Source organism: Sphingobacterium sp. UBA5639 (assembly GCF_002421245.1).
Taxonomy (GTDB): domain Bacteria; phylum Bacteroidota; class Bacteroidia; order Sphingobacteriales; family Sphingobacteriaceae; genus Sphingobacterium; species Sphingobacterium multivorum.
The window spans coordinates 173,014-230,684 of sequence record NZ_DIJR01000005.1; the positions used below are offsets into that span (position 1 = coordinate 173,014).

A 57,671-nucleotide genomic window follows, 5' to 3' on the forward strand; every position below is an offset into this window, starting at 1 on the left:
AACATTTTATCCCAGTTTTTACCGGTAACAAAGAAGGTGTTTGATCTTTTATTGTAAGCGATACCATTTAATACATCTAAATCCACATGCTGTGTTACATGCTCACGTAATTTGGATAGATCGACTAAAGCCTCCACTGTACCTGTTTTAGGGTCTATTCGTCCAATGACATCCTCCATAAAGAAATTTGCATAGATTTTCCCTTTTACCCATTCCATTTCATTGATTTGATCCACGATGGCCGTGTTCGTTGCTGCACGGATATAATCCACTTTTGAGAAATCATTTGGATTAAGTGTATAGATATAATCAGAACCATTCGACATGAATAAGTTTTTACCGTCAGAAGTTAAGCCCCAACCTTCCATTGGCTGAAAGTAAGGAAGTGTCTTAATAACAGAAAGACTGTTTATATCGTAGAGGTAGGCTAGATTGTTTTTATAGGTTAATTGATATAATTTTCCATTTAGGACGGTAGCACCTTCGCCAAAAATTGAATCATCCAATTCATTTTTTTTGATGGGCTGACCCGTTTTAGGATTAACAATACGGATACTCGATTTCCCCTTATTTCCACTTGGACCAACCCCATTCCCAGTACTTTCGATCAAATTATCACCGTAAAACTCCAGTCCTTGTGTGAAAGCTTTGGCATCATGTGGATAAATATTCACAATGCTATAACTTAGCAAAAGCGGAGGGTTAGAGGCGAATAGATCGATGTTGACCGAATTTTCTTCTCGCTTTCCATTACTAAATACGACAGCTTTAATAATTTGCTTACCAAATTTCTCCTGTTTTAATGAATAATTGAAGGGCTCATTTCCGACGACCTGGCCAATCTTTTTATCGTTTATAGCGTAAATAACAGAGTCTATTTTGGATGTGTTTTTGCTATACATCTTTAATATCAGATCCTCACCCCGCGTATAGTGCTGTTTAATATTGTCAAAGGTAAATGTCGGATTTTCATCAGCATGTTCGGACTGGGAACTTAAAGTTGTATTGGTATTGTTGCTTTTATTTCCGGTACAACTGCCCAAAATGGCGCCAATAATGAAACAAATGAGGTACGATTTTTTTTGCATTGATATAGTGTGCTTGATTAATTATCCACTAATAAACTAGAAAACAAGTTGCTTAAAAATAGCTGTTGCTGTACTACTTGTTTCTCAAACTTAGATAAATTGTTTTTTATATGCAATTCAATTGCAGACCAATACAAAGGATAATTCGTCTATGAAAGAAAAAATGAACCATTGCATGCTGCTCGATTGTTATAAGGGTATGGAAAAATCATATTTTACTGGAACGAGCGGTATCCTTTTACCTTACAAGAATAAAAGTTATTATCCTGAGGAGTTACAGGATAAAAGTCGATTGGCTGTATACAGTTTACTATTTAACTCATTGGAAGTAAACAGTTCTTTTTATAAAATTCCCAGAGAAGAAACAGTCAGAAGATGGTCCGAAGAGACGACCGATGATTTTCGTTTCACCTTTAAACTATGGAAGGGAATTACGCATCAAAAAGAACTTAAGTTTGATCCACAGGATGTCGCTAGATTTCTATCTGTTATTGACGCTATCGGCCAAAAGAAAGGGTGCTTGCTCATACAATTACCACCATCTTTTAAATTTGCTTCTATTGGAATGCTTGTTGAACTGCTGGATTGTATTGCCCAGGATAAGAGAAGTGAAAAATGGCAGGTATGTGTAGAATTTAGGGACCTTTCCTGGTATAGAGAAGAAACTTTCGAACTTTTAAAATCCTATGAAATGCATCTGGTTATTCATGATAAGGATATGCAAGGTATGCGTCTTCAATATGCGGATGCAAAGATAATCTATATGCGCTTTCATGGCCCAAATGGTGACTATAAGGGAAGCTATTCGGACAGCCTATTGTTGGAATACAGTACCTATATTAACGAATGGATTGCAGCGGGAAAAGAAGTCTATACTTATTTTAATAATACAATAGGAGCGGCACTTCCTAATCTAAAGACATTAGCCTCGTATATCACTGCGAACAAAATATTTCCTGCTTAAAAGGTGTCTTTTTTTAAAGTACACTGCCACGGATATATTCATTTCCCATATAGCCGTCCCAGCCTTCATGTTCACGCATAATCCGCTGATAAGCAGTGGTCAATGCTTGAGTTTTCGTAAATAAGGGAATACCTCTCCGGATGCAGTCGTGATCAGCGTAAGTCCCAGCATTATCGTGCCATTGTAGCCAAGCAAGTAATTCTTGTCTTTTCATCAGCATTAATCTATCGAATAGTGTCTTATCTTTTAAGTTCATGAGCTGATAACGCCAATCTGTGCGATGCGATTCCATAGCTAGAATTTTTGGAAGCTGATGCGCTATGATCTGTTTAATAAAAGACTCCATAATCTGAAATTTTAGTTGTTAAAGATGAGTTGTGCGTGTGTATTCGAAAAGGCATTGTATCTTCTTTTCATGTGGATGCGCAGGATTTCTTTATGGATATACGCGACAGCCTTTAATTTGGAAAGCTGCTGCACGCCATTTTCAATACATTTACGATCGGTATAGTTTCCTTTTGGATCATGCCATTGTAGCCAATCAAGGAGTATTTCTCTTTCTAGATTCTCGAGTCTCTGATGTAAGCCGATTAATTCACTTTCCCGGAGTTGTTCTCGCCAGTCAGACCAGATCGGACCTGACACCATCCCTCGCTTCTCTTTGAATTTATTTTCCATATTTTACGTCGAATTTGAAGATCTAAAATTTGTTAGATGACTAGCTTACTGATAATAGCATTGCCAAGTTTACTTTTCATAAATAACTCAATTTGTTTCAGCAATTCTGGACTTACTTCGGGGACTCTTTCTAAATCTCGTATAAACCACTTCTGAATGACAGGTGTTTGTTTGGAACGTTGGTCAAATTTAACCACTTCAGCCCGTGATGATTTTCCAGCCGGATCGTAGTATGACCATAGTACAATGAAAATCGTATTTGGATCCTCATCGGGATGGGGGGTATGAAAGCGAACGATGTCACCTACGTGTAAATCCTTATTGTCATATGCTGCGCTGTGTTCCATAAAAGCATTGTCTAAAACTGATATTCAAATATACTAAAAATATTAGTATAAAAAAGTTTTTGCTAAAAATTTTATACTTCATCTAACAGGCTGTTGTTTTTTTATAGTTGGAGGCATGTCTTAGTGATTTGTGCTTTTACTTCGATTTTATTGTTTTTATGAATCTGAATTTCAGTTCCTTTTCTTGTGGGTAGAAAAGATGGACAAATATAAAGGGGAACTATTCGAAGGGAATTTTGTGAAGGCTGCGCATAGAATAATAGCTAGGTGAAAAGTAGATGTGTCAGCGCGAGTTTTATGCTTAAGAATTTCACTTGTTGTAACATTTTTTTCAAAATTTCGGTAATTTGACCTTAAAGACATAAAATGGCAACTCTACCTTGTCAGCTCCCTTATTCCATTGCGGGTCTTTAAAGAGCTGTGCACAAGAGAAATAGAGGTGTCCATCTCCGCTGATACCCATAGAATCGGGCCATAGTATTCGGGAGTCCCTTACCAGGGTATTCACATTTCCCTCAGGATTTAAATATTTAATACTATAATCTATTGACGATGTGAGATAAATATTTCCATCAATGTCTGCTAGTAAGCCATGCGTGATTCCGACTTCTCCTTTGTCTTCCACTTTTGCCTCCAATTCTTGATCCGTCAGCCCTGCGTCGGCTAAAAATTCTGTTGCAATACAGTACAAATGGGTCTGATTGATGGCTTTGAAATATAAATATTTAAAGTCGTGACTCAATGCTATGCCATTCACGTTGGAAGAAAAAGGCTTTCCATTTTCACTACGCATTTCAATACCATTATAGCTTAATAATACATCAGGATCAGCCAGCGTAAAACGGCTTCCAGTTAAAGCCTTTCTAGTCAGTCCAGTTTTAAGGTCTAAAATAATGATGGCCGCTTGGCCGGGATCGGAGAGATAGGCTAAATTTCGCTTGTGATCAATACGCATATCATTTAGACCTGATTTGGTTTTATCAAGGTCGTCGAAACGATAAATATGTTCAATTTGATTTGTATTTGTATTGATTTTTAATAATTTAAACTGGCCTTGATTTGATTTTTCATCTTTGCCAAAAATTGATCCAGCAGCAGATGGTTTAGAATCCAATACCCAGAGATTGTCCTCGGTATCGACAAATATATCCTGAACATTTACAAAGTGGGAATTCTCTTTTCCTTCTAAATTCCATTCTTCATTTGGATAAGGAACAGGTTTTCCATTGATGATTTCAGTAAGTGCATACTGATAATTTTTAGCTTGTTTTGGGAAGGAAACAAATAATCGATTGTTGGAGCTAGCGCTCACACCGATCGGACGGTACGGGCCTAAAGCTGCTGCGACCTCCAATTTCGGGGCTGTAGTATCATTAACTTGTGCCAGCATAGTGAGAAAAAAGATGTGACAGAATAAAAAACTTAATATGAGCCGTGTTCGCATATTCTTGTTATAATTTAACCTTACTATATTACTTTGGACTGGTCCCATTAAGCAATAAACAGCGATTTTTTAGTTACGTAAAGAGACCGCGCTCTCATAGAAGAACCTTCTATTCTCAATTATTGTTTGTCCTTTTCTTCAAATAATACTTTTTTACACTGCTCAGCATATCGTGTGTTTCATGTCGATACGAATCCGCTTGGATTTAATTTTCTGAGCGACTAGAAAAGTTGGGATTGGTCTCGGTGATTAAAAGGAGGTGATTTACAAGCAGATTTCTTGCAAGAGCTTTTCAACCTTCTGGGCATGGGTGACTGTCATAAAATGTCCCGCACCCCTAATGATAAAGTTGGGCTTTACATTTTTGATGGGGATAATATGATCTCTACTACCATGTATATGAATTAAATTGTCCGGAACCGAATTGTTTTTCCATTGCAGAATTTGATGTATTGCCCAGTTCATAAAGATGGGGTCTGTATCGTATAAAATCTGTTTTAGCAAGCGGGAATCTTCTTTGTTACGTATGCCAAAAAAGTAATCTGATAGAAAACAATGGAACTTTAGTAACGGACTAGGAACCAGTTTGTTGATTTTGAGTCTGCCTGCTAAGCGATACAGTTTGGGTAATTCATGCCGTCCTTTGGCTGAAGCAAGCAGGATAATTTGTTTTGTTTCGATAATCTTGGCAATTTCTATTGCAAGCATTCCTCCAAAGGAAAGCCCAACGAGGATGGGGTTCTTTGCAGTAATTTTAGTCGATATTCTTTTTGCATAAATAGACAGTGGTTCATTGGGGCTTGGTGTAATCCAATCTAGATAGGTTAGATCAAGCGAGCCAAAGTCTATTTTGCTGAATACACGTTGATCTACACCCAATCCGCTGATGACATATATTTTGGTTGCGGTGATTTTCATTTAATCAAGTGTCTGTATCCATTTGCGGAGACAAGGTACTGAATTATCGTTACAAAACAGGGCAAAAATTGCTTCGAAAGTGAATTTTTGCCCCTGTTTATACTATTGAATAACGTAAATATTAAATAACGTAATTTTAATCCACCTAATCGCTCGAGCTTACTAAGATAAGCTCGCCAAACTCTTCGCTTCAAAAGTCGATAATTCGTTGTATTTTTCGGCTTGCACTTTTTTCACCCAATTCGGATCTTGCAAGATCGCCCTGCCTACAGCTACAAGGTCAAAATCGCCACGTTCGTAACGACGAACCAGTTCATCCAGTGAAGCGGGAGAGGACTTGAACTCCGAATTTGTAAATACATCGCCAAAATCTTTGTCAAGACCTACGGATCCAACCGTGATTGTGGGTTGTCCTGAAATTTTTTTGAGCCATCCAGCGAAATTTAAGTCGCTACCTTCAAATTCCGGCTCCCAATAACGACGTTGGCTTCCATGAAAAATGTCGACACCGGCATCTGTCAATGGTAGGATCCAGTCTTCCATCGCTGCGGGGGTGGGAGCAAGCTTGGCTGTGTAGTCTTGCTGCTTCCATTGTGATAGACGTAGAATGATTACAAAATCAGGTCCAACCGCTTTTCGCATTGCTTTGACGACCTCAACCGCAAATTTAGAGCGCTCCTTAATTGTTTTTCCACCAAATTCGTCTGTTCTGTGGTTCATTCCTTCCCAGAAAAATTGGTCGATCAGATAGCCATGGGCGCCATGGATTTCAAAAGCATCAAAACCGAGGTCTTTTGCAGATTTAGCAGCGTCAGCGTAAGCTTGTATCGTGGCCTCTATATCCGCTAATGTCATTGTATCTGGGCTTTCAAACGCAGCGGGCGGAGTCCATTGCATAGGAGTATAACCAACATGCCATAGTTGAGGGGCTATTTTTCCGCCTTTTTCGTGCACTGCATCCACGATATTTTTCCAGCCGGCCAGTGCTTGGTCACCGTAAAAGTTTGGGATATCCTTTAAATTCTTTGATGAAGGTCGTTCGATAACGGTACCTTCCGTCAAAATTAAACCGACATCTCCCGCGGCACGACGCTCGTAATATCCCGCTACAGCGCTGTCGGGAATTCCATCCGTCGAAAATGCTCTCGTCATTGGCGCCATTACAAAGCGGTTTTTGAGTGTTAGATTTTTGTACTCAAATGGATTAAAAAGTGTTTGTATGCTCATTTTTCTCGTTTTAAATCGTGAATCTTCACAAATATATTTTAAATAGTATATATTTGTAACTATTATTAGTATAAACTAGTTACCTTCGCGTAACTATTTTGAATATATTCAAATGAAAAGGACTGAATTTAAAAGTTGTTCCTGTGCCATGCAGCGTTCCATGGCAATTTTAGGTACCCGGTGGAAGCCTGTGATTATCTATACTTTGCGCGATCGAAAAGCCCGATTTGGTCAATTGGATGCGCTCATCGAACATATTTCTCGAAAGGTTTTGACCAGTTCATTAAAAGAATTGGAAGAGGATGGCGTTATTTTGAGAGAAGAGTACAAGGAGCTCCCACCACGCGTAGAGTACTCTTTGACAGAAAAGGGCAAGGCTTTAATACCTATTATGTGCCAATTGGCAAAATGGAATGAAGCCTACTATGAAGAGTCTGTATCACCAGAATTGATCGCGTAGAAATTATAATCTAAATACATCGATCTTGCTTCGCTTTTACGCTATCGCTGCCGAATGGAATAGTATTGTGTCAACCGGTTTGGCCTGTCCGTTTTCTATTGCTTGCCAGCGCGGGACTGTTGATCACAATAAATGAAATTTTCATATTTATTTAAAATTTAAGTAATATTGAATTGTGAAAAACAAGGTAAACCAAGAATTTAGCAAGCAAGATTTTTTAAAATCTTTTCGGGAGGGCAGAAGGGATGGTTTACAGTTTCTGTACAAAACTTTCTATAGTCCAATGTGCTATTTTTTAGAAAAGATGAATCTTGATAAAGGTACCATCGAAGAAATCGTGCAGGATGTATTCTTAAAGCTTTGGGAGCGCCGGATAGATTTTGATCATGTTGAATCAATCCGAGGTTTTCTCTACACAAGTTGTAGAAACGCCGCTTTAAACAGGATCCAACAAGAAAATAGAATTCAACAAAAAACCAATTTTTATACGTCACAGGTCGATCTGGTCGATTTACCGATCAGCCATCAAATGATCTATTTGGAGACGCTTCGAACGATCCATGATGCCATTGATACCCTGCCTGAGCAATGTAAGCAAGTGATGCGTAAGTTGATTGTTGAAGATTTAAGCCCACAGGAAGCAGCGATCTCCTTAGGACTAACCACTAGTACGATTTACAATCAAAAGAAAAGGGGAATTGAACTTTTGAGATTAAGACTCAAGCCTGACCAGTTTTTTTGCCTACTTTTGCTTTTACTCTATTATTAGAAAATTTATACTTCTGATACATAGGTTTTTGTGAAAATATCTACCACCTCTTTAGAGAAACGAAATCAAAATATTGTTTTAAGTATATAGAGCAATATGGAGCAAATACCCCAACATATCATTTATTTACTGAGCAAATCCAAGCTGGAAGGATTGCGCGATGACGAAAAATTACAGTTGGACTTATGGCGGTCCGAAACTGATGCAAATAAGGGGCTATGTGATCTGATTGACAACAAAGATCAAATGCAAGCGGATTTAGACGGGATAGCCCGTTATGATTGGGAGGAATCATTTGCCCTCTTTGAACAAGATTACCTCAATACCTCATACACTAAACCTTTTTATAAACGTATGTTGTCCTATGGTATCGCCGCGGCGTTGATTGGATTACTCGTGTTGTTTTTTATACATAATCTTTCGGATACGGTCTATCAGGAGACTCCGGATAAAGATATTCAACCCGCTCAAATGACAGGGGTAGTACGTCTAGGAAATGGAAATTCAATTTCGATGGCTCCAGCAGATACTTTATTATCGTTTGTATCACCCGTTAAAAATAAAGCGGCACGAGTGAATAATTTATTCGCTGCGACACCCAAGGGTGGGAAAATGACCATGCTATTACCTGATGGAACCAAAGTATGGATGAATGCCAAAACGCAGTTGGATTATTATGAAGTAGATAGTATGCGGGAGGTTCGTTTGGTGGGGGAGGCTTATTTTGAAGTTGCCAAAAAATATTTACCATGGGAAGGTGAGGTTCCAAAACTGAAACCTTTCGTGGTACAAGCAGGGAAGATCAATATCTCCGTATTGGGGACACATTTTTATGTGAAATCAACCAAGAATATAGAAGACTTTAAAACGACATTATACGAAGGTAAAGTTAGGGTTCGACAGGGCGACAGGCAGATTATACTGTTGCCAGGGGAAGAATCGTATATCAAACTCGGTCAAATTGAACGACGAATAATTGATCTTGACGCGCGCAATGCATTGAAAGACGGATATTTCGTGTTCAATTCGGAGACTTTAGGGGGTATTATGGATGAGTTAGCGTCTTGGTATAATGTAGATGTCGTCTATCTCGATAACCAAATAAAATCGGAAAAATTTGAAGCGATGTTGTCTCGTAACAGCAGTCTGAAAGATATCATCAACGTACTGGAGAGTACCGGGAAAATTAAGTTTAAATTTAAAGGAAAGACCATTTATGTAGACAAAACAACCTAAATGAAAAGACGAAACCCTAAACGCTTGCAACATTTAGGGCTTCAGATCAAGTAATTCTAACTGTAACAGAATTTTAATTCTTAACCTAAAACAAATGTATAAAAATTATGCACAACTTGGTCGTGCCCTATACGATCAAACGCAACAAATGAAAAACAGCGATCGCCCAGATATTTGGGGTAGGCCGCAATGGAGGGGAAACATTATGCGCATATCGCTTACAACCATACTAATGTCTTGTTGTCTGCTTCATGTTGGAGCTAAAACGTATGGACAGGACGTATCGATACAGGAGAAATCAGTGTCGTTGAGAAAGGTTTTTTCAGAGATCAATAAGCAGACTGGCTATTCTTATGTATGGGCGGCCACAACTATTGATCCAGATACAAAGGTTAACTTAACCGTTAAAAAAGAATCGTTGGGAAATGCTCTTGGGAAGTTATTGGACGATTTGGATCTCGATTTTGAGATCAAGGGGAAGATTATTGTCGTACACGAAAAATCTCAACAGACTCAACGATCGATCACTAATCAGTTAATGACGGTAAAAGGTTTTATTGTCGATTATAACAACAGACCACTTCAAGGTGCAACGATTCGTGTAAAAGGTGTTCCAAAAGGAACCGTTACAGATCAGCATGGTCATTTTGAAATTAATGGCGTTAGTTTAAATAGCTTTTTGGACATTACCATGGTCGGATTTGCTCCACTTACGATTGCAGCTAAGTCCGATTTGGGTACGATTACCTTAAGAGCCTTGGATGAGCAATTGCAGGAAGTGAACATTACGGTCAATACAGGATACCAAAAAATAAGCAAAGAAAGAGCAGCAGGCTCAATTGCTCAGGTGACAGCCAAAGACATGGAAGGACGGCTTCAACCTAATTTATTGGACCGGATCGATGGATTGTTGCCCGGGCTAAATTTGGTGCGAAATACTTCAAGTCCACAGAATTCGAAAAATAACCTGGGTATCGAGGTTCGTGGACGCTCCACCATCAACGCACAGGCTGCTCCGCTAATCGTTGTTGACGGTATGCCTTTTGAAGGTGACTTAACAGCTATTAATCCCAATGATATTGCTTCCATAACCGTTTTGAAAGATGCTTCGGCAGCCTCCATTTATGGCGTTCGTTCCTCTAACGGTGTTATTGTTATTGCGACAAAAATAGGCTCCGCAGGCAAAACAAAGATTGATTATAGCAATACGCTTTCTTTTAGAGGACTTCCAAGCCGTAGCTACCTCAATCAGATGAGTAGCGCTGAACTGGTCAACTTTCAAAAGGAAATGTTTAATTACCGTTCGGGAGATTATGCAGTTATTGACCCGAGAAAAGCGATGAACGACGTTTATCGAATTTTGTACGATCGCAAAGGTGGAGTAATTTCGGAAGAAGAGATGGAAAAGCGGCTGGATGTATATCGAAATCGTGATCGCTTTAGTCAAATGGATAAATTTCTGAATACGACCCGATTCGATCAGCAGCATAATCTCGCTATTTCGGGCGGATCCGATCGTTATACATACCATTATTCCCTCAATTATACGCAGCCGGGAGATTACAATAAGGGACGGGCGACAAACAAGGAGCTGGGATTTAGTCTGAAAAATAATTTTAAGTTTACCGACTGGTTTAGTTTACGCGCAAATGTATTGGGGAAAAACCAAAATAGAGAGGGTGATATTGGCTTCAATTTCTACGATAACTATATGGGAGGCAAAGCATCCTATTATCTGCTTGAAAATGAGGATTTTTCTCCAGCGCAATGGTATAGTTCAAAATCTCAGTTTGAGATTGATCGCTTGAATGCGCTGGGACTGGAAGATGAGACCTACATTCCTTTAAAGCATGTAGCAGCGATCCACGAAAAGTTCTATAATAAATACCTTAACTTAAATTTTGCTGCAAATTTTAAGATTATCAAAGGACTGGACTTCGATCTGTCCTATCAAAGTGAACGGACCGAAGGGTATAATGGCACATTGAATAGGAAAAATGCCCAATCGGTTGTAGGTATGGTGAATGACGCTACCCAAATCGGAAAGGACGGGGCAATCAAGCGCAATATTCCGCAAGGGGGACAATTTGCTGAACAACGTAATGATGTCAATAGCTATACCTTACGTGGCCAATTTAATTATCAAAATAATATTCAGGGAAAACATGAAATTGTCGCAATCGCCGGTGCTGAACGTAGACAGATCAATAACCGATATACGAATATTTACAAGTATGGTTACGATGAAAATAGCCTAGTCTACAAAGGAATTAATGAAGAGCTTTTTGGTATTCAGATCCAAAACACACAGGCGCTTTTTAATAGCTATACTATTTCGAAAAAAGAGACTGGATTTAAGGATCTAGTCGATAGATTTGTTTCCTTCTATGCCAATGGATCTTATACCTATGATCGTAAGTTGACTTTGAGTGGAAGCATCCGGATGGATCAATCTAATTTGTTTGGAACAAATATCAAAAATCAATACAAACCTCTTTGGTCCATAGGCGCTTTATATCATCTGCCAAGAATTGATTGGGAACCATTAGATCGTTGGTCGGTACGTGCGACTTATGGTGTAAATGGAAATGTCCCAAAGGATAATGGACCATATTTGATTTCGAGGGTGAATAACAATCTGAACTACTTTAACGGTGAAATGCAAGCCTATATTGATTCTCCGCCTAATCCATTGTTGCGATGGGAGCGAACAAAAGTATTCAATGTTGGTTTTGATTTCTCACTATTTAAAGATAGACTTACAGCTACTCTTGATATCTACAATAAGAAAACTTCTGATTTATTGGGGAATACGCCGTTGGATCCAACTTTGGGATGGGATATGGTGTTGCTTAATTATGCTGATATGCAGAATAGCGGGATCGAGTTGGGGCTGAATGGTAAGGTGATTCAACGTGAAAACTTCAGCTGGAACAGCACAGTGAATTTTAGTTACAACAAAAATAAGATTACCAATCTATATGTTGAACAGAATACCCCATACTATTACTATTATGCTCCCCAAAATCGGGTTGGAATCCCAATGGGTAGTTTATATAGCATAGATTATGCGGGATTAAATGATAAGGGACGACCTTTGGCACGAAAGGCTGATGGTAGTCTGGTCGAGACCACGCAAAAATTGACTGTCGATGATTTAATCTATGAAGGTACGACAGTACCTCCCTACACTGTTTCTTTCAGAAATGGATTTAAGTATAAAGATTTGACGCTTTCCTTTATGTTTATTTTCAATGGTGGCCATGTGATGCGGGGAGTTCATCCAGAGTTCTTGAGTAAATACGCGGAGCTTAACTACAATAATAACTTCGACAAATTATGGTTGAACTATTGGAAGAACCCAGGTGATGAAAGTAACCCTGATATTGCTCCCGCATTTGTTTCTGCTGCTTCAGGCAATATTTCCGATATTTTCAATGCTGCACATAAATTTGTTCAGAAGGCTGACTATATTAAATTGCGCGATATTTCATTATCCTACAACCTTCCTGCACAATGGATTGCACCGACAAATCTTTCTTATGTGCGTCTAACAGGACAGGTATTGAATTCATGGCGTTGGGTCGCTAACAAGGATAATCTTGATCCCGAGGTTTGGGCTGGGTATAGTACGGTAACGAGTCCAAGTAGAGGGATACAAGCACCAATAATTTACAATTTAGGTGTATCTGTAGGATTTTAATAAGAAAATATCATGAGAAAAATATATATAGGATTGCTATTCGGTTTATTGACATTGAATAGCTGTAACAAATACTTGGATATTAAACCAAAAGGTTTTACAATTCCAGAGAATCTGAATGATTACAAATTGCTTCTAAACGATCAATCTTTAGTAAGGGCTTCCGCTGTTTATCCGAACTATTTAGTAGATAATTTACAGTCCGGAGATCCTCAGGATGTACAATCGGCAGCAAGCTATGACTATTATGACTATGTAAAAAAACAACTCTATAGCTTTGCTCACGGTGCGATATTTGAAGATGGCCAGTATGATCCATACTGGGAATCGGCTTATAGCCACATATTCACTTACAATGTTGTTATTAACAATGTATTGGCAGCAACAGAGGGATCGGAAGCCGAAAAGAAAAGGGTTTGGGCTGAGGCTAAGGTCGGTCGTGCATTTGAATACCTTAGTCTAGTGAATATCTATGCCGCTCATTATAATCCTGCAAGTGCAACAAAAGATCTAGGGGTACCTTTGGTGCTGAAAGAGGATATCAATCAAAAATACGAACGTGTATCTGTTCAGGCGATCTATGATCAGGTAGTTAGCGATCTTAATGACGCGTTGCCAAATTTGAGTACAGTGCAGTCAAATAGATTTCAAGCAGTACGTTCCGTCGGTTTCTCTTTTCTAAGTCGGGTTTATCTCTATCAGGGAAAATACAAAGAGGCCCTTGAGAATGCAAAACAAGCACTTGCTGTGAATAAAACGCTCATTGATTATAGTTTATATACCAATAAAGACAAGACGACTTGGGGACGAGTTTGTCTTAAAACAGATAATTCGGTTCAATTTCCCGATTCCAGAACGAATATGGAGGCTGTATGGTCTCGATTGGGAACAAGTTCCCTAGTTAGCCCCAATGCCGAATTTTATGCCTCTAAAGAGCTGATAGAAACTTACGCCAAAGATTTGCCAGCAGGTGCAACCGACAAACGTTATGAATTATTTTTCTGTCGCGATCAGGCTTCTTTAGGTGCTACTATTGTAAAATTTCCAGGACGGGTTCTTTTTGCTCCCTACGTCGAATTTAGCACAGGATTTAATACGCCTGAATTGTTTTTGATTGCTGCGGAAGCAGCTGTTCGGACGGGTAATACGGCGGAGGCACTAAGCTTCTTGAATACATTAAGAAATAGCCGAATAGAGAATAATAAAGCGTTAACCTCAACGGATCCAAAAATTGTTTTACAGACGGTACTTGACGAAAGACGTCGTGAAATGCCCTTTATGGCATCCGATAGGCTGATTGATTTGAAACGACTCGCTATAGCAGACAATTTTAAGAAGTCAATCCAACATCCATTGGCAGGGAAAGTTTTCGAAATGGAATCCACGGATGCCCGGATGATACTTCCGGTTCCCCCAAAGGTACTTTCGTTGAATCCGGGAATTCCCCAATACGAACGCTAAAAAATTAGATGTAGACCACTCATTCCTAATCAATTTCTATCAACATGGAAATTGATTAGGTTCTTAATAAAAAAATATGAAAAAGATACTATTGACAGCACTGGCTTTTACACAGTCGATGCTATTGCTCGCACAAGAACATATACAGTTTCAGAAGATCACTTTTGGCCAGGCAAAGGAATTGGCCAAGCAAGAAAATAAACTGATTTTCCTGGATGGATTTACCTCCTGGTGCGCTCCCTGTAAATGGATGGAAGGAAATGTGTTTTCACAACCTGAAGTCGCTCGTTATTTTAATAGCAGGTTTATCAATACTAAATTTGACTGCGAGATAGGAGAGGGCGTAGATATTGCTAAATTATACCAAATCAGAAGTTTTCCCACGTATTTATTTTTAGATGGGCAGGGGACATTGATCTATAGAACCCAGTCTCGCATGGAAGCCGATCTTTTCCTGAAGCAGGCAGAGCAAGCTAATGATCCCAATTTTCAGATCCCCAATTTGCGTAAATCGTATGATTTGGGTATGCGGGAGTCGAATTTCCTGATCCGCTATATTAAAGTGATGGAACAAACCGATAGTCAAGCAGCAAATGCAGCGAAAAAAGCATTGGACAGCGTGGCTACCGATGAATTTTTGAAGAGCCCAAATGGATGGGAGACCATAAAAATGATGGCACAAAGCCTAGATGATCGCTACGGAAAATTTTTTGAGTCGAACAAATCTTATTTTAAAAACATAGCGGTGCCGGCAGATTTTGCGAAAAAAGAGGTACAGTTGCTACGTTATGCTATGTATGGCTATATTAGAGATCATAAAGTAGATGAATTTAATGCTGGCCTAGCCTATTTTGAAGGCCTAAAAGATCCAGAACAAAAAATAGAAGCCGCACTGTATAAAGTAGAATGGACTGCTGCACATGGTACCGATAAGGAGTTTGTTACCCTCACGAATGTATTGAGGAAAGGCCTGCTCAAAAATGAAGACGAGAGATTGAGTTTTATAGCCCGCCGCAATGCCAATGCAAAAGGAAATGTTGCGAATCCAATCGTACTAAAACAATGCTATGTGCTGGCCAAACAGGCCGTCGAATTGAATCCCTCAAGTTATTCCAATCAAGGTACATTGGCCGATATTTGTATCGCATTGAAAAAAAAGAAGGAAGCTGTTCAAGCTGCGGAAGCTGCGCGTGGCTTGGCTGAACTGGAAACTTCAAAAATTATTAAACTGGCCGATGCTCTTGTGGCACGTGCTAAAGCACTGTAATAATCAACATGAAAAAAATAGCTATATCAATATTTTTGGTTTTAAGTTGTCTTGGGACAGTATTGGCTCAAGGACAGCGTTTTCAATTAACAATAAAGGGAAAACAATTTCCCGCAAAATCTAAAGCATTTGTTCGCTACATCGTGGACAGAAAACTGACAATTGACTCTATTAATTTTGGACCCAATGATGTGATCTATAAAGGGGAAATCATGGAACCAACGCAAGTCATGTTATTTTATTCCAAAGATGGAGCTTCCTTCTTTAACCGCAAAGGTGGTCCGATGGAGCGTCTTACATTTTATGTAGATCCTGTGGAACCCAATACGCAAATCACTGTTCAACGTCCTTTCGAGTCTTCCTTGGTGAAAGGCGGTAAACTGCAGGTAGCCTATAAGCAGTATCAAGATTATTTAAACTCCTATGAGAAAAAGCTTATGGTTCAGCAGTCTAAAAGAGCTGATTTGTATCAGGAAAAAAATCGTGACGAGAATGCGCTCAACCAAATTGCGCAAGAAATAGACAAGATCGAAACAGAACGTAAGAAGGCGCAGCGAAATTTTATCGTCAATAATCCAGACAATTACTTCAGTTTGTTGGCCTTGCAGGAAGTTGCCAGCTACGATGATAATGTAGTTACCACCGAACTTTTGTTTTTCAATTTGTCATCGAGATTAAGGCAAACAGCTATCGGAAAAAAATTGAATGCAGATATTCAACTCGCAAAAAAACTAGGAATTGGACAGCCGGCTTTAGATTTTGAACAGGAAACTCCTGAAGGTAAAGCGTTAAAACTTTCGGATTTTAAAGGTAAATACGTGCTTTTGGATTTTTGGGCCTCATGGTGCGGTCCTTGTCGTGCAGAGAACCCTAATCTGGTGAAAGCCTATCAAAAATTTAAAGGATCAAAATTTGAGATACTGGGTGTTTCACTCGATAAACCTGGTAAAAAAGATAACTGGATAAAGGCAATTGAACAAGATGGGTTAACCTGGCCTCAGGTGTCTGATCTGAATGGTTGGCAAAATCAAGCGGCTCAATTGTACGGTATTCAGGCTATTCCGCAAAATTACCTCATCTCTCCCGAAGGTAAGATTGTTGGAATCAACTTAAAAGGAGTAAAGTTGATAGAGAAACTCGAAGAGCTCCTTAAATAAATTTTAAGGAGGGGTAAATCACCCCTCCTTAATTATGAACCTTTAACAGTTGCTATCGTTAGGGGTCTGTTTTCTATTATAGCACCGCTCTTTGGGGCGCTAAGGTAAGGGCTTGCAGCTTATTCGCTATTTCTCTGCTATTCCGTTGCTATTTCTTTGGGACACCTAGGGGATTGACTCGCTTCTTCTTTGGTATTCCTTTGCTGTTTCTTTGGTAAAGAAGTAACAAAATACTAGAGAAACAGTAAGCAAAAGGGTAAGAATAAGCAAAGAAAAGCCAAGCCAGTATGTAGCTTGGCCTTGCAAAATAACCTTAAAAAGCTTTTCCAGCAGGTTCACTGCATCGAAGTAATCCATACAAAGCCCAGAAAAATGACACTGGATTTTGACGTTAGGAAGAAATCTGTTCCTTAAAGCCCGCTATTTTTTCCCTCAGACTATTGAGGTGTTCTGGATTGATTACGCCATTATCCTGATCAAAATTTTCGTAAAATTTGGGAAGCGAGAATGTTTCTTTAATGATAGCGCCAAACTGCGGAAAGAATTTCTGCGCTTCGGCCATTACATTTCCACCACCGTAACCTCCCGGTGAAGTTGTCATAAGCAACATGGGTTTATCTTGGAAAACTTTAACATTAATTCTAGATGCCCAGTCGAATACATTTTTAAATGCTACGCTATAGGAACGATTATTCTCCGCCAGGGAGCAAATGATAACGTCACTGGAGGCAATATGATCTAGAAAAAGCTGCGCTTCCTGTGGGAAGCCATTCTTTTCTAGGTCAACAGAAAAGACAGGCATGTTATAGTCATTCAGGTCGATCAAATTAATCTCGTGCCCCTCGAAGCTTTTAAGTACAAATTTGACCAATTGTTTGTTAATTGATGTGGAAGAATTACTCCCAGCGAATGCAAATATTTTCATGTTTTATCCTTTATGATTATCGGTTGCTTAAATTTAGTCAATTTCACGAAACAATTGGAGATTTATACTTGACTTGTCGTTTCTGATAAGTTTTGATGATATGGTATAATTTTTTGAAATCCTCGCTCTGCATATTTCGTTCATTTATTATCATGGTTAAATTATCTGTTGCCTGAAGTTTTATGGTTCTGAATTTAAAATATTTTTCCTCCTTACTGAATAACTTTATGATATTAACCGGATTCCGAAAGTGATTCATATCAATCACTTTTTTTGTATATCTGGTTATATGACACATATTTAAATCCTTTCGATATAATCCAGCTAAGTTTACTTTGGTAAGTGTATCTCCAGATATTTCGAAGTGCTCAAATCTCCAAAGGCCTGTAAGTATGATGAGTCCGCAGCAAGTCTCCCCTATTATCCTTAACAGAGACAGGGAATACTTTGAAATTATTATTGGGGATATAGCAATACAACCAAAGAGAAGAATAAGTGTAGGAAATGTATGATCACAGTGCAACCTGATATTCTTTTTATCCATGAGAAATTGCTGTTTTATTTTTCCGTTCTAAAAATGGAATATAATGGAATATCGTAATACCGGCCATCTTTCTTTAAATGTTGTTTTAGCAGGGCTTCTTTTTTCATGCCTATTTTTTCCATGACTTTTCCAGAGGCTGGATTATGTGGGAAGTAGGTCGCAAAAATTTTATTGAAGTTTAGTTCTTTAAAACCAAACTCAATGATTGCTTTTGCAGCTTCAGTGACATAACCATTATTCCAGTAAGGAATAGCGATCCAGTATCCCAACTCGGCCTTATCCGAGCCTTCATCGTGCAGACCAATAGCTCCGATCAGCTTTTTATCTTTATTTCGAATAGCAAAAGTGAATCCTTTACGATTGGCAAACGCTTCTTCGGCTAATTTAAGCCAATATTCAGCATCTTCTTTTCGGTATGGGTAGGGAATATTTGAGGTAAAGTCCGAATAAACCTTGTCTTGCAGATAGTCTACAATCTGTGGAATATCGGTCGTGTCAATGGCGTTGAGAATAAGTCGTTCTGTGACTAATTGTGGGAAATCTTTCATTTGATTAAGTCTTCAATATGGCTAAAATGAAATTATGGGTTACTTAGTTTTATAAATGTAGGGAAGTTTTATGGGATTCTTTTCTTTATATTTTTTCGGGTGTAATAGGTATAAATTCCGGTAACAGTGATTAAGATCAATGTTATCAATAAGGCTATATATAGATTGAAGAATTTATGGACCAGTGTAAAGCCGATAAGTCCAATCAGGATTTCTAAAAAAGCTTCCCTTATGCGAGATGGAGGATTTAAATCTTCAAGGTATCTGGTATACTCTTCTACAATTGGTCGATCGGTATCTGTCCAGTCAAAATGCAATAGTTCTGCGGGGGAAACCCATAATGCTTGAACATATTTTTGAAAGGCAACTTCGCCAGAACAAAAGGTGCAGAGAACAGGATAGAGACAAGGTGCTGGACTTGTATAGTCTTGTTGCGTCATCTTTAACGGCCTTCCGACAAGAATATCTATATTAAGCTCTTCCCTGATTTTGAGCGACAAATTTGCTTTCATTGGTTTGTGGGACTCGGTAATGCGACCAGGAAATTCCCACTTTAAGGCATGCGTCACCGATGCTGCACGCTGACAGATGAGTACCTTATCGTCCTCCCTTATAATCGCACAAGTCAAATAATGCATAACGGTTTAAAGAATAGATATTAAGAGCTAGATTCTTTGCTTTCAATTTGATGACTTTCTAACAGCTCGATACGACCTTCGATAATCAGCAAATAAAAGTTTTCAAAGCAATCCTGATAGATTTTTTGCTCCAATGATTTTATTTCCTCAAAGAGACGTTCTTTCGCGACCGCAGGGTAACAAAGCTCATTTTTTGATGATACTCTCGTTTCTTGGCAAGGCGTATCGTGAAGCTGTTTGTACAGGTCGCCTAAATCTGAAATGTCTTCACTGCGGTGGTAGAAGGGGTGAAACCATACCCAAAAGTCTTCTTGATTTTTATAGGGATGAGGTAATAATTGAACCGACGTATTTCTAAATAGATCTCCCGGATGCTTCTTATAACGGAAATGAGTGGCTGTGGTCTTTAAACTATTCATAAAGCTAATTTGTCTGTAGGTTTACAAAAAACAATTCAAGAATAAAGATATCATCTTAAATATCGGTATTTTTTTTTAGTATTAAAAATTTACTACTGTTAACGCTAATTGGGTCGTGATAGGATACAGAATGACCACAATGACGAAGCTCCACCGATCTATTCTGCTAAAAGAATAAATGGATTCAATATTATACTATCAGCCCCAGAGAATTTTGATGAGAACGGATATTGTGAATACAAATAATCCGATATAGAATATGTTTATCCCATGTTTTCTGTCATGATCAGAATAAGAAAATATCCGTTCGCCATTCGGTAGGCTCTTTTTAGAACTAAACAACATATACCCGATTACAATTCCTAAAAGACCACCTAGAAGGGCTGAAATATAGCCAAAAATAATCCAATACTTCTGTTGTGGTTCAGGTTCCCGTAATTTCATGAGCCGCTCCTTCTTCAAAAGATCAAGCTTTTCCTGATCAATATCTTTCCCTCTTTTTAATAAAATTTCTCTGGCAAGCGCATAGTCCAATTTGTTCCATTCATCGGGTTTTTGCAGGATTTCGAAGAGCTCTTCGTCGGAAAATTGGTACAGGTAGTGGTCATCTCCAACCAGTGGGAGAGACTGCATTTCCTGCTCTTCTAAAGTAGATTCTGCATTTGCGAAATCGGCGGGGTCTATTTGAATCTCATATTGGTGTCCTACCGTATTTCCAGAAAATGTAATATCCACAGGGGGTAGATTATCAGCCAACCGCGTTTTTACACCTCTATCCGAAAGTAGCTGATGACATTCCTGAGCTTCTTCTAAACTAGTAAACCTTTTTAATACGATATAGTTATCCATATGATCAATTATTTTTTAAAACCTGTATTTATGACCATTCGACAGCCCAATGCCTTTGTGCAATCTTCGCTATTTGCCGTAACAGTTGCCGCAAAAATCGGAAGTGAATGTGTGAAACAGTGGATTAATTATGTAGTGTTTTTTTGAATAAAGTTAATAAAGCTGGTTTGATACTTTTCAGCTTAAAGATAGTAAAATCAAATGCTATTTTATAAGAACAACAATAGAATCCCAGCTATAAGATGAAGAAAATTTGATTCATCACATTTTTGGTGGTATTCGTCACATTTTTCTGTGTTATGTTTTCATTTCAGTTAATATTGTCTTATCAAAACCAATAACATGAAATTGAAAGACGTAAGAAAAATGGAATTTTGGATGGCAACTGTCGTATTTGTCGCTGTTCTTTATGCTTTGCTTGTTGATACAAACAATCGGGATGATAGTGGTATGCATAACTATTTCATTGGTCAGAAAATAAACTACTCTTATTTTTTTAATTTTTTTGTACCCAAGTTTAGCTATTATCTGCTTCTATATTTGATGTTTCTCGCATTAAATTTTGTTCTTATTCCTGCGCTCATCAATAGAAAACGGGAGCTGTTGAATTATTCATTACTAGCTGCTCTGATCTTGATATCCGGACTGATTTTAGGTGTATGCCGGACCTATAGCCATACCTATGAGCTTATGGATTTTGATAGTATTCAAAGAGGCTACAATAGCATGTTTTTTAAGTCCTTAACACAAGCAGTTCTATGGACAATCGTAATTTCTCTATACACCTGCATGCAATTTTTGATCAGCTATCTGCTTAAAAACAGGGTTGAAAACCCGGCTATACAAAAGCAGCTAAAAATGGATTTGGCCTTTGGAATTGGCTTTTGGTTTATCGGATTGTTTTTTTTGATCATATCTCACTCGCATTACCAACTTTCGGTGTTATGGACTTTGGTCGTGTTGTCTGCGGTTGGTATCGTAATCTATTCCTTATACTATTTGTTGCCAAAATTACATGAAAAACAAAAGAAATTCCGCGACTTCTTTTGGATTATCGCTGCGGTGAGTTTGGTTTTAATTATACCATTAAGCATATTGGCCCTATTCTTCTTTAACCGGACCAGTGAAGTGATCTTTATTGTTGCGATGTTTCATTTACCCACGCAATTATTGGTTAGCGTTCCGCTTTCCTGGTTTCTCTTTAAAAAACGTCTAATGCGTAACAACGAAATTGCCTCCTTACGTACGGAGCTCGGTCAGTCGGACGCTAATCTGACTTTTCTGAAATCCCAAATAAACCCACACTTTTTATTTAATGCCTTAAACACATTGTATGGCACGGCATTACAGGAAAAAGCCGAACGGACAGGGGAGGGAATTCAGCGATTGGGCGATATGATGCGGTTTATGCTCCATGAAAATACGCAAGATAAAATCTCGTTGACGCGTGAAATAGAATACCTGAATAATTACATCGCTTTACAGACCCTGCGGACTTCGATGTCAGAAAAAATTACCATTATAACGGAAATAGAGGAGCAGTTTGAAAATTATCAAATTACCCCTATGTTGCTGATCCCTTTCGTCGAGAACGCATTTAAGCATGGTATAAGCCTTCAGAAATCCTCTTATATTAAAATATCTTTGCAAGTGCGAGACCAGGTTTTGTTTTTCGATGTGAGTAATAGCATTAATCCGAAAAGTGATCGTGATCCCGAAAAACTAAAAAGTGGTGTCGGTTTGGAGAATGTACGCCAACGTCTTTCATTGCTATATCGAGATCGACATGAACTGATGATACGTGAAAATGCCAATGAATTTTTTATCCATTTAACTTTACATATTTAAAGATGGCTAGTGTTATTTAAATCTAACTAGTTCCATTATCTTTTAATCAATTATTCACCTGATTTATTGGTTCCTTAATTAACAGCAATGAAAAAAATACTTGTTTTTTTGCTTATGACCGTGTATTGTCTAAGCAGTCATGCTCAATTTAAATTGAGCGGTAAGATTTGGAATTATGATCCAAACAAGGCCTTGGAAATTAATATTCCTCTTGTTTTTGGTTTTTATAAAGAAAATTCGCAACAGATAACCGTTGCCAGCGATGGCACATTTGAGGTCGCACTGCCAATAACAGCTCGAAAATCCGCGACTCTAAATTACAGCAGTGTATTTCAAACCTTGTTATTAAGCCCCGGTAAAGATCTTATCCTGAATTTAACCGACACTACGATCGTATTTACAGACGGTAGTGCTTTGACAGAAAACAAAATTATACAGCAAATAAAACACGATGAAGTGCCTTTTTTTATGAAGGCCCCGAACGTAAATAATCTTGCTCAATGCTCTTTGGCTCAGTTGAGACAGCAAGTTTTAATTCCCTGTTTAGCGGATTGCAATCAAATCAATAAAGTGATCCAAACTAGTCCATTGTCTTCCTCACTAAAAAACTATATACGTACTGAGTTTTACGCGCAACGGATGAACCATCTGAACGATTTTGCCCGTATCGCTGAATTGCCAAAGTCTACCGCAGATAGTTTGGTTCTAGAGCTGTTTGGAAAAGCACTTATTAATTTACAGGACGACTTTGGAGGCCCTTCTCTTTATTCTTTCCTTGACAATTACCTGCGTTATCTGGAAACGAAGGCATTTGTTAAGATTCGGGCCGAGAAAATTGCGTCTAGTGAACCAATCCCTTATTTCGGGATAAGCTTAGACAGTGCAAATAGATTAATGAACATCTATAGTAAAGATTATTGGCGGTTTATCGGTGCTTTAAATAATTTCTCCAAGCCTATCGTAGAAAAATACAATTTTCAACAATTGGTCAATCTATATCATGACAAGGACTTAACGCATTTAAAAGCATTGGCAGGAGCACATTGGAATATATTTCCAAAAGATAAGCATACGCCGCTTGTTGAAAGCTATATTGCCGATCTTGACGCTCTTTTGGTGGCGAATAAACACAACAAACAGATTCGGTTGATTGAAGATGATCAACCTATCTCATCGATCGACGACCTGATTGCTGAATTGAAAGGAAAAGTGGTCTATTTGGATGTTTGGGGAACCTGGTGTGGTCCCTGCAAGTTTGAATTGAAGTATACACCTGAACTGAAGAAAAGATACATGGATAAAGATATTGCCTTCGTTTATTTGGATATGGATGAAGACCATCGCGATCAGGACTGGAAAGACTTTATACGCGTCAACAATTTAACCGGAATCCATTTACGTAAAAATAGGAAACAGATTGAGCCCTTTTGGAAGGAATTACTGCTAAATGCAAAAGACAAAGCCGAATATTATCCGCAATATTTTATATTTGATAAAACAGGAAAATTAGTTGTGGAAAAGGCTCTTCGACCAAGTAATGGAAAACAACTGTATGACCAAATAGATCAGATTTTAAATCAATAATTGTTATGATAGCCATCGCGATAGATGATGAACCTGTGGCACTGCAGGTTATTGAACACCATATAGCTAAAGTCCCTTTTATTGAATTAAAAAGTACATTTACGGATGCGTTTATGGCGATTGATTATCTCCAGAAGGAGCAGGTGGACCTTATCTTTTTAGATATAAAAATGCCAGATATTTCAGGAATAGAATTTCTGCGCAGTTTGAATACTTCGCCAATGGTGATTTTTACGACGGCTTATTCCGAGCATGCGCTATTGAGTTTCGAGCTCGACGCCATCGATTACTTGCTTAAACCATTTTCTATGAGCAGGTTTTTGAAAGCCTGCAACAAGGCGAGCGAATTGTATAGCCTTCGGGCAAAAAAGCTACAGCATAACAAAGACTATCTGTTCGTCAAAGATGGTTATGAACATGTTAAAGTTGAATTCGACCGTATCCTGTATATTGAAGCATCAGGCAATTACACCCAAATACATTTGAACGATAATAAATGCGTTAGTTCTAGAATTACCATTAGCGAGCTGCTGGAACTGCTCCCGAAGGGCGAATTTGTTCGTTGTCACAGAGCATTTATCGTCGCACGAAGTAAAATGATGAAGTTCGACAAAACCCAAATTTGGGTAGCAGACAGGGTTATTCCCATTGGAACGACATACACTGAATTGAAATTATATTAATTGACGCGTTTTTTGACTAATCAAGGCTGATTAGAAAGTAGGGAAGGCGGTGTGTTGTCCAAAAATCAAAGGGAGCGTATTTATGTTTTTAAAATAAATTGTATACTTTTGTAGCAACAGATCATTTGTGTTGTCAATTTTTAAAATTTAAAGTCATGTAATGCATTGTCGATATTTAGGAAGAAAGTAAACAACGGGATTTACCCGATTTGTTTACCCAATGCCTATGTCTTCAATTTTTTAGTATGGATTTAAATTTTAAAAATGGAATCAACAAAATATGGTCGTACCTATCATTTCCCATTTTCGCCAGGGACAAGCAGCGACGATCGTTTTAATCAATATTATTGGAAGGATATGCAATCTTTCCATCAACTGTTATTTACAGAAAAATTAGATGGCGAGAATAATTGCCTTTCACGGCGTGGAGTATTTGCACGATCTCATGCAGCTCCAACCACGTCGCCATGGACGGCCCAGCTTCGGGAGCATTGGTCCAGATTAAAAAACGATCTGGGTGATTTGGAGTTTTTTGGTGAAAATCTTTATGCTGTGCATTCGATCGAGTATATGCAACTTGAGCACTATTATTATGTTTTTGCTGCTCGAATTAAAGATCAGTGGCTTTCATGGGAAGAAGTTACTTTTTATGCCAGTTTATTTGATTTGCCTACTGTGCCTGTTTTAAAACTCGACATGGTAAAGGATTTGACTGAGTTAGAACTTCGGCGTTCAGTCGAAAATTTGGCCATGCAGTCTTCTATATTTGGATCGGTTGATCCTAAAACTGAAGAAGCATGTACGATGGAGGGGTTAGTCTGCAGGAATGCTGATGCATATGCCGTCAGCGAATTTCAGCACAATGTTTTTAAATATGTTAGAAAAGGACATGTGCAGACCGACGAACATTGGACAAAATCATGGCGAAGAGCAAAAATGATTTGGGAAAGGAGGGATTATTCATGGAATGGACAATAGCAATAAATAAGGATTGGTCGGCTTTAGCGAAACAATTTTCTTGGGTCAGGGATATGGAACAGGTACAACAGGATCCTTTACATCATGCCGAAGGGAATGTCGCGATTCATACCCAAATGGTATTACAGCAGCTGGAAGCATTGCCTGAATATCGGAATCTGGATGAACAAAAGCAGGAGCTCCTCTGGGCTTCCGCTTTATTGCATGATGTCGAGAAGAGATCGACGACAGTTGTCGCTGCCGATGGTCGTATCAGTTCACCAAATCATGCCAAAAAAGGAGCACAGACCACACGGGAGATTTTATTTCGTGATGTGGAGACCCCTTTTGCATTACGGGAGGAAATTGTCGCATTGGTACGCTATCATGGGTTGCCATTATGGTTGATGGAAAAAGCCGATCCGATGAAGAGCGCCTTGGAAGCGTCACTATGTGTCAAAATGAGTCAACTTAAGTTGTTGGCCGAAGCTGATACTAAAGGAAGGTATTGTGGCGATTTGGATAATTTGCTCTATGCATTGGATATGTTCGAACTGTATAGTAAAGAGATTGGCTGCTGGGATGCCACGCGTTCTTTTTTGTCTGAAAATGCACGATTTACATATTTTAACGGAAACGATAGTTATGTTGGTTATGTGCCTTTTGATATATTCAAATCCACGGTGACTGTACTTTCAGGTTTGCCGGGAATGGGCAAAGATTATCAGATTTTAGCAATGAATACCGACCTCCCCGTTATTAGTCTGGACGACATCAGACGCAAGTATCGCATTGATCCGACCGATAAAAAGAGAAACGGATGGGTTGTACAGGAAGCAAAAGAGCAGGCAAAAAAATACTTACGCTGCGGACAGGATTTTATCTGGAATGCCACTAATATAACTTCCCAGATGCGAAAACAATTGATCGATCTTTTTGTCAGCTATCAAGCCTACGTGAAATTGTTGTACGTTGAAAAACCCTACAAGATTTGGCGCACGCAGAATAACGATCGGGAATATCCACTGCCAGATGTTGTATTGGATAAAATGCTTCATAATTTGGAAGTTCCGCAGTTGACAGAGGCGCATGAGGTTCACTACATTACGGAATAGATGGCGCTTTTTAGCAGGAGATTGCGGCTTTGTAGATTGGTTTTACGGATTAAGTAAATAAAGTACGAAAAGTTCGAATTTTACGTTAGTATAGTAAGGTTGTTTTCTGATAAACCGTATTGGATACCATAAATGCGAATCAGCCCGCCTATTTTAATGGCGGGCTGATTTTCTGTTAGAATCCTTTTTAGGAACACTAGTCACAATGTGCTGTCATTCCTTCAATTTTGGTGTTAACATGGACATGAGGTCCTTTTCTTTGATATCGATGACATCCATTACTTGATTTTATTTTCCCAGCCTTGCTCTTCGAGCTTATTTGAAATGGTGCCGCATGTATTTTTTATGATAAAATGAATGAGTAGCTTTGTCTGTACAAAAAATTGACAGACTGTTGGAAAAACTGAAAGAACATATAAAGAAATTTGTCGCTATCGATCCGGTCGAATTAGAAGAAATATTGTATTACTTTAAGACCAAAACGGTCGCGAAAAAAGAAAATATACTGGAGGAGGGCCAAGTGTGTAGATACCATTTTTTTGTATTGGAAGGTATTCTCCGTAAATTCTTTGTTAATGAAAAGGGAGTCGAACAAACGACTGAATTTGCCATAGAAAATTGGTGGATTACGGACAATATGGCTTTCGAACATAAGCTTGTTACGTCATTTTACATTCAGGCCGTAGAGACCTCAGATTTAGTTTATATCAGTCAAGAAAATCAAGAAAAATTGGTAGCTGCATTTCCGATCATGGAGCGTTATTTTCGATTTGTCTACCAAAGGGCTTATGCTGCTGCGCAAATGCGGGTTAAATATCTATTCTCTAAATCTAAAGAAGAATTCTACCATGATATGCTCCGTAAATATCCGCAGTTTGTACAACGTGTTCCGCAATACCTGATTGCTTCGTATCTGGGATTTACGCCAGAATATTTAAGTGAAATCCGTAAAAAAATACTTCCCTGAATCTCTTGCTATAATTTCATTGCAATTGAAGGCTAATAGCATTGGTCCGAATCTGCAATGCGAAAAGGGCTAATTTGAAATTGAAGCTTGTGTTCTTTTGCATAGTCTTGTGCTAATTTTTCGAATTTTTCCATTGCCTTTTCCTCAGAAGCAGCAAAACAGTGCAGGTTTAATTCCAAGGGTTTCTCTGAGGTGGCCGGATCGATACGCAATTGTTCAACTTCGGAGAGGACAACAGCAAAAGAAGTTTTACAGATCTCAACTTCTAAATGCGGCCCTATTAATTGAGATGATATGCTATAATAAGAATCATTATTTTGGATTTCTTCCTGAAAGGGGTCTAAATAGGTCGTAACAATAGATCGATAACCATATTTAGCATTACCAAAGAAGTGATCAATATATTCCTGTGCTTTTTCATATGTTGAGAAGACACCTTCCAGATTGGTGAATAAATCTGGATCTTCTTTTACTTCTTTTGAAACTACTGTATATACCTTAATGGGGTTGGTTGTCATATTTTGTATGCTACTGTTTGTACATTAAGTAAAAGTAAGTTTTTCTGCAAAAAAACTAATTTAGACTTTTATCTATGAGCGATTCTAAGATAAAATCCTCGTTTTAAAATAAAAAATTTCCTTTGTTAACTTGTAGCCTGTTTAGAGCAGGTGTTTGTGCTTTAAAGTTGTATATAATTTTCGTATTCTCCAAATTTTTTACTGATTGTTTTTATTTACTTTTCTAAAATAATACGAATTGCGTACACGACCCTGTCGTTGAGCCCTTTTTATGACCATCGTATCATCAAGTTCCTCCTGCAAATAACGTGAGCCTATGTTGAGGCTAACTTTTTTAGTTGTTTTCACTGTGAAGTTACCTAGATTATACGGCCTAGGTGGGGCAATGTTAAAAGTAAGCTAATGAGAAGGGCGGGCATGTAGAATTGGAGATTAATCTAATTACTTCTAATGCCCAATGATGGAGACCTGTTTTGGCTAACTCATCAACGATATGGTTTTGTCCCAAACTTCGATCCTTTCATTTGACCTGACGTAAATAATGTATGTGACTTTTGTTTCCCTGACCATAAAAAAAATTCTAGGTCATGTCGGTTTTGTATTTAGTAAAGTTTGTATTATTTATTTCGTTAAATTTAATTTATTTTAAATTTGTTTTAATTTAAAATATAGTGAAATTATAGTTTAAAAAGATGTCATTTTTTATCAAAACTATGCTCTTTTGTCTCAATTTATTTTTAAATTTTATTTGTTTTAAAGCCTATGAAGGGCTTTTTGTTTGCTATATATTATTTTTTAGCCTGAGGTTTGATCTATCCTCTTTATTTTGTTGGGATGCCGTGATTTGTTTTTTATAGGCATTCAAACGTTTTCGTAAATAAATGAATTAAAAAGGTTTGATTGTATTTTCTTAATTAATACTATTGTTTTGTGTTGATTAAATAATAACCAATTGATATGAACGACTAAAAGGTCTTGTTGTTAGTCTTTTTATAGTTTTATTTATTAATAACCAATAAATCTTGATCTATGAGAAAATTTAATCATTTAATTTTCGTTAGTTTTTCTTTTTTGTGTATGCTATTGCTATCGACAGGAACCGTTCATTCACAAGGAACTGGAAGAGAATTAACGGGCGTCGTCAAAACTAATGATGGACGTTTTTTGGAAAAAGTCACCGTTTTGGTGAAGGGAACTTCAACGGGTACTGTAACAGATAGCTACGGTCGCTTTAGTTTAAAATTACAGCATAATTCTGCTAAGGTTGTTTTAAGTTTTACCCATACGGGATACTCGTCTAAACAACTTGAAGTAGAAGTGGGTAAGGAAATAGAGATTACTCTTTCTGAATCTACAGAGAATCTAGATGAAGTTGTCGTTATTGGCTACGGAACCGCCAAGCGGAAAGATGTGACCGGCGCAATCGTTTCTGTTCAGACCGAAAAGCTTGAGAAGGAGGCGCCCAGGTCAGTTCAGGATCTCCTGCGGGGAAATGCAGCTGGATTGGTGATTGGACAGGGAAATTCGGCAAAGGGGGATGCAAGCTTACAGGTAAGGGGAAAGGGAACATTGAAAGCTGGTAGTAGCCCCTTAAATGTTGTGGATGGTGTTATTTTTGACGGAACATTTGCTGATATTAATCCCAATGATATTCAGTCAATAGATATTTTAAAAGATGCCAGTGCAACTGCTGTATACGGTGCAAAAGCTGCCAACGGCGTTATCTTAATTACGACAAAAAGAGGTAAAAAAGGAAAACCGTCCATTACTTTCAATGGAAATTTTGGTATGGTGGAAAGTGCAGGTATACCTGCAGTGATGAATGCTGGTGAGTTTTTGAAATATCGCTATGACTTTGAAGTAGGTCGTCGGACAGACGACTATCTTAAAGCTCACCCCGAAATGTTCGTGGACCCAAGATTGCTCAATGGAACCAATCAATTGGACTGGTATAATTACGATCAAAAGACCCCCGTTACAAATGTAACAGAGGATCAGTTGATCAGGTCTTGGCTTTCTCGATTAGAGCTTAAGACGCCGGAGATTGAAAATTACATGAACAATAAGATTACGGATTGGCAGGATTTGATTTTTCAAAAGGGGATCCAGCAGGATTATGCTGTTGCTGTATCGAATAGTAATGAGAACACTAACTACTATTTTTCCTTAAACCATGTTGATCGGGAGGGAGTAGTGGTTGGAAGTCGGTTTAAAAATTTCAGAACACGACTAAATCTCGAAACTAGAATTACATCCTATCTAAAAGTCGGGGCGAATACAAATTTCGCCGTTCGAAATGAGGGCTTTCTAAAATCCGATTGGAAACAATCAGCAGTGATTTCTCCCTTCGGATCTAATAATCTTGATGATCCTTCTAGTATTTATCAAAGACTGCCGACAGGCGATGTCACTCCCGTAAACCCATTCTTTGACAATCAATTTAGAGATCGAAAAAATAATTATAATACATTGAATTCCAGTTTGTACGGTGTGATTACTTTGCCATTTGGGATAGAATTGCAATCCAATTTTACCCCTTCATTTATCTGGCACGAGTATTATAACCACGATTCTTCAAAAAATCCCGAGTGGAAGGCAAAAGGTGGAAGTAGCGAACGCTCATTTGAAAAAACATACAATTGGCAGTTAGATAATGTATTGCGTTGGAAGCGGCGTTTTGATGTACATAATTTTGAAGTGACATTGCTTCAAAATGCAGAGAAAGGGCAGTTTTGGCGAACCAAGGCCACAGCTTCTCAGTTTGTACCTTCTGATATTCTGGGCTGGCATCGATTACAGGCCGGTACAATTCCATTGAACGAAAGCGAAGACAAATATCAAACCGGAGATGCCTTAATGGCTCGCTTGTTTTATTCGTTTAAAGATCGCTATATGCTGACTGCTTCTGTACGACGCGACGGATATTCAGCCTTTGGCGCTCAAAATCCAAGGGCAACCTTTCCAGCCCTGGCTTTTGCCTGGGATTTTACAGCGGAAGGTTTTATGAAAAATACCAAATCTTGGTTGGATTATGGTAAGCTGCGACTTTCTTGGGGAAGAAATGGTAATCGTGATATTGAGCTTTACGAAGCGCTTTCCGACATGACCTCTGGGTTACATCCCTATATTGATGCGAGTGGAAACCTCTATCTTTCGTCTCAGTTATACGTAAATAGAATGGCCAATTTGGGCTTGAAATGGGAGAGTAAAAGTTCGTATAATGCCGATTTGGACTTTTCAGTCTTCCATGGCCGTCTCAGTGGTGCACTGGATTTTTATACGGCAACAACCCAGGATTTATTGGTAGATCGCGCATTGCCAGAAATTATCGGATTTAGCAGTGTTGCTGCCAATCTTGGTGAGCTCTCCAATAAAGGTTTTGATATTACCTTAAATAGTAACATCATGAATAGGGGCGATTTTAGTTGGAATGCGATGGCGATCTTTATGTTGAACCGGAGAAAAATTGTGAAGTTGTATGGCGATATGGTGGATGTAAAAGATAGTGAAGGAAATGTCGTCGGCCAAAAGGAAGCGGACGATGTTAAAAATAGATGGTTTATTGGACAGGATCCCGACCGGATATGGGCCTACCAACGAAATGGAATCTGGCAACTAGGGGAAGAGGAAATGGCTGCAAAATATGGTAACCAACCTGGCGATTTTAAATATGTAGATCAAAATGGAGATGGGGTCTTAACGGATGCCGACCGTGTATTTCAGGGGTATACAACACCGCGTTTTAGGTGGTCGTTTCGAAATGAATTGCGTTATAAAGAGCTGAGTTTTTCATTTTTAATTTATTCCAATTGGGGGCATTATGGAGACTTTAATCAGGCTGCAAACAACAGTAATTTTGCAGATCGGAGTACCGACTATGCACTACAGCGTTGGACGCCAGAAAATCCGATCAACGATTACGCGCGTATAGGATCAAAAAATAATGGTACAAACTACGTCAACATGTCCTTTATGCGTTTGGACAACATGGTGCTTTCTTACAGTCTGCCAAAATTTATCTTGCAATCGTTAAGAATTCAGCAGCTTCGTATTTCAGCTTCGATTAGAAATGTAGCATACTTGACAAAAGATTTTAAATTTGGAGACCCCGAAAGAAGCTGGAAAAGCGATGCATTGGCAGATGTTGGCGACCCAGCCCCCCGCACATATAATTTAAGTTTAAACTTTACCCTTTAATCACTAGATCATGAAGTTGAAAAAAAATATATTATATAGTTTATGTATTGGTTCAATGGCTGTTTTTACATTTTCGTGCAGTAAGGATTGGCTTAAACCGAAACCCCTGTCTTTCTATGAGCCCGATGTTGCGCTAGCCGATGCGCAAGGGATGTACTCCGCTTTAACGGCCTGTGAAAGAAATATGCGGCATGAGTTTTTTGGCGATGCTGCGCCCATTTTGACCGAGATTATCCAATCTGAAGTAGCCGTTGAGGGGACAACAGATAAAGCTGGTCCACAAATGGATATGGATATTGCACTGCTCCCTGATGCAGATCTCAATCACAACGATAGAACTAAAGTGGGATGGTATTGGTACGAAGGATTTAAGGGAATAAAATATGCTAATCTTATTATTTCAAGAATAGATGCCGGAACTTTTAAAGACGAAAATGAAAAAAACGCGATTTTAGGAGCAGCTTATTTTCAACGTGCCTACCGTTATTTCAAATTAGTGCATCAGTTTGGTGATGTGCCCTTCATTGATAAAGAAATAAATGAACCGAAATATGATTTCTATAGCTACGATCGTTGGAGTATTCTCGGGAAATTACGAAAAGACCTGGAATTTGCCTATCAATGGGTGCCCGAAAGAGTAGACCGTGGACGTACCTCCAAATCTGCCTGCGGTGTATTGTTGATGAAGGTCTGTATGGCTTTGGCAGATTTTGATCGGGCAATCGCCATCGGCAAAGAAATTGTTGCTATTCATCCACTTATGAAAAGTAGATTTACGGTGAATAAAAGTAGACCAAATACCAATCTGATGTTTGACCTTCATAGTGTTGAAGCAAAATTAGATGGTGCCAATACCGAAGGTTTAATGTATGTGGTTTCTTATCCAGGGGTTGATGGCTCTGATCGTATCAGAACAATGCGTAATGGTGTTCCTTTCTGGAATAACGGCGGTATAAAAACACCAGACGGAAAAACGGGGGCCGGATTATCATTGGCAGCAGATGAAACTGATCTTTCATTGGATTTAAATAAGAACTATGGTCGTGGTATAGGGCGATTGCGTCCAACCTGGTATTTTACAAATCAGATTTGGAGGCCTGGCAAAGAAGATAATGATTTGCGGGGGATCTTTAACCGGGATAGTTGGCGAAAGATGGAAGATTTGAAATACAATGAGCCCAACTTAAAAAAGACGGGCAATCCCTGGTATGGAAAAAATCTGGTTAAACCGGTGGGAATGAGTGTGGAGGATTCCATTCGGCTATGGTTCTCTTGGCCGCATTACAAATTATTTGTGCCGGATCCATTGCAGACACAATGGGAAGGCGGGGAGACCCCGTGGTATATTTACCGTTCTGCAGAAGTCTATTTATTGTTGGCCGAAAGTTGCTATTGGAAAAATGATCTTGGTCAGGCTGCTATGGCTATTAACGAAGTCCGTCAACGCGCCGGTGCATCGCAGCTAACAGCAGATGAAATCAATATCGGTGAGCTATTAGATGAGCGTGCACGTGAGTTGTATTACGAAGAAAACAGACATATTGAGCTCGTAAGGATTGCCTATACCTATGCAAAGACCCGAAAACCATGCGAAATTTTTGGTGGTCGTGTCTATGATTTAAAACAGATTAGCGGCCCAGGCGGAACGAATGCGAACATTAAACAAACTGGAGTTAATTTCTGGTACGATAGAGTGGTTGCTAAAAGTAATTTCTATAATAAAGGGGTAAAACATAAGTGGGCCGAATATAAAATTAGTGTGCACCATATCTTATGGCCTGTGCCCGCTAATGCGATTAATACCAATATTAAAGGTGTTATCAATCAAAATATAGGTTACCCAGGTGCGGAGAAAAATAAAACGCCATTACTTGTTGAAGATAAGTAATAGGTATTTTCAAACGTTTTCGTAAATAAATCAGATCATTTGATTCATTTCGCTTATATTAATTGATATATTGTTCTACTAAGTCAATTGAATCAATAACCGATAAGTAAATATGGGCCTGTCTGGTTAGAAAGTTACATGTAGCGTTGGCTCCAGGCTTTCGATGGGATGGTCCCGATCTTGTTATGATTGACGAACCAATGATGAATAATTGAACCGGGTCGATAGACTCAAGATTAAATTTTACAATGAAAAGAAATACACTATTTAAATCTGTTTTAATGGCAGCGATGGTTGGCAATGCTGTTATGTCGTATGCCCAGACAGATAAGAGTAATGAGAAAGGTTGGACGAACCTTTTTGATGGAAAAACGCTAAATGGCTGGAAATCTGTCGGCGGAAAAGCACCTTATTCTATTGAGGGCGATGCTATCGTAGGTCGAATGACAAAAGGTACACCCAATTCTTTTTTGATCACTGAAAAAGAATATGGTGATTTCATATTGGAGCTGGATGTTAAACTTGAAGGTAATGAAACAAACTCAGGTATTCAGACACGGAGCCATCTTGATCCAAAGGCTAATGATGGACGCGGACGTGTATATGGAAGGCAAGTAGAAATAGACCCCTCTGCCCGTGCTTGGACAGGTGGAATCTATGATGAGGCGCGTCGTGGATGGATTTATCCACTCGATTTAAATGAAAATGCTAAAAAAGCCTATAAAGTAGAGGAATTCAATCATATTCGAATTGAAGCCATTGGTGATGAGCTGCGCACTTGGATCAATGATATTCCTGTTGCTTATGTCGTTGATACGATCGATAGATCTGGCTTTATCGGGTTGCAGGTGCATGGTATTCCACCTAAATTGGATGGAAAGAAAGTGTACTTTAAGAATATTAAAATAAAAACAACCGACCTTAAATCAAAAGGTTTTCCAAAAGATCTTTATATCGTGAACTTGAAGCCAAACGACTTGGCTGACGCCGAAAAGAAGAAGGGTGTTAAGCTTTTGTTTGACGGTAAAACCAATAAGGGCTGGCGGAGTATACATGGCGATAAATTTCCGGAACGCGGTTGGGAAGTTAAGGATGGCCAAATGACTGTGCTAAAATCTGACGGGGGTGAATCGACCAATGGTGGCGATATCGTCACAAAAGATAAATACGCGGTGTTTGATCTTTCATTTGAATTTAAGCTTAGTCCGGGAGCCAATAGTGGTGTTAAGTATTTTGTGACTTTAAAAGAAAAATCAAAAGGATCGGCTATTGGTTTGGAATATCAAGTGCTGGATGATGCTTTACACCCTGACGCGAAGTTGGGACGTGACGGAAATCGTACCTTGGCATCGCTTTACGATCTCATTACATCCAATCGTGATGATCGCGCGCGCAGACCGATCGGCGAGTGGAATAGAGGTCGAGTTGTTGTTACAGCTGATAACAAGGTCGAACATTATTTAAATGGCATTAAGATGTTGTCTTATGAGCGGGGATCCAAAGCGTTTAAAGATTTAGTTCAGATCAGCAAATACAAAGATTGGGAAAACTTTGGCGAAGCGAAGGAAGGTTTTATTCTTCTCCAGGACCATGGTGATCGTGTTTCATTTCGCAGCATAAAAATTAATACACCGAATTAAGCCTATCTCTTATGAATCATTATTTATCGCGCAGAAGCTTTGTTAAACAGTCCGTCATCGCTGCAGGAGCGGTTATGCTGTCCAATAGTGTATTGGGGAATGTTAACTTGGCCAAACCAAATGAACGTGTCAACTTAGCCTGTGTAGGCTTGGGAAACAGGGCTGCCGACATCATTAAAGAACTCTATAAAACCGGACTCTGTAATATTGTTGCGCTGTGTGATGTCGATCTTGGTGCGAAACATACGCAGGAAATTTTGGGTTTGTTTCCCGATGCACCGAAGTTTAAGGATTTTAGGATAATGTTTGACAAAATGGGAAATCAGATTGATGCTGTAAGTATCGGAACTCCTGATTTTTCGCATTTTGCCATAACGATGCTTGCACTGGATTTAGGTAAACATGTCTACGTGGAAAAACCAATGGCAAGAACATTCCTTGAAGTCGAACTAATGGCAAATAAAGCTCGGAAAAACCCTAAGCTTGCTACCCAAATGGGAAATCAGGGGCACTCCGAAGCAAATTACTTTCAGTTTAAAGCCTGGAAGGATGCCGGCATTATTAAGGATGTGACACGCATCGATGCGCACATGAATATGCCGCGTAGATGGCATGGCTGGGATGTAAATATAAAGGGTTTTCCTGCCGCAGAAATGATCCCCGAAACATTAGATTGGGATCTTTGGCAAATGCAGACTATTGGCCATAATTATAATAAGGATTTTGTGAATGGTCAATGGCGCTGTTGGTATGATTTTGGAATGGGGGCTCTAGGCGATTGGGGGGCACATATATTGGATACAGCACATGAATTTTTAGATTTGGGGCTGCCTACAGAAGTGTCTGCTGTGAAGCTTGATGGGCATAATTCCTATTTTTTCCCCATGTCTTCAACCTTGAAATTTCATTTCCCAAAAAGGAAAAAGATGCCAGCAGTCGATATCAATTGGTATGATGGACTGGATAATTTGCCACCTATACCCGAAGGCTATGGTGTATCCGGACTGGATCCTAATATTCCTGCACCTAGTACAGGGAAATTGGAACCCGCCAAACTAAATCCTGGGAAAATTATTTATAGCAAGGATTTGATATTTAAAGGTGGCTCACATGCCAGTACCTTGCAGATTATTCCAGCAGCGAAAGCTAAGGAAATGGAATCTAGGTTGCCGGAAGTGCCAAAATCACCGTCAAACCACTTTGCTAATTTCTTAAAAGGTTGTAAAGGTGAAGAAAAGACCCGCTCGGCTTTTGAAATTGCAGGTCCTCTGAGCCAAGTATTTTGCTTGGGTGTAATTGCACAACGCTTGAATAGTAAGTTGATATTGAACACACAGACAAAAGAAGTGACCAATGATAAGTTTGCCAACGCACTCTTAGCCGGACCTCCACCAGCAAGAGGTTGGGAGCAATATTATAAGATGTAAAGGCCATTAAATGGGTATATAAAAGAAAGGGCAATGTTTACATTGCCCTTTTTATGTTTGAAATGAAAAGCCTTTATAACCTATCCTACTATTATTGGGAAGATGGGCCTGCTTTTTTCTCGATTCCATGAGATGATAAAGGATGATGGAAGATTATAATTTTTTCAGTCATTTATAAAAAAAAGGCTTTCAAACGGGGAGAATGAAAACCTTAAATAACCAATTATAAACCTAAATTATGATGATACAAATGTAAGTGTATTTACTACACTATGCAAATTTATTTTAAAAAATAATTGAATCGATTTTAAACAAGCTATATGAAGTAGCTAATTTTATAGGAGTAAACTGTATTTTTGACGAAACGGACTGCTATCTGCATTCTTTTTAAACGCTGTAGCTTTATGGATTTTAAAAAGCATCCGCGTAGACTTTTAGCTATTTTAAAAGCATGGAAAATTTAGAAGTATGGATGCGTGGACCTATTGAAGGAGTTCCCGCTCTTCTCCAACCTGTTGCGCACGCACTTTTACAAGTTGAAGAAGATGTTTTGAAGTATACCGCACAAATATCCTCAGCGCAGCTTTGGACAAAACCGGGTGGCAACGCCAGTATAGGTTTTCACCTGCAACATATTCGTGGAGTAATCGATCGCATGTTTACTTATGCCGAAAATAAATCCTTAACGGATAAACAATTTGACGACCTCCGTCAGGAAGGTCTAGAAGATAGTGCTTTGAGCGTGATATCGCTTGTAGAAAACTTACATCGGCAGATTCAGCAATCTTTACAAAAACTGGCGTTAATTGATCCGGACACCCTGACTGAAGTGCGTTTTTTGGGTAGAAAACGGATCCCTACGACGTTGATTGGTTTGTTGTTCCACGCTGCAGAGCATGCACAGCGTCATGTCGGCCAATTACTGGTAACAGCACGATGTATGAACTAAAAACAACCTTTAGTTCTGTCAGCTAAAGTCTAAGATTTTTGAACCTGTTGTAACTTCTCTCCCCATTTCCCTAGTTCTCGAATAATTGGTTTGAGTTCATATCCCAGTGCAGTCAGCTCATAAAGTACACGTGCCGGGACTTCTGCATGTACAGTACGTTTAATAATGTTATCATCTTCTAGCTTGCGCAATTGTAAGGTGAGCATACGTTCAGTGATATCCGGTAAACATTTTTTGATTTCAGAATAACGTAGCGCGCCATTGATGAGATAGCAGCATATGGCTAGAGCCCATTGACCACCAATCACATTAGCGGCAAAAACTTCGGGGCAATTATGCTCAAGTTGCTTTTTATTTGAAAAGTTAGTGGAGCTCGTCTTGATTTTAGTCATACGCACATTTTTTATAGTACCTAACATTGGGTTACAGATAAGCCAAAATAGGAATTATGTCGCTATTTTTAAATCATAGTCCTGTCGTTTATTAAAACTGCCGCTACGAATCGGCTAAATGTGGTGACTTGTGCATATCTAGATACATAAATAAAAAAAATGAAAACATTAATAGTCGTTATTCACCCCAATTTTGCTGCTTCCGTCGTAAATAAAAGTTGGGTTAAGGCCTTGGAAAATCAACCTGAGTTGTATGACATCCATCAATTGCACCAAGTCTATGCTGATGGTAAAATTGATGTCTTGGCCGAGCAGCAGATGATAGAGAAATATGATAAAATTGTCTTTCAATTTCCCTTTTATTGGTTTAATTGTCCGCCGTTTTTCAAGCAATGGCTGGATGAAGTGCTTACCTATGGATGGGCTTATGGTAAGAACAGTGGCTACAAATTGGAAGGAAAGAAAATTGCATTAGCAATTTCTGCTGGGATAGACGAGCAGGAGTATAGGGAGACAGGAAAGTATAAATATAGCATGGATCAATTAACAAGTCCTTTTGAAATTACTTTTGATTATGTTAAAGCGGATTATCAAAAACCTTTCGTCTTTTATGGAATTGAAAAAGAGTCATCTACCGCATGGGTAGAAGAGGGCGTCACGCGCTATCTCCGTTTTTTGGAGCAACTCTAGTTAATAAATATCAGGGCTTGTTTATTGTTGCTTAGCTTTTGTGATATACGAATCAATCCAAAGAAATAGGCTTATCAAGAAAGCATCTTTCTCAAGATGCTTTCTCTTTGTTGTTTTACCGTGTTGTATAACCACCATTGGCAAAAATGGTCTGCCCCGTTATCCACCAACCATCGGTGACCAAGAATTCCACCAAAGGCGCAATGTCTTTTATATCGGTTAGCCCACCTAATGCTGAAGCAGATTTATGGTAAGCAACAGCGTCTTCGCTTTCCTGTCCATAGAAAAATGGCGTATCCATTGGCCCCGGGGCTACAGCAGTAACCGAAATTCCCCGTTCTCCAAATTCTTTTGAAGCAGCTCGCGTAAAATGCTCTACTGGAGCTTTCAGTCCTTCATAAGTAGAGTATAATCCCGTATAGGCCGCCAATAATGAGGTAACAATCGTACAGATTTTGCCATTTGCATTCAGTTTTTTACCCGCCTCCCGAATAAAGAAATAAGCAACTTTTGAATTGATGTCACTCATGCTGTCATATTCTTCGACCGTGGTATCCACAATTGGCTTTTTCAATACTTTACCGACCGTATTAATGGCGATATCTACGCCACCAAACTTCTCAATTGCGACATCAAAAAGTTTCGTGATATGCTCAATTTTTGTCAGGTCCGCCTGCACTAATATTGCTTCTGCCCCCGCGGATTTGACAGCTTCCAGAGTTTGTTCAGCGTCTGCTTTGGTATTTTCACTATTGTAATGGATCACCAGCTTTGCCCCTTGAGCCGCAAAATCCCGACTTAACAATCCGCCAAGGTTTTTTGCACCACCAGCGATAAGGACAACTTTTCCTTTTACATCATTTCTTGCCATAATAATTTAAATTTTGATTATAGCAAATCTCACAAATGTTAAGGAACCTCTTATGGTGAACTTTTCGCTTTTTTCAATTGACGAAATTGTGATGGCGACATGCCTTCATATTTTTTAAAAAATTTGGTGAAGTTGGACGGGTCGTATGTCAGCATCTGTGCAATTTTCGCAATGGTCAGATCGCTATTAATGAGTAGGTCTTTGATACAAGCTAATATTTTTTGTACATAAAAATAGCAGGGGTGATTTCCGGAAGTTTCCTGTATAATCTTGATAAGATGCTTTTGTGAAACACAGAGTATGTTGGCGATATCCTGAAGCTCCATCATATCTATGCTGTCTCCACGAACCAATTCCGCTAAATGACGATCTAAAAAGTTAAAATATTGAATCGTAATCTCTTCACTTCTTTTTCTATTGGAGAGCAATGCTGTGTTCATTTTAATTCCTTTCCGAATTGTTAGGTTAAATATAAACAAATAATACTGGACGTAATATTTTTTACCTGAATAATCGAGAATTCCGCATAATGGACTCGTCAACGTTATAGACAAAGATTTTTATCCTCGACACTGCTCTTGATCACCCGAACGATTAATTTGTAAATTCGTATACTTGTAGAATTCTAAGAGAAATTCGTAATTTTTATAATCCCGCATAAAAATAAACTGAGTATATGCAGATACTTTTAGTAGAAGACGATCGCCGTATTAGCAGCTTTGTTGTTAAAGGTCTAGAAGAGATGGGCCACAAGGTCATTTTGGTTGAATCTGCGGAAGCGGCACGTGAATGGATCAATGCGGATTCATTGGACATTGTCGTACTTGATATTATGTTGCCCGGAATAGATGGTATACAATTTACGAAGATGATCCGATATCGAAAAAATCATATTCCAATATTGATTTTAAGTGCCTTAGGAGAAGTTGAAGATAAAGTCGAGGCCTTGGAAAGTGGTGCTGATGATTTTCTTGTCAAACCCTTTTCCTTTAAGGAATTGGTTAGCCGTATCAAAGCCTTGGTACGCCGCGACAATTATAAAAACGTACCAAAGGATAGCTGCGTAGAAATTCATGATTTAAAAGTGGATCTTGAACGGTATGAAGTCCATAAGAATGGTAAAAATATCGATCTATCACCTAAAGAATTTAAACTGTTGAAGTATCTGATCGAAAATCGCAATAAAACCCTTTCAAGAACAGCGATCTTACAGGCCGTCTGGGGAATTGATTTTGATAATAATACCAATGTTGTCGATGTATACGTTTCTTATTTAAGAGGTAAGATTGATGCGGGGAGTGATACCTCCATTATCAAAACGGTGAAAGGGGTAGGTTATATGCTCACAACGGACTGACCATGAATTTAAAGATTCGACTCACACTCTTTTCTACCTTGGTATTCACCATCATTTTTGGGCTTGCAACGCTAGTCATCTACTGGATATTTTATAATTCTTCTGAACGACATCTGATAAGCTCGCTGGAAAAAAATGCGAAGATAGCCGGTATTTATTACCTTGAAGCGGACGAACAGAGCCCGCTAAAGCACATGGAATCCAAAAATCAATATGAAAGTCTGGTCAAGCGCGCGATGGTAGCCGTTTATAACGCAGCGGGGAAGGTGAGTTATGGTGGTATGCGGTTTGATAATCAAATTAATACAGATTTGCTGAACCAGCTGAAAACAGACAAAACGGTTTATTTTAAAACAGCCGATAGCTTTTATTTTGGTTTGTATTATCCCGATAATCAGGGCGATTTCTTTGTGTTTGTCAAAGAGTCCAGCGCAGATTTTGATCATCAGTTGAACCGTTTACTCATTACGCTTGTCTTTGTTTTTCTCATTGCATTGATTAGTATTGCCTTGTTGTCGGTCTGGCTGAGTAAGTATGCTTATCTGCCCATTCGTAAAGTGATCCAAGAAATTCAGCATAAAGATTTAAGTACCATTCAGGAGCCCTTGACCGCCATAAAAACCAAGGATGAACTCCAGGATCTGATTGAAAGTTATAATGCACTCCTACGTCGGATCAGTGAAAATATGATTATCAGAAAGAACTTTGTAAGTTATGTTTCCCACGAGTTCCGAACGCCTTTAGCGGGTATCCTGGGCTCAATGGAGGTCTTCGGCGCAAAAGTTAGAACGGAGGAAGAATACCGTGAACTGGCCGAAACCATTACCGAGCATGTGAATTTTCTGAATCAGCTTATTGGTAATTTTCTATTACTGACCGAAGATCAGGCCCTGAAACGTTCCCTGGAAACCTTTCGTATCGATGAGATCGTGTGGGACCTTGTACCTAAATTTTCGAGATCATTTGCCGTACCCCTGAAAGTCGATATAGAGGTCGACGAGCCACAATACTTTAATTTTCGGGGCAACAAGATGCTCGTCTCCCTTTCGATCTCTAATTTAATCGAAAACGCACTGAAATATGCAAATGGGCAAGAAGTGCTTATCCGAATGACCAGTGCAGCTGGCAGACTGTCTTTACAAATTATAGATCACGGCATCGGTATCCCAAAGGCCGAACTGGAGTCAGTGAAACAGACTTTTTATCGTGGATCAAATGTCGGTCAGGTGAAGGGTAGCGGCATCGGTCTCTCATTTGCGCAAATCGTTTTTAAGGATCAGGGCGTAGACTTTGATATTCGCTCGAACCATCTGGGAACTACCGTATCACTGCTATTCCCTAAATTCTAATCCTTTTCTAATCTCTTCTAATTAAACTTTAATTTAACCTAAAGTTGCCTGTAATCTCTGTCCGTTAGTTTTGTGGAAATTCAAAATTAAGTGAGAAAGCTACGTATTACATTATTTTTACTTCTTGGCCTGAGTAGCAAACTATTTTCGCAGGAAGCGGTTGAAAGCCGTTTACGAAAATCGGAGATTGAACAGGTGTTCCTTGCGCATAACCTGAGCTTAATGGCACAACGTTTTCATATACAACAGGCTGATGCAGCAGTACTTCAGGCAAAGCTCTGGCCCAATCCAACGATCTCAATCTCAGAGGTCAATCTTTGGAAAAATTCCAGCAGCGAATCCTTTCCTGCGCTGATCGGTCATTATGGTAAATATCAGCAGCTGGCTGTTGAGCTGGAGCAGACGATCGAAATGGCCGGGAAACGGAAAAAAAGGGTGCAATTGCAGCTTTTGGAAAAAGAGAATGCCCGGCTTCAATTTGAAGAATTATTGCGGAATTTGAAATATGATCTCCGGAGCCAATGCCTCGAACTACAGATCTTACAGGAAAAAGAACAATTATACAGTAGTCAGGTCGATATTTTTCAGACCCTAGCGAAGTCCTTTCAAAATCAATGGAAAGAAGGCAATGTGAGTGAAATGGACTATCTCAGGATTGAAAGTGAGTCGATAGCATTTGGGAATAAACTCAATGAAATCCAGCAGGAAAAAATTGCAAAAATGAATGCAGTTGCAAGCTATCTAGGAGATAAGGGGGCTGCACTTTACATTTCGGATACGATAGGTATGCCGCTTTTTCTCCTGGGGACGAAACAGGAATGGAAAATGATGGCCCTGGAAAGCCGAAGCGACTATAAAATCATCCACAATAACTGGAAGAAAAGTAATGCGCAGTTGGAAATCGAAAAAGCAGAACGTACACCAGATCTCAAAGTATCGATGAATTATGACCGGGGCGGAAATATCATGCGCGATTTTATAGGCCTGGGTGTTGCTATGGATCTTCCTTTATTTAATCGAAACCAGGGCAATATCAAAGTTGCTCAACTGGAACTTGAGAAAAACAAAGTTGAAATCGCACAATTTCGTATCGATATTGAACGAGAGATCGAGTTCCTTTCGGCGCGTTTGAGCAATCTCGAATCGAGCTTGAAAACGATGGATACAGGCTTTGATCGTAAACTGGATGTCGCGCTTGAACGCTATGTCCGCAATTTTCAAGAACGACGGTTGACCATCGTTGAATTTATAGACTTTATCAATAATTACATGGAAAACAAAGAATCAATATTGGAGCGCAGGGCAAAATACCTTCAGTATAAGGAAGAATTGACGTATTTAATCGGAAAGGACATTGTCTAATGAAAGGGAACTTTTTAATGCCACTGACACTCCTGTCCATATGTTTATTGTGGAGCTGTCAATCAACGAAAAATGAAGAGCAGGTTACGCCGCCAACTAAAGGTTTTTGCCTTAGCGCAGATTTCAAAAACCAAATTAAAATTGATTCGATTCAGAAGCGGGCGGTATTTGAACAGATCGCTTTAAATGGGGTCATTCAATACGATCAGGATGAGCTTGCTGCACTAAAGAGCCCGATACCCGGTATCGTGCAGTCTGTCTCCGTCAAGATGGGTGATTATGTGGAGAAGGGACAGATTCTCGTATCGCTTAAAGGGACCTCGGTCAATGATTTAGGAAAGGAGCTGCGTGAGCTGGAGAATAGCAAGCGCTTGGTGGAGAGTAAATTGGCAAGTCTTCGCAGTCTACTGAAAGATGGTATGGCTTCCCAACGGGAACTAGAAGAGATGGAAAGCGAATTGAAAGCCACACAAATCGGAATACGTCATGTAAAGGCCAATATGAACCTGCTCAATGGATCATCAGAAAATGGTCTATTTTACATCCGTGCACCCAAAGCGGGTTATATAGTTGATAAAAAGGTGAGCCCTGGTATGACAGTGGGTGATGATGCCGAATTACTTTCAGTAAGTAAACTGAATGAAGTATGGGTTTCGGTCAATATTTATGCAAATAATTTACCTTTTGTGAAAAATGGTGCGCCTGTCAAAATCACCACGTTAGCCTATAAAGGGGAATCTTTTGATGGCTATATTGATCAGGTAGCCAATTTCTTCGATCCTGAAGAACGTGTCGTCAAGGCGCGTGTAAAGTTGTTGAACAAAGACCTGAGGTTAAAGCCGGGCATGAGTGTGGATGTATTGGTGGAAAAAGCTGTTTCAGGACAAGAACAGCAGATGCTGGCTATTCCCAAAGATGCCATCATTCTGCATAATAACCAGAATTTCGTGGTGCTGTACAAAAATGACTGTGATCTGTCCGTAAAGCCTGTGGATATTGTTGCTGAGAATGAAACCTATGCTTTTGTCAAAACAGGAATAGCCGAGGGAGATCAGGTGCTGACAGAGAATGAGCTGATTGTATTTGATGAATTGATAAATAGATAGGATGAAGAAAGTTGTACAAAATATTGTTTCGTTTTCATTGAAACACTCCTTGGTCGTCCTATTTTTTACGTTGGCATTATTATTCGGCGGGATATACGCCTACCTGCATACACCGATTGAAGCTTTCCCCGACGTCACCAATACACGGGTCAGGATTATCACACAATGGCCGGGACGTAGTGCTGAAGAAATCGAGAAGTTCGTCACATTACCGGTAACCAAAGAGATGAATACCATCCCAAAGAAAACGGATGTTCGTTCGATCTCCTTGTTTGGCTTATCCGTTGTAACGATCCAATTTGAGGATGGTGTAGAGGACTTTTATGCCCAGCAGTATGCGGGTAATAAGATGCGTTCCATCGATTTGCCGGACGGCGCGGAAAGCTCCATCGAACCACCTTCGGGTGCTACCGGAGAAATTTTTCGCTATGTACTGAAGAGCAATCTTCCGATTAAAGAAGTTTCTGCCATTCAAGATTGGGTGATCGAAAGGGAACTTGTGGGGGTGCCAGGTGTGGCGGACGTCGTGAGTTTTGGGGGGGAGGAAAAGATCTATGAAATAAAGATCAACCCAACAGAGCTGGCGAATTATAACTTGTCGCCACTGGACGTATATGAAGCCGTATCGCGTTCGAATATCAACGTCGGTGGGGATGTGATCCAGAAAGGAAATCAAGCCTATGTCGTTCGTGGGGTAGGTTTATTGGATAAGATCGACGATATTGGTAATATTTTGATCAAGGTGGTCGGCAATACACCGATTCTAGTCAAACATGTAGCCGAAATAGAACTGGGCGCAAAGCCACGACTTGGCCAAGTGGGACTCAATCAGGAAGATGATCTTGTACAGGGAATAGTCATTATGCTGCGGGGAGAAAATCCTTCGGCTGTCGTCACAAGGCTAAAGGCAAAAATCGAAGAGCTAAACCAACGTATTTTACCCGAAAATGTCAAGATTGAACCCGTTATAGATCGTACTAAACTGGTGAATAATACCGTGCATACGGTTTCCAAAAACCTGATAGAAGGGGTTATTCTGGTTTCGATTATTGTCTTTATCTTTTTGAACAACTGGAAGACAACCTTTATTGTTGCCTCGGTCATTCCACTGGCTTTCCTCTTTGCGATTATATTATTGAAAATACAAGGTTTGCCGGCCAATCTGATTTCAATGGGGGCGTTGGACTTTGGACTCTTGCTCGAAGGAACATTGGTAATCGTCGAGACTGTTTTTGTCTCTTTGGAAAAAGAGGCCCATCGGCTTGGAACGGAACGCTTTAATAAAATCTCCAAGCTAGGGATCATTAAGAAAAGTGCGGGTTCCGTAGCGGGGTATATCTTTTTTGCGCTATTGATTTTAATTGTCGCACTGACTCCTATTTTCTCTTTTCAAAAGGTGGAAGGAAAAATGTTCTCACCATTAGCCTTTACGCTCGGTTACGCCTTATTGGGATCCTTGATCCTAAGTTTGACCTATGTGCCCGCGATGTGTAAATACTTATTAAAAAAGAACATCAAAGATGATGAAAATAAGATCACTAAAGTCAGCCGTAATGCCATTTTTAAAGGTTTTAAAAAGGCTTTTGACCATCCAAAATGGACATTGTCTATTTTTATGGTTGTCTTGTTCGTCTGTATGTTCCGGTTTAGCCATTATGGTTCCGAGTTTCTTCCAAAATTGAATGAGGGTGCAATCTATGTTCGCGCAACCTTACCCAATAGTGTCAACCTAGAAGAATCGGTGAAGCTGACCAAAACAATGAAAACAAAACTGATGAATCAGTTTGACGAGATCGACTTTATAATGACACAGACAGGCCGTCCCAATGATGGCACGGATCCAACAGGCTTTTTTAATATTGAATTTAATATTGAATTGAAGCCCGAGGGGGAGTGGAAACGTAAACTTTCCAAAGAGAAATTGATCAGTCAGATGCGGGATAGCCTGCAGACTTTTCCTGGAATCAACTTTGGCTTTAGCCAGCCGATTCAGGATAATGTGGAGGAGTATGTGGCCGGGGTAAAAAGTCCACTAGTTATCAAAATCTTTGGTGAAAACTTACAAGATTTAGAGAATAAGGCCAATAAGTTTGCAGAGTCACTAAAAAAGGTCAATGGCATTACGGATGTCAATGTTTTTAAAAATATAGGTTTGCCAGAACTCCGCATTCAACTGCATGATTCAAAAATGGCTAAATATGGCGTTTCAACCAAAGATGTGCAGTCCGTGATCGAAATGACTATCGGGGGGCAATCTGTGACACATTTCTACGAAAATGAGCGGATCTTTGATGTTCGCCTGCGCTTCCAAAAATCATACCGCGACAACCCCGAGAAGATCGGAAATATCATTATTCCGACGATGAATGATCAGAAAGTACCCCTACGGGAGATCGCAACAATAGATTATCATACCGGGCCGGCATTTATTTACAGAGAAGGGAATTCCCGCTATATTGGTGTTGGCTTCAATATTGAAGGTCGAGATTTGGGAAGCACAATTGCCGATGCGAAAAAACAGATAGAAAGAGATGTGAAACTGTCCAAATCCTATAAGGTCGTCTGGGCTGGTGAATTCGAAAGCAAGGAACGGGCAACAAAACAACTGATGAATGTTGTGCCAATTTCGTTGATTTTGATCTTACTCTTGCTGTATGCCAATTTTGGTAATGGCAAAGATACGCTGATTTCTTCACTGACCCTCGCCTTTGCTTTTATTGGTGGATTCATTTCCTTGTGGATTACTGGAACGACATTTGGAATTTCGGCCGGTATCGGATTTATTATTCTCTTTGGCGTAGCCACGATTGATGGTATTGTCTTAATCGGGATTATGAAAGAAAATCTGTTGAATAAAATGCGCTTGAAACCTGCTATTTATGAAGCTGTCAAAAGCCGGATCAGACCCATCTTAATGATTGCATTAATGGGGGCGATGGGCTTATTGCCAGCTGCACTTTCAAACGGTATGGGGTCTGAAATTCAAAAACCCCTGGCGATTATGATTGTTGGTGGATTGATTATTTGTATGATTCTCTCGTTTTCAGTACTACCTATTGTTTTTTACTTCGCTTATAAGAAGGAGAACCGCGATTAGTTACCCATTTTTAATTATTATATACGATACAAAGGTTGCCTGTCCGACAGTGCAACCTTTGTTATTTTTAACATGCAGCTGTACGTTTCGTAATAGCGATCCAAAGTTGAAGCGAATAGCGATATATCGTTTACATGCTATTTTGTGTAAATCTTGTTATAAATGTTGAATTTACATTTAAGTTCCTTAAATTAAGCCTCAACATAAAAAGCACTTCGTTGAAGTTTTGCCGAGATAAGTTATAAAGCTGTATTTAAAATTAGAAAAAACATTCTTTTGAATCCTCGTGAGTTGTATTTACGAGAAAAGGTCAATATTAGGTCAGTGTTGATTAATTCATAAGAAGACTGAACGTACTATTCCAGATAGATTTGTGATAAAGAAATATTAAAATAATACGCTATGGCACAATTTAAATGGGAAGGAATATATCCTGCAATGTTATCACCATTTGATGAAAATGGAAATTTGGATTTTGATATGTTTGGTAAAAACATTGAAGCACAATTGGATGGAGGTGTTCACGGTTTGATTATCGCTGGATCATTGGGGGAAGCAAGTGTTTTGACTACAGAAGAAAAGTATGATTTATTGACCTATGCGTTGAAACTTGTTGGTGGTCGTGTACCCGTATTGCTAAATATTGCAGAAAATACAACTGCTGCTGCGATCAAAGTGGCGCAGACCAGTGAGGAATTGGGAGCCGATGGTTTGATGTTATTGCCACCAATGCGCTATAGAGCCGATGATAGAGAAGCTGTCGCTTATTTTCGTGCTGTTGCACAAAGTACCAAACTGCCAATTTTAATCTATAATAACCCTGTTGACTATAGTACTTATGTATCGTTGGATATGTTTGAGGAACTCTTATTGGAACCAAATATCCAGGCAGTGAAAGAATCTACACGAGATTTAACCAATATCACGCGTTTGAAAAATCGTTTTGGTGATCGATTAAAGATTATGGCCGGTGTAGATACCTTGGGGCTCGAGTCTTTAATGTTAGGGGCTGATGGGTTAGTCGCTGGATTGGTGGACGCATTCCCAAGAGAAACAGTGGTTATGTATAATCTTGTGAAAGCTGGTGAATATAAAAAAGCGGTAGAAATATACCGTTGGTTTATGCCTTTGTTGGAATTGGATATTCATCCTAAATTGGTCCAATACATTAAATTGGCCGCTACAGCTGAAGGAATTTCAACACCTTATACACGCGCGCCAAGATTACCGTTGATCGGTGAGGAAGAACAACGTGTGAAAAAAATTATTGCAGATTCAATCGCAACGAGACCACAATTATAGGAATGCTTCTGAACTCTCTGGATGAGAGTTCAGGAAATTTTCTTTTTAGAACCAAGTAAAAATACGCGAAAAGGACCTTCTTATTATATTGAGTAACCGCAAGGAATGAAAATATAGGGAAGGTTTTTATTGATTTTTGAAGATACTATTTACCATAAAAACAAAAGGAATGGATAGAAACGAAAATGAGATTGATTACGTCGTAAAACAGGCGGAGGCTGGATTTCAGTTTCTTCAACAAACGGATGTCATCGAACGAGCGGAATTGATGTATGCCATTGCCGCTGAAATTGAGGAATTGGGCGAAATATTGATTGAAACGGCTCATCTGGAAACGGCACTACCTTTGGGAAGACTGCAGGGTGAAAAGGCGAGAACAGTCAATCAATGGCGTCGATATGCCGATGCCGTTCGTACTGGTTTATACAGTGAAGCTCGGATAGATCGGGATCCAAATGGCCAATTTGATTTAAGGAAATATAATAAAGGACTTGGTCCAGTGGTCGTCTTTGGCGCGAGTAATTTTCCTTTCGCCTTTTCAACTGCTGGCGGAGATACTGCAAGTGCCATTGGTGCCGGCTGTTCAGTCATCGTAAAGGCTCATCCTGCGCATCTTAAAACCTCCCAATTAATGGCTGACGCCATTGATCGTGCGGTTTCAAAACAGGGCGTTCCGACTGGTGTTTTTAATCATGTGCTGTCAGATTCATTTGCTGTTGGGCAACAGTTGGTTAGCCATAAACAGGTAAAGGCTGTGGCATTCACAGGTTCATTTCGTGGCGGAAAAGCCTTGTTTGATTTAGGGCAGTCGAGACCTGAACCTATTCCGGTATTTGCTGAAATGGGAAGCGTAAATCCTGTTTTTATTTTGCAAGACTACCTCGCTAATCATCTGGAAGCATTTGCAAAGCAGTATATTGGATCATTACTCCTCGGTGTAGGGCAGTTTTGTACTAATCCGGGTGTATTGGTAGGCTTGGCGGGCGAACCGTTCGATCGGCTCAAACTGGCCCTAAAGAGCGAACTAAAATCTGCTGCTACAGGGAAAATGTTACATGCGGGTATTCTGGATAGCTACAATCGCCTAAAAGGCGAAATGGTTCAATCGGAAGGGATCAGCGTATTGGGGGAAGGCGAAGGTAATACACCACATGATTTTGCCCGGGCTGTAGTTGTCGAAACTGAAGCCAGTCAGGTTTTAAACAATCCCAACTTGCTGGAAGAGGTTTTTGGACCTTTTGGGCTGATTGTATCCTGTAACGACCAAAATGAGATGAATCTTGTCATGCAACAGCTTGATGGGCAGATTACCCTGACTTTCGCTGCCACGGCGCAGGACATGCATGAATGCCCGGCTCTTTTTGCAATGGCTCAGGACAAATGCGGAAGACTGCTGTTCCAAGGTATGCCAACAGGCGTAGAGGTTCAGTATGCCATGCAGCATGGCGGACCTTATCCAGCAACCACAGATGCTCGTTTTACTTCAGTAGGGCCAGATGCGGTAAAACGGTTCGTCCGACCTTTTAGCTTCCAGAATTGGCCGAATGAGTTTTTACCTAAAGAGCTAAAAGACGGAAACCCATTACAAATTGATCGTCTGGTCAATCAACAATGGACGAAAGCATAATATAGATAAATGACCATATAAACAACAAGGACTCAGAAATGAAGAAGACTTTTTTTTGTATTGATTCGCATACCTGTGGTTGTCCCGTACGATTGGTTGCAGGGGGAACCCCATTGCTAGCGGGTAATTCCATGATGGAGCGCAGATTGCATTTTATACGTGAGTACGACTGGATTCGCAAAGGATTGATGTTTGAACCAAGGGGACATGACATGATGAGTGGAAGTATGCTTTATCCACCATTTGATCCGCAAAACGATATCGGCGTTCTTTATATTGAGACCAGTGGTTGTCTGCCTATGTGCGGACACGGAACGATCGGTACCGTAACGATTGCCATCGAGGAGGGACTCGTTCAACCTAAAATTCCCGGAAAATTAAGGTTGGAAACTCCGGCAGGACTTGTACATATCGATTATGTTCAAGAGGGTCCTAAGGTGAAAAGCGTAAAGCTTACTAACGTCAAGTCTTTTTTATATGCTGAAGGGCTAACGGTAGACTGTCCAGATTTAGGAATTATCAGCGTCGATGTTGCCTACGGTGGCAATTTCTATGGTATTATTGATCCCCAGGCTAATTTTGACGATATCAGTTCTTATTCTGCGAGCCAATTGATCCATTATGGGAAAATAATTCGTCAACTGCTCAACGAAAAATATGCTTTTGTTCATCCCGAAGATGCGAATATTCATGGGTTGACACATATCCAATGGACAGGTAATCCAACGCTTCCCAACTCGTCCGGACGCAACGCCGTACTGGTTGGCGATAATGCCTTGGATCGTTCTCCTTGTGGTACAGGTACTTCGGCGCGTATGGCGCAGTGGTACGCGAAAGGGAAGCTTAAAAAAGGAACGGAATTTATACATGAAAGTTATATTGGTTCACAATTTACCGGCAAAATTGAAGCGGAAACAACCGTGGATGGTAAGCCTGCTATTGTGCCGTCCATCGAAGGCTGGGCACGGATAACAGGATATAATACCATTTTTTTGGATGATGAAGATCCTTATTTTGGCGGTTTTCAGGTGATTTAATACATTAATAAGAAAAGAGCAACGTGAAAGAAAATAATAGAGGTACAGTTGTTGTAATAGGTGCTGGAATTGCTGGTCTTGCTTCGGCCTATTACCTGGTGAGAGATGGTTGGGATGTGAAAATCCTGGAAAAAAATACTTTGGACAATAATTGTTCTTATGGCAATGCAGGCATGATCGTCCCCAGTCATTTTACGCCCTTGGCAGCCCCCGGGATAGTCGCGCAAGGAATAAAGTGGATGTTCAATAGTAAAAGCCCCTTTTATGTACGGCCTTCGCTCAATCCGCGGTTGATCAATTGGGGTCTGAAATTCCTAAAACATGCCAACCGCGCGCATGTGGAGCAACATGCTTCCGCCATACGTGACCTGAATCTCTATAGCAGCCGCTTGTATGACGAACTGGCCCAAGAAGATAATTTTGATTTTGAACTGAAGCAGAATGGTATCCTGATGATGTATAAATCGAAAGAAATGCAACATGAGGAGATTGAGCTGGCGCATCGTGCACAGGACCTCGGACTCGATGTCGATATCCTCGAAGGAAATACCGTTCAAGAACTGGAACCTAATCTGAAGCTAGATGTATTGGGTGCTATACTTTATCGCTGCGATGGAAAACTATATCCACCCAAGTTAATGCAGCAATTGATTCAATACCTGAAAGCTGCAGGTGTTGCTTTTTTCGAAGATACTGAAGTCTATAAATTTATGACGGCCGGAAATAAGATTAAAGAGGCAGTCAGCAATAAAGGAAGTTTTCAGGCTGATGCTTTTGTGTTAACCGGTGGTGCTTATTTGCCCCAGTTGACGTCGAAGTTGCAGGTAAATACACCACTTATGCCCGGAAAGGGATATTCTTTTATGTATCAGCCCCAGGGTGAGCAGAGCTTGAATCATGCGGCATTATTACTGGAAGCTCGTGTTGCTGTAACCCCCATGAATGGCCAGATCAGATTCAGTGGTACGATGGAATTGGGACCTGCAAATGATAAAATTTATGAAAATCGTGTTCGTGGCATAGTAGAGTCTATTCCCAAATATTACCCGGAGCTACAAGTCGATTATCCAAAGGAAAAAATATGGTATGGTTATAGGCCCTGCTCGCCCGATGGATTGCCTTATTTGGGACGATTGGAAAAATTTGACAATGTCCTGGTTGCCGGTGGAGGTGGGATGATGGGCTTGAGTTTAGGTCCAGCATACGGGAAAATCATTGCAGATTTATTGGCCGGACAAAAAATACAGGCTGATATTGATGGGTTTAGGCCCGATCGTTTTGATCGATAAAATTATGATATAAACCAATACCTGAATTATGAATCGTTCTTTTTCTTTTAAAGCTCCCAAAACACTGTTTTATGGACTACTCTTTCTATTCCCGGTATCCACACATGCACAAAAGATGAAATTATACGAGCATACCACCCCCATAGAACCTTATATCGTGCAATATGGGCATGATGTTGAGGCGATCAACTATTTCTATGGTCCAATGCCCAAAGGCTGGGGCAATCAACGGGCTGCGGCTTCACCCGAACAGCTGGCACGTCTTCAACGTTTGGATAACGAATATTTGAACAAATTGGACAAATTTCCCTATGAAGAACTTGAAACATCTGGGCAGGTGGATTTTATCTTACTGAAGCGCAAACTAAAAAGTGATCTCCTTTCATTGAAAGAAGATGAGTCGAATTACAACAGGTTATCCCTGTATTTACCTTTTGCACAACGAATATTTAAACTCGAAAAGGAACGTCGTAGAGGAAAGCGTTTGGCCGGAGAAGATGTCGCGAAAGAGCTGACGCGGGTTGTCGATGAAATCGATCGATCGATAACCGCTTTGCAAGAAAAGACCAATATTCCTGATGCAGATGTGAACTTTTTGGTTGGCCTATTAAATTCTTTGGATTTAAGGATAACAAGCACCTTCGATTTCTATAATGGATACGACCCTGAATTTACCTGGTGGGTACCCGCCATATTTCAACAGGTGAAAAGTAAATTGTCGGATTATAAGGAGAAATTAGCCGCAAAAAGCGACCGGAAAGTTTTTGATGATGGTAGCCAGATTGCGGGTGTGCCGATTGGCGAAAAAGAAATAAACCGAAGACTCAAAGCTGAAATGATCAGTTATACAGCTGCCGATCTGCTAAAATTGGCTGATCAAGAGTTTAAATGGTGTGAAGCAGAGTTATTGAAAGCGAGTCGTGAAATGGGGTTTGGAGACGACTGGCGGGCAGCACAGGAGCAGGTTAAAAACTCCTACGTTCCCATTGGGAAACAGCCGGAACTCATCCTGAAATTGTATAACGATGCACAGCAGTTTATTCAAAAAAATAAACTCATGGATATTCCTGAACTGGCAGATGAAACTTGGGGAATGATCATGATGACCCCAGAACGTCAGCGTGTCAACCCTTTTTTTACGGGTGGTCGGGAAATTAGTATATCATATCCAACCAACACGATGGATCAACAGGCAAAATTGATGAGTATGCGTGGTAATAATCCTTATTTCTCCCGCGGTACTGTGCAGCATGAATTGATCCCCGGTCATCATTTGCAATATTTTATGAATAGGCGCTACAAGCCTTATCGCGAGGAAGCGTTTAATACACCCTTTTGGACAGAAGGATGGACACTTTATTGGGAATTATTATTGTATAGTAAAGGATTTGCCAAAACTCCCGAAGAGCGTATAGGAATGTTATTTTGGCGTATGCACCGCTGTGCGCGAATAACCTTTAGTATTAAATTTCATTTGGGTGAATGGACGCCGCAGCAATGCATAGATTACTTGGTAAACAGGGTGGGATTTGAGTCTGCTAATGCCCATGGTGAAGTAAAGAGGTCTTTTGAAGGTTCATATGATCCCTTATACCAGTTGGCTTATCTGGTCGGCGGATTACAACTGATGCGGATCAAAGAGGAGGTGGTTGATCAGGGTAAAATGTCATTTGCTGATTTTCATGATCGTGTGATTAAAGAAAATTACCTGCCCATGGAAATGCTAAGAGCGATTATCAAAGGCGAGCAATTAAAACCAGACCATGAGACAAATTGGAAATTCTATCATTTTAACAACTAGGTGTTTATGAGTGAGTCAAAACAAACTTTTCAAAAGTCGCTGGGATTGCTCGATGCAACGATGCTTGTTGTTGGAAGTATGATTGGTTCTGGAATTTTCATCGTTTCTGCAGATATCGCACGCAATACCGGTTCTGCGGGTTGGATGATGGTTGTCTGGCTAATCTGTGGATTTATGACTTTAACAGCAGCATTGAGTTATGGTGAACTCAGCGCGATGTTTCCCAAGGCCGGTGGCCAATATATTTATCTTCGGGAGGCTTATGGTCCCGTATTGAGTTTTGTATTTGGCTGGACATTTTTTGCTGTGATACAAACCGCGACAATCGCCGCCGTCGGCGTTGCGTTTGCTAAATTCACTGCCTACCTTTTCCCCTTTATGGACGAAGATGTCTATCTGCTTGAATGGTCAGATTACCGCGTCTCGGCAGCACAGGTGCTGGCCATTGCGGTCATTATGGTATTAACCTACATTAATTCAAGGGGTGTAAATAGCGGAAAGCGTGTGCAGACATCCATTACATTGATCAAAATTGGGAGCCTGTTGCTTTTGTTGCTCTTTGGCTTCCTGGCTTTGAAACATGAAGTTTGGGCTTTGAACTGGGACAATATTTCGCTTTGGTCCATGCGCCGCTTAAATGTGGATGGAACCTACACATCTTATGATGGGTTTTCAGCAATGGGTGCTTTTTCTGCGGCTATGGTCGGAGCCCTCTTCAGTAGCGATTCTTGGCACTCATCCTCAGCTGTAGCGGGCGAAATTAAGAATCCGCAACGCAATATCGGATTGAGTCTGGCATTAGGGACTTTGCTGGTCACCGTCATCTATCTGTTGACCAATTTAATGTATACGGGCATATTGCCTTTGGAAGCTATGGTCAACGCACCAAAGGATCGGGTAGCGATGAGTGTGGCACAAGAAGTATTCGGCCCTTTTGGGATCACGATTATAGCCATTATGATCATGATTAGTACCTTCGGTTGCAATAATGGAATTATCCTGGCCGGTGCGAGGGTGTATTATTCCATGGCTAAAGATGGTTTGTTTTTTAAAAGGGCAGGCAAGCTGAATGCACATGCGGTACCCGCCTGGGCCCTCTGGATACAGTGTCTTGCTGCGTCAATATGGTGTTTGAGCGGAAAATATGGTGACTTATTGGATATGATTACCTGTGTGGTCGTGATCTTTTATGTCCTTGCAATTGCAGGTATTATTCGCCTCCGTATCACGCGTCCAGATTTGAACAGACCCTATAAAGCATTTGGATATCCTTTTCTTCCCATTCTTTATATTCTGATGGGGCTAGCCTTTATCGGCTTGATGGTTATTTTTAAGCCAAATTATACCTGGCCAGGAATTATCATTGCACTCTTGGGTATCCCTATCTATTATTTAATTAATCCTAAGCGAAGAAAGTATGAAGCTTCTTAGTACAGTGGTTTTGTTGTTGTCTGCGCAGTTTCTGTTTGGTCAAGGAACTTTGGTAGATTATACACGTGCACAAAACTTAAAAAAACAATTGACCAACAGAATCGAAAATCTGCCGGGTCAGTTTTATTGGAATGATCGGGGGGATCTGTTTTGGTATGATCGAAATACGGCGCAGGGAAAAGAGTACATTTTGGTCAATCCCCAGGCAAAAACAAAAGAACAGCTGTTTGATCTGACGAAGGTATTTTCCTTGGTGGATGAAAAGCTGGGACGAAAAGTCGAAAATCGTGTTATTTCCAATGATCAGATAAAATTGATGGACCAGGATCAGGTTTCGCTCGATATCGCGGGATACTTTTGGATTTGGAACCGCCGTTCCGCGCAATTGAGCCAGGGCGCTGCAAGTGGAAGTAAAGAGCGCAATCCGCGATATTGGGGGCAGCGTGAACAAGGAAATACCTATCGGGAAGTTGAATCTCCAGATAAAATACATGTTGCTTTTATCCGCAACAATAATGTTTTCTTAGCAAAGAAGGGAAACTTAA

General features: G+C 39.7%; 48 protein-coding genes (2 of these 48 only partly in view). 32 read left to right on the top strand and 16 right to left on the bottom strand.

The window, feature by feature from the left end; genetic code table 11:
- Positions 1-1,088 carry the 5' portion of a glutaminyl-peptide cyclotransferase gene (locus B4Z90_RS04665; RefSeq protein ID WP_070569358.1) on the bottom strand. It extends 22 nt beyond the left edge of the window, so 1,088 of the gene's 1,110 nt are visible here — the first part of the coding sequence; the start codon lies at positions 1,086-1,088; its stop codon lies off the left edge, out of view.
- Positions 1,089-1,287: 199 nt separating this feature from the next.
- Here B4Z90_RS04665 and B4Z90_RS04670 point away from each other — a divergent pair, with 199 nt between their 5' ends.
- Entirely contained in the window at positions 1,288-2,052 is a 765-nt protein-coding gene (locus B4Z90_RS04670) for a DUF72 domain-containing protein (protein WP_070569952.1), read from the top strand.
- Between the two features lie 13 nt (positions 2,053-2,065).
- Here the strand turns inward: B4Z90_RS04670 and B4Z90_RS04675 are convergent, their stop codons facing one another.
- The 6 genes from B4Z90_RS04675 to B4Z90_RS04700 all read right to left on the bottom strand — a co-directional run bounded on the left by B4Z90_RS04675 (position 2,066) and on the right by B4Z90_RS04700 (position 6,666).
- A complete protein-coding gene (locus B4Z90_RS04675; RefSeq protein ID WP_112374357.1) occupies positions 2,066-2,398 on the bottom strand; it encodes a hypothetical protein in 333 nt (110 codons plus the stop codon).
- 11 nt (positions 2,399-2,409) lie between these two features.
- Positions 2,410-2,730, bottom strand: coding sequence for a hypothetical protein (locus B4Z90_RS04680; protein ID WP_070569365.1), 321 nt, complete (start codon positions 2,728-2,730; stop codon positions 2,410-2,412).
- A 32-nt stretch (positions 2,731-2,762) separates the two neighbouring features.
- Entirely contained in the window at positions 2,763-3,077 is a 315-nt protein-coding gene (locus tag B4Z90_RS04685) for a hypothetical protein (RefSeq protein ID WP_070569368.1), read from the bottom strand.
- A 331-nt stretch (positions 3,078-3,408) separates the two neighbouring features.
- The gene (locus B4Z90_RS04690) at positions 3,409-4,467 is read right to left on the bottom strand and encodes an SMP-30/gluconolactonase/LRE family protein (protein ID WP_286801474.1); all 1,059 of its coding nucleotides are present in this window, start codon (positions 4,465-4,467) and stop codon (positions 3,409-3,411) included.
- A 318-nt stretch (positions 4,468-4,785) separates the two neighbouring features.
- A complete protein-coding gene (locus B4Z90_RS04695) occupies positions 4,786-5,439 on the bottom strand; it encodes an alpha/beta fold hydrolase (RefSeq protein WP_286801476.1) in 654 nt (217 codons plus the stop codon).
- A 162-nt stretch (positions 5,440-5,601) separates the two neighbouring features.
- Positions 5,602-6,666, bottom strand: coding sequence for an NADH:flavin oxidoreductase (locus B4Z90_RS04700; RefSeq protein WP_070569377.1), 1,065 nt, complete (start codon positions 6,664-6,666; stop codon positions 5,602-5,604).
- Positions 6,667-6,778: 112 nt separating this feature from the next.
- Here B4Z90_RS04700 and B4Z90_RS04705 point away from each other — a divergent pair, with 112 nt between their 5' ends.
- From B4Z90_RS04705 to B4Z90_RS04735, 7 genes are all read left to right on the top strand, one after another.
- Positions 6,779-7,126 carry a winged helix-turn-helix transcriptional regulator gene (locus tag B4Z90_RS04705; RefSeq protein WP_201639446.1) on the top strand — a complete coding sequence of 116 codons (348 nt, stop codon included), beginning with the start codon at positions 6,779-6,781 and terminating at the stop codon, positions 7,124-7,126.
- A gap of 175 nt (positions 7,127-7,301) precedes the next feature.
- The gene (locus B4Z90_RS04710; protein WP_112374354.1) at positions 7,302-7,895 is read left to right on the top strand and encodes an RNA polymerase sigma factor; all 594 of its coding nucleotides are present in this window, start codon (positions 7,302-7,304) and stop codon (positions 7,893-7,895) included.
- 96 nt (positions 7,896-7,991) lie between these two features.
- Entirely contained in the window at positions 7,992-9,131 is a 1,140-nt protein-coding gene (locus B4Z90_RS04715) for a FecR family protein (RefSeq protein WP_201639444.1), read from the top strand.
- A 94-nt stretch (positions 9,132-9,225) separates the two neighbouring features.
- Positions 9,226-12,834, top strand: a complete 3,609-nt coding sequence (locus B4Z90_RS04720; protein WP_286801477.1) for a SusC/RagA family TonB-linked outer membrane protein — start codon at positions 9,226-9,228, stop codon at positions 12,832-12,834.
- A gap of 12 nt (positions 12,835-12,846) precedes the next feature.
- Positions 12,847-14,295 (top strand): RagB/SusD family nutrient uptake outer membrane protein, encoded by a 1,449-nt coding sequence (locus tag B4Z90_RS04725; protein WP_286801478.1) that lies wholly within the window; start codon positions 12,847-12,849, stop codon positions 14,293-14,295.
- 76 nt (positions 14,296-14,371) lie between these two features.
- Entirely contained in the window at positions 14,372-15,562 is a 1,191-nt protein-coding gene (locus tag B4Z90_RS04730; protein ID WP_201639442.1) for a thioredoxin family protein, read from the top strand.
- Between the two features lie 8 nt (positions 15,563-15,570).
- Positions 15,571-16,719, top strand: coding sequence for a peroxiredoxin family protein (locus B4Z90_RS04735; RefSeq protein ID WP_286801480.1), 1,149 nt, complete (start codon positions 15,571-15,573; stop codon positions 16,717-16,719).
- 391 nt (positions 16,720-17,110) lie between these two features.
- On the opposite strand, the gene B4Z90_RS04740 is transcribed toward B4Z90_RS04735, so the two are convergent.
- The 5 genes from B4Z90_RS04740 to B4Z90_RS04760 form a co-directional block, all read right to left on the bottom strand.
- Complete coding sequence (locus tag B4Z90_RS04740; RefSeq protein WP_286754329.1) at positions 17,111-17,644, bottom strand: NADPH-dependent FMN reductase; 534 nt, start codon at positions 17,642-17,644, stop codon at positions 17,111-17,113.
- Between the two features lie 558 nt (positions 17,645-18,202).
- On the bottom strand, positions 18,203-18,736 hold the full coding sequence (locus B4Z90_RS04745; RefSeq protein ID WP_286801481.1) for a GNAT family N-acetyltransferase: 534 nt from the start codon (positions 18,734-18,736) through the stop codon (positions 18,203-18,205).
- A 68-nt stretch (positions 18,737-18,804) separates the two neighbouring features.
- Positions 18,805-19,374 carry a hypothetical protein gene (locus tag B4Z90_RS04750; RefSeq protein WP_286801482.1) on the bottom strand — a complete coding sequence of 190 codons (570 nt, stop codon included), beginning with the start codon at positions 19,372-19,374 and terminating at the stop codon, positions 18,805-18,807.
- A gap of 20 nt (positions 19,375-19,394) precedes the next feature.
- On the bottom strand, positions 19,395-19,793 hold the full coding sequence (locus tag B4Z90_RS04755; protein ID WP_112374339.1) for a hypothetical protein: 399 nt from the start codon (positions 19,791-19,793) through the stop codon (positions 19,395-19,397).
- Positions 19,794-19,991: 198 nt separating this feature from the next.
- Entirely contained in the window at positions 19,992-20,642 is a 651-nt protein-coding gene (locus tag B4Z90_RS04760) for a hypothetical protein (RefSeq protein WP_286801484.1), read from the bottom strand.
- A 342-nt stretch (positions 20,643-20,984) separates the two neighbouring features.
- On the opposite strand from B4Z90_RS04760, the gene B4Z90_RS04765 reads away from it, so the two are divergent.
- The 6 genes from B4Z90_RS04765 (at position 20,985) to B4Z90_RS04790 (ending at position 27,796) form a co-directional block, all read left to right on the top strand.
- Positions 20,985-22,490, top strand: coding sequence for a sensor histidine kinase (locus B4Z90_RS04765; RefSeq protein WP_286801486.1), 1,506 nt, complete (start codon positions 20,985-20,987; stop codon positions 22,488-22,490).
- A gap of 87 nt (positions 22,491-22,577) precedes the next feature.
- Positions 22,578-24,074 (top strand): TlpA family protein disulfide reductase, encoded by a 1,497-nt coding sequence (locus B4Z90_RS04770; RefSeq protein WP_286801489.1) that lies wholly within the window; start codon positions 22,578-22,580, stop codon positions 24,072-24,074.
- A 5-nt stretch (positions 24,075-24,079) separates the two neighbouring features.
- The gene (locus tag B4Z90_RS04775; protein WP_070569424.1) at positions 24,080-24,757 is read left to right on the top strand and encodes a LytR/AlgR family response regulator transcription factor; all 678 of its coding nucleotides are present in this window, start codon (positions 24,080-24,082) and stop codon (positions 24,755-24,757) included.
- 264 nt (positions 24,758-25,021) lie between these two features.
- Positions 25,022-25,735, top strand: coding sequence for an RNA ligase family protein (locus B4Z90_RS04780; protein WP_286801491.1), 714 nt, complete (start codon positions 25,022-25,024; stop codon positions 25,733-25,735).
- Positions 25,678-26,829 carry an AAA family ATPase gene (locus tag B4Z90_RS04785; RefSeq protein ID WP_286801494.1) on the top strand — a complete coding sequence of 384 codons (1,152 nt, stop codon included), beginning with the start codon at positions 25,678-25,680 and terminating at the stop codon, positions 26,827-26,829. Before B4Z90_RS04780 ends, B4Z90_RS04785 begins: the two co-directional genes overlap by 58 nt.
- Before the next feature lie 394 nt (positions 26,830-27,223).
- Positions 27,224-27,796 carry a Crp/Fnr family transcriptional regulator gene (locus B4Z90_RS04790; RefSeq protein WP_286801496.1) on the top strand — a complete coding sequence of 191 codons (573 nt, stop codon included), beginning with the start codon at positions 27,224-27,226 and terminating at the stop codon, positions 27,794-27,796.
- 32 nt (positions 27,797-27,828) lie between these two features.
- Here the strand turns inward: B4Z90_RS04790 and B4Z90_RS04795 are convergent, their stop codons facing one another.
- Complete coding sequence (locus tag B4Z90_RS04795; RefSeq protein WP_070569433.1) at positions 27,829-28,314, bottom strand: hypothetical protein; 486 nt, start codon at positions 28,312-28,314, stop codon at positions 27,829-27,831.
- A 1,029-nt stretch (positions 28,315-29,343) separates the two neighbouring features.
- Here B4Z90_RS04795 and B4Z90_RS04800 point away from each other — a divergent pair.
- The 5 genes from B4Z90_RS04800 to B4Z90_RS04820 all read left to right on the top strand — a co-directional run bounded on the left by B4Z90_RS04800 (position 29,344) and on the right by B4Z90_RS04820 (position 38,415).
- Positions 29,344-32,511 carry a SusC/RagA family TonB-linked outer membrane protein gene (locus B4Z90_RS04800; RefSeq protein ID WP_286801498.1) on the top strand — a complete coding sequence of 1,056 codons (3,168 nt, stop codon included), beginning with the start codon at positions 29,344-29,346 and terminating at the stop codon, positions 32,509-32,511.
- Between the two features lie 10 nt (positions 32,512-32,521).
- Entirely contained in the window at positions 32,522-34,399 is a 1,878-nt protein-coding gene (locus B4Z90_RS04805) for a RagB/SusD family nutrient uptake outer membrane protein (RefSeq protein WP_286801499.1), read from the top strand.
- Between the two features lie 248 nt (positions 34,400-34,647).
- Positions 34,648-36,039, top strand: coding sequence for a 3-keto-disaccharide hydrolase (locus B4Z90_RS04810; protein WP_084823277.1), 1,392 nt, complete (start codon positions 34,648-34,650; stop codon positions 36,037-36,039).
- Positions 36,040-36,050: 11 nt separating this feature from the next.
- The gene (locus tag B4Z90_RS04815; protein ID WP_286801502.1) at positions 36,051-37,466 is read left to right on the top strand and encodes a Gfo/Idh/MocA family protein; all 1,416 of its coding nucleotides are present in this window, start codon (positions 36,051-36,053) and stop codon (positions 37,464-37,466) included.
- A 472-nt stretch (positions 37,467-37,938) separates the two neighbouring features.
- Positions 37,939-38,415, top strand: coding sequence for a DinB family protein (locus B4Z90_RS04820; RefSeq protein WP_231585329.1), 477 nt, complete (start codon positions 37,939-37,941; stop codon positions 38,413-38,415).
- 29 nt (positions 38,416-38,444) lie between these two features.
- Here B4Z90_RS04820 and B4Z90_RS04825 read toward each other — a convergent pair whose 3' ends face one another.
- A complete protein-coding gene (locus B4Z90_RS04825) occupies positions 38,445-38,807 on the bottom strand; it encodes a winged helix-turn-helix transcriptional regulator (RefSeq protein ID WP_286801504.1) in 363 nt (120 codons plus the stop codon).
- Positions 38,808-38,966: 159 nt separating this feature from the next.
- Between B4Z90_RS04825 and B4Z90_RS04830 the strand changes: the two genes are divergently transcribed.
- Positions 38,967-39,497: an NAD(P)H-dependent oxidoreductase gene (locus tag B4Z90_RS04830; RefSeq protein ID WP_286801506.1), complete on the top strand. Its 531-nt coding sequence runs from the start codon at positions 38,967-38,969 to the stop codon at positions 39,495-39,497.
- Positions 39,498-39,612: 115 nt separating this feature from the next.
- Here B4Z90_RS04830 and B4Z90_RS04835 read toward each other — a convergent pair whose 3' ends face one another.
- Entirely contained in the window at positions 39,613-40,368 is a 756-nt protein-coding gene (locus tag B4Z90_RS04835) for an SDR family oxidoreductase (protein ID WP_286801509.1), read from the bottom strand.
- A gap of 50 nt (positions 40,369-40,418) precedes the next feature.
- Positions 40,419-40,808, bottom strand: coding sequence for a helix-turn-helix domain-containing protein (locus B4Z90_RS04840; protein WP_046675721.1), 390 nt, complete (start codon positions 40,806-40,808; stop codon positions 40,419-40,421).
- Between the two features lie 236 nt (positions 40,809-41,044).
- On the opposite strand from B4Z90_RS04840, the gene B4Z90_RS04845 reads away from it, so the two are divergent.
- The 12 genes from B4Z90_RS04845 to B4Z90_RS04900 all read left to right on the top strand — a co-directional run.
- The gene (locus tag B4Z90_RS04845; protein WP_046675722.1) at positions 41,045-41,725 is read left to right on the top strand and encodes a response regulator transcription factor; all 681 of its coding nucleotides are present in this window, start codon (positions 41,045-41,047) and stop codon (positions 41,723-41,725) included.
- A gap of 2 nt (positions 41,726-41,727) precedes the next feature.
- The gene (locus B4Z90_RS04850; RefSeq protein ID WP_286801510.1) at positions 41,728-43,074 is read left to right on the top strand and encodes a sensor histidine kinase; all 1,347 of its coding nucleotides are present in this window, start codon (positions 41,728-41,730) and stop codon (positions 43,072-43,074) included.
- Positions 43,075-43,164: 90 nt separating this feature from the next.
- Positions 43,165-44,436 carry a TolC family protein gene (locus B4Z90_RS04855; RefSeq protein ID WP_286801512.1) on the top strand — a complete coding sequence of 424 codons (1,272 nt, stop codon included), beginning with the start codon at positions 43,165-43,167 and terminating at the stop codon, positions 44,434-44,436.
- On the top strand, positions 44,436-45,542 hold the full coding sequence (locus B4Z90_RS04860) for an efflux RND transporter periplasmic adaptor subunit (protein WP_070569459.1): 1,107 nt from the start codon (positions 44,436-44,438) through the stop codon (positions 45,540-45,542). The genes B4Z90_RS04855 and B4Z90_RS04860 overlap by 1 nt, the downstream gene beginning before the upstream one ends.
- 1 nt (position 45,543) lies before the next feature.
- Positions 45,544-48,639 carry an efflux RND transporter permease subunit gene (locus tag B4Z90_RS04865; protein ID WP_286801513.1) on the top strand — a complete coding sequence of 1,032 codons (3,096 nt, stop codon included), beginning with the start codon at positions 45,544-45,546 and terminating at the stop codon, positions 48,637-48,639.
- Between the two features lie 402 nt (positions 48,640-49,041).
- Complete coding sequence (locus B4Z90_RS04870) at positions 49,042-49,941, top strand: dihydrodipicolinate synthase family protein (RefSeq protein WP_286769799.1); 900 nt, start codon at positions 49,042-49,044, stop codon at positions 49,939-49,941.
- Positions 49,942-50,110: 169 nt separating this feature from the next.
- Positions 50,111-51,568: an aldehyde dehydrogenase (NADP(+)) gene (locus tag B4Z90_RS04875; protein WP_286769798.1), complete on the top strand. Its 1,458-nt coding sequence runs from the start codon at positions 50,111-50,113 to the stop codon at positions 51,566-51,568.
- Positions 51,569-51,606: 38 nt separating this feature from the next.
- Positions 51,607-52,605 (top strand): 4-hydroxyproline epimerase, encoded by a 999-nt coding sequence (locus tag B4Z90_RS04880; RefSeq protein ID WP_046675727.1) that lies wholly within the window; start codon positions 51,607-51,609, stop codon positions 52,603-52,605.
- 23 nt (positions 52,606-52,628) lie between these two features.
- Positions 52,629-53,894, top strand: a complete 1,266-nt coding sequence (locus tag B4Z90_RS04885) for an NAD(P)/FAD-dependent oxidoreductase (protein WP_286801514.1) — start codon at positions 52,629-52,631, stop codon at positions 53,892-53,894.
- A gap of 28 nt (positions 53,895-53,922) precedes the next feature.
- Positions 53,923-55,695 (top strand): DUF885 family protein, encoded by a 1,773-nt coding sequence (locus B4Z90_RS04890; RefSeq protein ID WP_286801515.1) that lies wholly within the window; start codon positions 53,923-53,925, stop codon positions 55,693-55,695.
- Positions 55,696-55,701: 6 nt separating this feature from the next.
- Positions 55,702-57,126 carry an APC family permease gene (locus tag B4Z90_RS04895; RefSeq protein ID WP_286769795.1) on the top strand — a complete coding sequence of 475 codons (1,425 nt, stop codon included), beginning with the start codon at positions 55,702-55,704 and terminating at the stop codon, positions 57,124-57,126.
- Positions 57,113-57,671: the 5' portion of a S9 family peptidase gene (locus B4Z90_RS04900; protein ID WP_286769794.1), read on the top strand. Its footprint extends 1,673 nt past the window's final position; 559 of the gene's 2,232 nt are visible here — the first part of the coding sequence; its start codon is at positions 57,113-57,115; the stop codon falls past the right edge of the window. The genes B4Z90_RS04895 and B4Z90_RS04900 overlap by 14 nt, the downstream gene beginning before the upstream one ends.

Excerpts from the sequence above, each read along its gene's own strand:
- B4Z90_RS04760 (WP_286801484.1), bottom strand. The coding sequence starts at position 20,642 with ATGGATAACTATATCGTATTAAAAAGGTTTACTAGTTTAGAAGAAGCT.
- B4Z90_RS04695 (WP_286801476.1), bottom strand. The coding sequence starts at position 5,439 with ATGAAAATCACCGCAACCAAAATATATGTCATCAGCGGATTGGGTGTA.
- B4Z90_RS04780 (WP_286801491.1), top strand. The coding sequence starts at position 25,022 with ATGGAATCAACAAAATATGGTCGTACCTATCATTTCCCATTTTCGCCA.
- B4Z90_RS04740 (WP_286754329.1), bottom strand. The coding sequence starts at position 17,644 with ATGAAAATATTTGCATTCGCTGGGAGTAATTCTTCCACATCAATTAAC.
- B4Z90_RS04820 (WP_231585329.1), top strand. The coding sequence starts at position 37,939 with ATGCGTGGACCTATTGAAGGAGTTCCCGCTCTTCTCCAACCTGTTGCG.
- B4Z90_RS04810 (WP_084823277.1), top strand. The coding sequence starts at position 34,648 with ATGAAAAGAAATACACTATTTAAATCTGTTTTAATGGCAGCGATGGTT.
- B4Z90_RS04715 (WP_201639444.1), top strand. The coding sequence starts at position 7,992 with ATGGAGCAAATACCCCAACATATCATTTATTTACTGAGCAAATCCAAG.
- B4Z90_RS04755 (WP_112374339.1), bottom strand. The coding sequence starts at position 19,793 with ATGAATAGTTTAAAGACCACAGCCACTCATTTCCGTTATAAGAAGCAT.
- B4Z90_RS04675 (WP_112374357.1), bottom strand. The coding sequence starts at position 2,398 with ATGGAGTCTTTTATTAAACAGATCATAGCGCATCAGCTTCCAAAAATT.
- B4Z90_RS04680 (WP_070569365.1), bottom strand. The coding sequence starts at position 2,730 with ATGGAAAATAAATTCAAAGAGAAGCGAGGGATGGTGTCAGGTCCGATC.
- B4Z90_RS04880 (WP_046675727.1), top strand. The coding sequence starts at position 51,607 with ATGAAGAAGACTTTTTTTTGTATTGATTCGCATACCTGTGGTTGTCCC.
- B4Z90_RS04805 (WP_286801499.1), top strand. The coding sequence starts at position 32,522 with ATGAAGTTGAAAAAAAATATATTATATAGTTTATGTATTGGTTCAATG.
- B4Z90_RS04890 (WP_286801515.1), top strand. The coding sequence starts at position 53,923 with ATGAATCGTTCTTTTTCTTTTAAAGCTCCCAAAACACTGTTTTATGGA.
- B4Z90_RS04685 (WP_070569368.1), bottom strand. The coding sequence starts at position 3,077 with ATGGAACACAGCGCAGCATATGACAATAAGGATTTACACGTAGGTGAC.
- B4Z90_RS04840 (WP_046675721.1), bottom strand. The coding sequence starts at position 40,808 with ATGAACACAGCATTGCTCTCCAATAGAAAAAGAAGTGAAGAGATTACG.
- B4Z90_RS04735 (WP_286801480.1), top strand. The coding sequence starts at position 15,571 with ATGAAAAAAATAGCTATATCAATATTTTTGGTTTTAAGTTGTCTTGGG.
- B4Z90_RS04690 (WP_286801474.1), bottom strand. The coding sequence starts at position 4,467 with ATGCTGGCACAAGTTAATGATACTACAGCCCCGAAATTGGAGGTCGCA.
- B4Z90_RS04775 (WP_070569424.1), top strand. The coding sequence starts at position 24,080 with ATGATAGCCATCGCGATAGATGATGAACCTGTGGCACTGCAGGTTATT.
- B4Z90_RS04830 (WP_286801506.1), top strand. The coding sequence starts at position 38,967 with ATGAAAACATTAATAGTCGTTATTCACCCCAATTTTGCTGCTTCCGTC.
- B4Z90_RS04800 (WP_286801498.1), top strand. The coding sequence starts at position 29,344 with ATGAGAAAATTTAATCATTTAATTTTCGTTAGTTTTTCTTTTTTGTGT.
- B4Z90_RS04835 (WP_286801509.1), bottom strand. The coding sequence starts at position 40,368 with ATGGCAAGAAATGATGTAAAAGGAAAAGTTGTCCTTATCGCTGGTGGT.
- B4Z90_RS04875 (WP_286769798.1), top strand. The coding sequence starts at position 50,111 with ATGGATAGAAACGAAAATGAGATTGATTACGTCGTAAAACAGGCGGAG.
- B4Z90_RS04720 (WP_286801477.1), top strand. The coding sequence starts at position 9,226 with ATGTATAAAAATTATGCACAACTTGGTCGTGCCCTATACGATCAAACG.
- B4Z90_RS04860 (WP_070569459.1), top strand. The coding sequence starts at position 44,436 with ATGAAAGGGAACTTTTTAATGCCACTGACACTCCTGTCCATATGTTTA.
- B4Z90_RS04670 (WP_070569952.1), top strand. The coding sequence starts at position 1,288 with ATGGAAAAATCATATTTTACTGGAACGAGCGGTATCCTTTTACCTTAC.
- B4Z90_RS04865 (WP_286801513.1), top strand. The coding sequence starts at position 45,544 with ATGAAGAAAGTTGTACAAAATATTGTTTCGTTTTCATTGAAACACTCC.
- B4Z90_RS04870 (WP_286769799.1), top strand. The coding sequence starts at position 49,042 with ATGGCACAATTTAAATGGGAAGGAATATATCCTGCAATGTTATCACCA.
- B4Z90_RS04745 (WP_286801481.1), bottom strand. The coding sequence starts at position 18,736 with ATGAAAGATTTCCCACAATTAGTCACAGAACGACTTATTCTCAACGCC.
- B4Z90_RS04705 (WP_201639446.1), top strand. The coding sequence starts at position 6,779 with ATGAAAAGGACTGAATTTAAAAGTTGTTCCTGTGCCATGCAGCGTTCC.
- B4Z90_RS04765 (WP_286801486.1), top strand. The coding sequence starts at position 20,985 with ATGAAATTGAAAGACGTAAGAAAAATGGAATTTTGGATGGCAACTGTC.
- B4Z90_RS04895 (WP_286769795.1), top strand. The coding sequence starts at position 55,702 with ATGAGTGAGTCAAAACAAACTTTTCAAAAGTCGCTGGGATTGCTCGAT.
- B4Z90_RS04750 (WP_286801482.1), bottom strand. The coding sequence starts at position 19,374 with ATGCATTATTTGACTTGTGCGATTATAAGGGAGGACGATAAGGTACTC.
- B4Z90_RS04785 (WP_286801494.1), top strand. The coding sequence starts at position 25,678 with ATGGCGAAGAGCAAAAATGATTTGGGAAAGGAGGGATTATTCATGGAA.
- B4Z90_RS04850 (WP_286801510.1), top strand. The coding sequence starts at position 41,728 with ATGAATTTAAAGATTCGACTCACACTCTTTTCTACCTTGGTATTCACC.
- B4Z90_RS04845 (WP_046675722.1), top strand. The coding sequence starts at position 41,045 with ATGCAGATACTTTTAGTAGAAGACGATCGCCGTATTAGCAGCTTTGTT.
- B4Z90_RS04700 (WP_070569377.1), bottom strand. The coding sequence starts at position 6,666 with ATGAGCATACAAACACTTTTTAATCCATTTGAGTACAAAAATCTAACA.
- B4Z90_RS04770 (WP_286801489.1), top strand. The coding sequence starts at position 22,578 with ATGAAAAAAATACTTGTTTTTTTGCTTATGACCGTGTATTGTCTAAGC.
- B4Z90_RS04825 (WP_286801504.1), bottom strand. The coding sequence starts at position 38,807 with ATGACTAAAATCAAGACGAGCTCCACTAACTTTTCAAATAAAAAGCAA.
- B4Z90_RS04815 (WP_286801502.1), top strand. The coding sequence starts at position 36,051 with ATGAATCATTATTTATCGCGCAGAAGCTTTGTTAAACAGTCCGTCATC.
- B4Z90_RS04725 (WP_286801478.1), top strand. The coding sequence starts at position 12,847 with ATGAGAAAAATATATATAGGATTGCTATTCGGTTTATTGACATTGAAT.
- B4Z90_RS04795 (WP_070569433.1), bottom strand. The coding sequence starts at position 28,314 with ATGACAACCAACCCCATTAAGGTATATACAGTAGTTTCAAAAGAAGTA.
- B4Z90_RS04730 (WP_201639442.1), top strand. The coding sequence starts at position 14,372 with ATGAAAAAGATACTATTGACAGCACTGGCTTTTACACAGTCGATGCTA.